Annotated in this window: 31 protein-coding genes and 2 tRNA genes; 6 read left to right on the plus strand and 27 right to left on the minus strand. The window is 29.5% G+C overall.

The genetic code is table 11. The features are described 5' to 3' along the window. Positions 1-55: 55 nt before the first annotated feature. Both B2694_RS00020 and B2694_RS00025 read right to left on the minus strand, forming a co-directional pair. Entirely contained in the window at positions 56-1,609 is a 1,554-nt protein-coding gene (locus B2694_RS00020) for a methyl-accepting chemotaxis protein (protein ID WP_346884015.1), read from the minus strand. An 80-nt stretch (positions 1,610-1,689) separates the two neighbouring features. Continuing rightward, a complete protein-coding gene (locus B2694_RS00025) occupies positions 1,690-2,478 on the minus strand; it encodes an SDR family oxidoreductase (protein ID WP_346884016.1) in 789 nt (262 codons plus the stop codon). A gap of 237 nt (positions 2,479-2,715) precedes the next feature. Between B2694_RS00025 and B2694_RS00030 the strand changes: the two genes are divergently transcribed. After that, complete coding sequence (locus tag B2694_RS00030) at positions 2,716-3,351, plus strand: DNA-3-methyladenine glycosylase (protein ID WP_346884017.1); 636 nt, start codon at positions 2,716-2,718, stop codon at positions 3,349-3,351. A gap of 33 nt (positions 3,352-3,384) precedes the next feature. Here B2694_RS00030 and gltX read toward each other — a convergent pair whose 3' ends face one another. The 24 genes from gltX to B2694_RS00150 form a co-directional block, all read right to left on the minus strand. After that, positions 3,385-5,040 (minus strand): glutamate--tRNA ligase, encoded by a 1,656-nt coding sequence (gene gltX, locus B2694_RS00035; protein WP_346884018.1) that lies wholly within the window; start codon positions 5,038-5,040, stop codon positions 3,385-3,387. 209 nt (positions 5,041-5,249) lie between these two features. Next, complete coding sequence (gene pglX / locus B2694_RS00040; RefSeq protein WP_346884019.1) at positions 5,250-8,942, minus strand: BREX-1 system adenine-specific DNA-methyltransferase PglX; 3,693 nt, start codon at positions 8,940-8,942, stop codon at positions 5,250-5,252. A gap of 277 nt (positions 8,943-9,219) precedes the next feature. After that, the gene (locus tag B2694_RS00045) at positions 9,220-9,417 is read right to left on the minus strand and encodes a hypothetical protein (RefSeq protein WP_346884040.1); all 198 of its coding nucleotides are present in this window, start codon (positions 9,415-9,417) and stop codon (positions 9,220-9,222) included. A gap of 118 nt (positions 9,418-9,535) precedes the next feature. Then, positions 9,536-10,342 (minus strand): NAD(+) diphosphatase, encoded by an 807-nt coding sequence (gene nudC / locus B2694_RS00050; protein ID WP_346884020.1) that lies wholly within the window; start codon positions 10,340-10,342, stop codon positions 9,536-9,538. A 126-nt stretch (positions 10,343-10,468) separates the two neighbouring features. Beyond that, a tRNA-Lys gene (locus tag B2694_RS00055) sits at positions 10,469-10,544 on the minus strand. A gap of 220 nt (positions 10,545-10,764) precedes the next feature. Then, positions 10,765-10,840: transfer RNA gene (locus B2694_RS00060), tRNA-Lys, on the minus strand. A 127-nt stretch (positions 10,841-10,967) separates the two neighbouring features. Then, positions 10,968-12,104: an alanine/ornithine racemase family PLP-dependent enzyme gene (locus B2694_RS00065; protein ID WP_346884021.1), complete on the minus strand. Its 1,137-nt coding sequence runs from the start codon at positions 12,102-12,104 to the stop codon at positions 10,968-10,970. A gap of 235 nt (positions 12,105-12,339) precedes the next feature. After that, the gene (locus B2694_RS00070; protein ID WP_346884022.1) at positions 12,340-13,809 is read right to left on the minus strand and encodes a PLP-dependent aminotransferase family protein; all 1,470 of its coding nucleotides are present in this window, start codon (positions 13,807-13,809) and stop codon (positions 12,340-12,342) included. A 137-nt stretch (positions 13,810-13,946) separates the two neighbouring features. After that, complete coding sequence (locus B2694_RS00075; RefSeq protein WP_035132934.1) at positions 13,947-14,405, minus strand: hypothetical protein; 459 nt, start codon at positions 14,403-14,405, stop codon at positions 13,947-13,949. 260 nt (positions 14,406-14,665) lie between these two features. Beyond that, entirely contained in the window at positions 14,666-15,844 is a 1,179-nt protein-coding gene (locus B2694_RS00080) for an O-antigen ligase family protein (protein ID WP_346884023.1), read from the minus strand. Between the two features lie 529 nt (positions 15,845-16,373). After that, positions 16,374-17,618 carry a phosphoribosylamine--glycine ligase gene (gene purD, locus B2694_RS00085; RefSeq protein WP_346848067.1) on the minus strand — a complete coding sequence of 415 codons (1,245 nt, stop codon included), beginning with the start codon at positions 17,616-17,618 and terminating at the stop codon, positions 16,374-16,376. Positions 17,619-17,648: 30 nt separating this feature from the next. Continuing rightward, on the minus strand, positions 17,649-19,166 hold the full coding sequence (purH, locus tag B2694_RS00090; protein WP_346884039.1) for a bifunctional phosphoribosylaminoimidazolecarboxamide formyltransferase/IMP cyclohydrolase: 1,518 nt from the start codon (positions 19,164-19,166) through the stop codon (positions 17,649-17,651). A gap of 4 nt (positions 19,167-19,170) precedes the next feature. After that, a complete protein-coding gene (purN, locus tag B2694_RS00095) occupies positions 19,171-19,785 on the minus strand; it encodes a phosphoribosylglycinamide formyltransferase (RefSeq protein ID WP_346884024.1) in 615 nt (204 codons plus the stop codon). Next, positions 19,773-20,771: a phosphoribosylformylglycinamidine cyclo-ligase gene (gene purM / locus B2694_RS00100; RefSeq protein WP_346884025.1), complete on the minus strand. Its 999-nt coding sequence runs from the start codon at positions 20,769-20,771 to the stop codon at positions 19,773-19,775. Before purM ends, purN begins: the two co-directional genes overlap by 13 nt. A gap of 16 nt (positions 20,772-20,787) precedes the next feature. Further along, positions 20,788-22,212: an amidophosphoribosyltransferase gene (gene purF, locus B2694_RS00105; protein ID WP_035132922.1), complete on the minus strand. Its 1,425-nt coding sequence runs from the start codon at positions 22,210-22,212 to the stop codon at positions 20,788-20,790. 39 nt (positions 22,213-22,251) lie between these two features. Beyond that, the gene (gene purC, locus B2694_RS00110) at positions 22,252-22,953 is read right to left on the minus strand and encodes a phosphoribosylaminoimidazolesuccinocarboxamide synthase (RefSeq protein WP_035132920.1); all 702 of its coding nucleotides are present in this window, start codon (positions 22,951-22,953) and stop codon (positions 22,252-22,254) included. Further along, a complete protein-coding gene (gene purE, locus B2694_RS00115) occupies positions 22,953-23,432 on the minus strand; it encodes a 5-(carboxyamino)imidazole ribonucleotide mutase (protein WP_346884026.1) in 480 nt (159 codons plus the stop codon). The genes purC and purE overlap by 1 nt, the downstream gene beginning before the upstream one ends. Positions 23,433-23,458: 26 nt before the next feature. Continuing rightward, the gene (locus B2694_RS00120; RefSeq protein WP_346884027.1) at positions 23,459-27,229 is read right to left on the minus strand and encodes a phosphoribosylformylglycinamidine synthase; all 3,771 of its coding nucleotides are present in this window, start codon (positions 27,227-27,229) and stop codon (positions 23,459-23,461) included. A gap of 257 nt (positions 27,230-27,486) precedes the next feature. Further along, complete coding sequence (locus B2694_RS00125) at positions 27,487-28,434, minus strand: ROK family protein (RefSeq protein WP_346884028.1); 948 nt, start codon at positions 28,432-28,434, stop codon at positions 27,487-27,489. 96 nt (positions 28,435-28,530) lie between these two features. After that, positions 28,531-29,289, minus strand: coding sequence for a YdcF family protein (locus B2694_RS00130; RefSeq protein ID WP_346884029.1), 759 nt, complete (start codon positions 29,287-29,289; stop codon positions 28,531-28,533). Beyond that, positions 29,282-29,749, minus strand: a complete 468-nt coding sequence (locus B2694_RS00135) for a VanZ family protein (protein ID WP_346884030.1) — start codon at positions 29,747-29,749, stop codon at positions 29,282-29,284. The genes B2694_RS00130 and B2694_RS00135 overlap by 8 nt, the downstream gene beginning before the upstream one ends. A gap of 9 nt (positions 29,750-29,758) precedes the next feature. Continuing rightward, positions 29,759-31,156, minus strand: a complete 1,398-nt coding sequence (locus B2694_RS00140; RefSeq protein WP_346884031.1) for a Sapep family Mn(2+)-dependent dipeptidase — start codon at positions 31,154-31,156, stop codon at positions 29,759-29,761. Positions 31,157-31,801: 645 nt separating this feature from the next. Further along, positions 31,802-33,451 (minus strand): carbon starvation protein A, encoded by a 1,650-nt coding sequence (locus B2694_RS00145; RefSeq protein WP_346884032.1) that lies wholly within the window; start codon positions 33,449-33,451, stop codon positions 31,802-31,804. Positions 33,452-33,545: 94 nt separating this feature from the next. After that, complete coding sequence (locus B2694_RS00150) at positions 33,546-34,058, minus strand: hypothetical protein (protein ID WP_346884033.1); 513 nt, start codon at positions 34,056-34,058, stop codon at positions 33,546-33,548. A gap of 277 nt (positions 34,059-34,335) precedes the next feature. On the opposite strand from B2694_RS00150, the gene B2694_RS00155 reads away from it, so the two are divergent. The 3 genes from B2694_RS00155 (at position 34,336) to B2694_RS00165 (ending at position 38,350) form a co-directional block, all read left to right on the plus strand. Next, on the plus strand, positions 34,336-35,571 hold the full coding sequence (locus B2694_RS00155; RefSeq protein ID WP_346884034.1) for an aminopeptidase: 1,236 nt from the start codon (positions 34,336-34,338) through the stop codon (positions 35,569-35,571). Between the two features lie 236 nt (positions 35,572-35,807). Further along, complete coding sequence (locus B2694_RS00160; RefSeq protein ID WP_346884035.1) at positions 35,808-36,512, plus strand: response regulator transcription factor; 705 nt, start codon at positions 35,808-35,810, stop codon at positions 36,510-36,512. Positions 36,513-36,526: 14 nt separating this feature from the next. After that, on the plus strand, positions 36,527-38,350 hold the full coding sequence (locus B2694_RS00165) for a HAMP domain-containing sensor histidine kinase (protein ID WP_346884036.1): 1,824 nt from the start codon (positions 36,527-36,529) through the stop codon (positions 38,348-38,350). Positions 38,351-38,411: 61 nt separating this feature from the next. On the opposite strand, the gene B2694_RS00170 is transcribed toward B2694_RS00165, so the two are convergent. Next, complete coding sequence (locus B2694_RS00170; RefSeq protein WP_346884037.1) at positions 38,412-38,909, minus strand: metal-dependent transcriptional regulator; 498 nt, start codon at positions 38,907-38,909, stop codon at positions 38,412-38,414. A gap of 316 nt (positions 38,910-39,225) precedes the next feature. On the opposite strand from B2694_RS00170, the gene B2694_RS00175 reads away from it, so the two are divergent. Continuing rightward, entirely contained in the window at positions 39,226-39,492 is a 267-nt protein-coding gene (locus B2694_RS00175; RefSeq protein WP_035132901.1) for a FeoA family protein, read from the plus strand. Positions 39,493-39,704: 212 nt separating this feature from the next. Next, positions 39,705-41,864 carry a ferrous iron transport protein B gene (gene feoB / locus B2694_RS00180; protein WP_346884038.1) on the plus strand — a complete coding sequence of 720 codons (2,160 nt, stop codon included), beginning with the start codon at positions 39,705-39,707 and terminating at the stop codon, positions 41,862-41,864. The last annotated feature ends 52 nt before the right edge of the window (positions 41,865-41,916 follow it).

Here is a 41,916-nt window from a genome sequence, read left to right on the forward strand (position 1 = left end):
TTTTGATAGGACAATCACAAAATAGAGTTATCTATTTTGCGAAAGCCCCTTCATTTTAATTCTTTTCTAATACTAAATCTCCCATTACAATACCTACCACTTGTCCACTATTATTCTTTATAGGTACTGAAAGAGCTATACAATATCCATCAGTATCAGAAGATATATAGGGCTCTGACTTATATACTAATCCTTTAATGGATTCTTTAAAGTAGGGTCTATGAGAATAATTACAATATAACTCTTCCCTGCTTCCCTCAAGGGTTATCCCTTTAGTATCTCCATTTATATCCATAACTGATAATAGATAAAAGAACGGATATTTTTTCACAAATTCTTTTAATGTTTTATTACACTTAGTTTCTTCTAAACATATTATTGAGCCTTCTTTTGCAACACTATTCAAAATATTTTTAGCATTATTTATATATTTTTCAGTATCTTCATCTAAAATATAATTTTGTGCAAAGGATGATATTATAAGCTTCATATCTTTATTCATATTTACAACTTCTTTGATATTATCAGAAACACGCTTTACTACCTTAAGTTGAGCCTTAGAACTTTCTGCTGTATTTTGTACATGAATGGTAGTTTTAGAAACAAAATTAGAAATACTATTTATAGATAGCTCTATATTCCTTAAATTTACATTTTGCTCCTCAATAGCTTTATTTATTTCTTGTATAGAGTTTAATGTATTCATACTAGAACTAGATATAGTATGAAAATTTTCACTATTTTTCTTAGCGTATGAAATAGATTCTTTTATAACTGATAAATCATCTTCCATTATAGATCCAAATTCATATATATCTTTTTGAACATTATCTGTTATCTTTTGAATTTCATCTGCTTGTACAGATGACATTTCTGCCAACTTTCTTATTTCCTCAGCCACTACAGAAAAACCTCTTCCAGCTTCTCCTGCTCTTGCAGCTTCTATGGATGCATTTAAAGATAATAAATTTGTAGTACCACTTATTTCTTTTACAGTATCAGATATATCTTGAATTTTTTGTGCACCAATTTCTAAGGCTTTTATCCTAAGAGAGAGTTCCTTTTCCAAACATAGTGATTTTTCCATCTTATTAATAAGTTTATCAAACTCACTCTTGCTTTCACTTACAGATTCCATCATTGACATAGCTGTTTTTTCCACGCTATGAGAATTTCTAACCATAGTTCCATGATTTAAAACAATACTTTCTATATCACTTCTAACAGATACAACTTTATCAACCTGATTATTCATATCATCCGATATGGTGGTTATAGATTCTACATTTTCAACCACATGTAACTCCATATTTTTCATATCTTTACTTAAGACATCACAGTTTATAAGTATCCTATCACTAATTTCTGTAGATTTTCCTATAAGCCTTCTAACCTTTATCATAAAGTCATTGGAATAAACTATTAGTTCTTTTATTATTTTAATTTTGTTTGCCTTTAGTTTCTTTGTTAAATCACCTTGAGCAATTTTCTCCATTTCATTAGTTAACCTTCTTATTGAACTTCTAATTCTTATATTAAATATAGAAACTATGATTAAAGTCACAATAAGAATTCCGATTATACCCCAAAATACATCTTGTGTTTTCAAATTTTTACCCCCTCTATATGAAATTAAAGCCATATAATATATAATTATACATTATTATAAATACATTTCCTACGAAAATATTACTTATTAAGTAAAATAGCCGAATTTTGGATAAATCCAACGGTTTTTCCCAATAGTTTTCTAGGTAAAACCTTAGATATTCCTATAGCAATTTTATTTTTAATCCCAGGTATAATTATGCTTCTTCCTTTCATAAATTCTTTATACCCTATTTCAGCAACTAACTTAGGCGACATAGCTCCTCTTAATTCTCTTTTGCCAGCTCTTTGATGAAAATCTGTTTTTGTAGTTCCTGGACAAAGTCCACTTACCTGAATATTATACTTTTTAAGTTCGATTGATAAAGCTTCAGTTAAAGATAATACATAAGCTTTTGATGCATAATATACTGCAGTATAAGGTCCTGGTTGATAAGCACCAGTAGACGCCACATTTAAGATTTTTCCACTCCCATTTTTAATCATTTCATTAGAAATTAAATATGTAAGCTCCGTTAAAGCAACCATATTAGTTTGTATTACTAAACCATGACTTTCCATATTAATTTCATGAAATAGACCACAATAACCTACACCAGCATTATTTATTAGTACATCTATCCTTATATCTAAATTTATAATTTCATTAAAAATCTCATTTCCACTATGAGATTTAGATAAATCCTTCTCAATTATAATAACTTGTATTTCATAAATCTTTGATAGCTCCTCTTTAATCCTTTTTAAAACTTCAATTCTTCTAGCAACTAAAATTAAGTTATAGCCATTTCGAGCAAATATTTTACTAAGCTCATATCCAATTCCAGACGAAGCTCCAGTAATTAACGCTGTTTCTCTTTTAATTTTCATATATAATTCCTCCCTGAAAATTCAAACTATGCTATCATCAAATAGTTAATATTTATTTTTTCATATATATAGTACAGATTTAAATTATTAATTCAAATTTTAATTCAATTAATTGAAAATTACTAGATATTTTATCTTTATATAGCTATATTATAAATAATCTAAGCGATTTTAACCTAAACTATATAGTATAAAAGATTAAATATTACATTTGTAAAATAAATATGGAGGATATTTATGAAATTTGAAAACCTTTCCCTTGATTTTTTTCGTAGGGACGCAAGAAAAGTTGCTGAGGACCTCTTAGGTAAAATAATAGTACGGAATTATATGGGATATAAGCTCACTGGTAGAATTGTAGAAACTGAGGCTTATGTGGGAAAAATTGATAAAGCTTCTCATGCCTATAACTATAAGAAAACCACTAGAACGGAACCTTTATTTAAAAGTGCTGGTATAGCCTACGTATATAAAATATATGGAATGTATAACTGTATGAATATAGTAACCGGTTGTGAAGACGATCCTCAAGGAGTCTTAATTCGTGCCATTGAACCAATAGAAGGTATTGAAGTTATGAGTAAAAACCGATTTAATAAACCTTTTACTAAGCTTAAGCCTCGAGAAATATTAAATCTCACTTCTGGTCCTGGAAAACTATGTATAGCCCTTAATATAGACAAATCTTTAAATACCCATTCTATATTAAGTGAGGAATTATCCTTATATGCAGACGATTTTAAAGATTTCAAAATTGTATATTCTAAAAGAATTGGCATTGATTATGCTGAAGAGGCAAAAGATTTTCTTTGGAGGTACTATATTGAAGGCAATAAGTATGTTTCAGTTATAGATAAAAAATCATCTCTATAAAATTACAGAGATGATTTTTATCTATATTTCTAATTATAGTTTTAAAAATTTAGCAAATCTATTTCTAACTCTTCCTTCTCCCATTATTTGCATAATAGTATAAAGGTCTGGTGTATTATTTCTATAAGTTAATGCCGTTCTTACACATCCAGCTACATCTGAAACCATACCTTTGTAATTTCCAGGATTTTTCTTAAAGGCTTTTCTATCTGTAGCGTACCCTAATTCTACAGCTACTACTTTTAACTCTTCAAACCAAGTATCCTTATCAGTATTAAAATTATATGCCTTAGCATAAGCTTCTATTACCCTTTTAGCTTCTGCTAAATCTATATTCTTAGGAAACTCTATTTCTTCTGAAGTACTGTTGAATAATTCATCAAAAAAGAAGAATATTTTTTCCTTAACATCATTCCATTTAGCAAAATCCTTTCTAGGTTTTGGTCCTTCTTTATCAATATTGAATATTTCTTTACACATTAATTCATTGTTAGTTACTATGTCATACATTTCCTTATCATAATTCTTAGCCCAATTTATATAGTAGTCATATACCACATCAGCCTTTAACTTGCAAATTACATTTTTACTTACATCACTTAATTTTACAATATCAAATAAAGCACCACTTCTACTCATCTTATCTAGATATACTCTAAATTCATGATAATCAGATGATGGATTTTCTTCTCTCCACTGTTCAAAAGTAGAATTTATTATATTAAGTAAATATTCTATAACAGATATCATAGGATATCCTTCTTCATCATAATAACTTACTGCACTTTCGGGATCTTTTCTCTTAGATAGTTTTCTTTTAGAATCTCCATCTAACTTCATTATTGTAGGAGTATGTGCATATTCAGGTCTATCAAATCCAAGAACATCAAAAAGTTGAATATGAATTGGAAGAGATGACAACCACTCTTCTCCCCTAATTACAGTAGTAGTTCCCATTAGTGCATCATCAATAGCATGAGCAAAATGATAGGTTGGAAGTCCATCAGATTTAATTATAACTATATCCTGATTGCTTTCTGGGAAAGAGATATCACCTTTAACTAAATCGTGAAACTCAACTCTGTTTTCTGGATTACCCGGGGATTTTAATCTTATAATATATTTTTCACCTTCACCTATTCTTTTTAAAGCTTCTTCTGGAGATAAATTTCTACAGATTGCATATTCTCCATAATATCCTGGAGTTAATTTTTCACTAATTTGTTTTTCTCTCAGTTGTTCTAGATCTTCTGATGTACAAAAACATGGATAAGCAAGCCCCTTTTTAATTAGATCTCTAGCAAAAGTTTTATATATCTCTTCTCTTTCGCTTTGTCTATAAGGACCATACTCACCTTTAGATGTATTATCCCCTGTCATACCTTCTGTAAAATCTAACCCAAACTTATGCATGGTGTTTATAGTATCTTCTATAGCACCAGCCACTTCTCTTTTTTGATCTGTATCTTCGATTCTTAAATAAAAAACTCCTTCACTTTGAGTAGCTATTCTTTCATCTATTAATGCAGAAAATACTCCTCCTATATGTTGAAACCCTGTTGGACTTGGAGCATATCTAGTAACCTTGGCACCTTCTTTAAGGTTTCTCTTCGGATACTTTGAAATATAATACTCAGGCTCCTTATCAATGTTAGGGAAAATTGTATTTGCTAATATTTCATAATTCATTTTACTCACCTTACCTTATATATTTATTAATTACCTCACACTTTAGCTTAATCTATTTTATATAGTACAACTTAATAATATAATTTAGCATTTTTTATAATATGAGATATGTAGTAATCTTATTTAAAGTTTACCTTATATAAAACTCTATTAAATATTACCATAAAATAAAGTATAATTGTACCCCTATATGATTTAATATAAATTCCTTATATTTTATATAAAATATTCATCTTAGCTTCTTTCCCATTTGCTTTCATTATTTTGACACCTTGGAATTTATCATAATTTTCTTTAATTCCTTCATCTAAGTTAATGGATTTTTTTTCATTAGCTATATACGCAACTATTTCATCATACTCAATGAGTTCTTCTATTTTCCTTTTTAACTTTTCACTTTTTTTCCTAGCTATCGCTCTTTCCTTAGCACTATATTCCTGTGAGTCTTTTATTAGTTCCAATGTACTCAATTCACCTTCATATTTTCGTTGCATAATATGAACATATTCTGTCCTCAATAAAGCTACAGTTAAGCTGTCATATCTATGAGCATATACCAATGCTTTAAATCCATCATTCTTACCTGAATCAAATAACCAATATATAGGTTTCTTTCCATAAGCTTTTATATGATCCTTATAGAATTCCTTAAAGAAGTATCTTCTAATACTTTGCCTTGAAGTTTCACTATCTTTTTTGCCTAAAATATTGGCTATAAAGTTAAGATTCTCTTCCAATACTTCATTTCCATAAACTGCTTTTAAAAATTCAATGAACTTGGTCATTAAGTCTTCTGAAAAATATTTTTCTTCTGTTATAGGCATTATATTATCAAACTTAGGCATAAAACTTGAATTAACCCATCTATTCTCATTTACTTTTCCAGTGTAATCTATTTCTACTTTCTTAACTCTATGATTTTTAAAATCCCATTTATCTTGGAAGTTTCCACCTCCATACACTAACCCATCAACATCTATTGAATATCTACCCATAATACATCCCACTGCATAAGATATTAAAGATTTCACTTCTCTTTCTAACTCAATTCTCCTTAATGTTATATCTTTATAGGGTACATCCGGGGATAATTCTTCATTTAAACCATAAACATCTATGAATATTTTATTTAACTTCTCTTCATTATTTTTAAGTTTCTCAATAATTTTCATATTTTCTTTTTCCCAAAGTTTAAATCTAGATTCTATGGTTACATTCTTAACTTTTCTTTCTCTTAAGTCTCTCATCAATGGATGAGTTCTAAAGTTCCATGATGTCTCAAAGTCATTCCATTCCGCTTCACTAATGGCTATGTTTTCTTCTACAATTTCATCAATGATAGATTTTATTTCTTCTTTAAATACATCTTCATGTATTGGAATATTCTTTAAATCACCTACTTGTATATTATAGGTTGGATTCATTATATCTAAAAACATATTAGCAACTTTGCTGCATAACAATGCTAGTACTACCTTTTCTAGGTCTTTATCATCCAAGAATATAGAAGATCCAGCAACGTCAAATATGAACCCCTGAGGAGAATACCTTACTCCCATATTTTCAGAAATAAAAGTGTATGTAAGACCACTTTTAAAATAAAACTCCTCATTTTTTATAGTTCTACTATATGATTTATATAACATTGATGCATAATCTTTTACTTCACTGCCATCATTTTCCCAATTAATCACATATCTATTATTACCAAACCACTTTCTGTATTCTCCACCTTTGTTATATGGAAACCATTTTTTCTTACTTAACAAAGCTTCATCTCTATCAACAGCTGAAAAATTAATTTCATTTATATCAACTTCATACCAATCTCTTAAAAACCGTTTATTATCTGATGTAGCCATTCCTTGTCTAGGCTTTGCAATATTTTCAAACTTGTGTAAATTAGAAAATAAATTTAATACATTATCATTTACCCAATAAGCAAAAGGTTTTGTTGGAATTGTCATAAGTTTTTTTAACCATATATTATAAATCCCATCTCTCTCCATTCCACTACAAACCGACTTAATCTTTACTTTCTTTTCTAAAGCTGTTACCTCTTTAGTAAGGTCTACAACTCTCGTTTTATATTTAGGAATTTCACTATTTTGATTTATAAAAGCAACATTCTGTACTATGGTCCCCACATTATCTTCAAATACTCTAGATCCTAAATGAATCATGCTAATAAAGGTGCTGTCTTCTAAAAGCTTACCTCTAAGTTCTAAAAAACTACTTAAAAACATCCATGAATGCTGATTTACCATGGCATATATCCCATCTTTTTTCAGATAGCTCTTACACACTTCCATATATACAGAAAATAAATCATGCTTTGATAAAGGATAATGATTGGTCAAATATTTAGCTAGGGTATCATTAGCCCCCCTTAGTCCCATATAGGGTGGATTAGTAATACAAACCTCATATTTGATACTCATTATTTCTCCCTGATTAATGAGCTTTGGTAATATATTTAAAAGTATCTGTCTATAATCACTAAATACTAAATTATTTTCTTCATTTATCTCTTCTAATCGTTCTTTTAACCTCTGAAAATTAACCTTCTCAACTCTTAATATTGATCCAAACTCTTTACCCTCCTTAAAGGTATTTACTAAATAAGATAAATCACCTCTTAGCTCTTCATCTTCCTTTGCGAAATATTCTATAATTTCATAAGTAATACCATTACTTTCTTCTATAGCTACTATATTAAGCTTCAAAGGATTTTTTTCAACTTCTCTAAAAAATCTTCTATTATACGCTCTAGCCTTCATAATAAGACAGAACATACCAATTTGACTAGCTCTTAAATCTATATCTAATCCAAATATATTATTTTCTAAAATTTTTCTTGAAATCTCTCGCTCTGGATAAGCTGCAGATTTGTAAATTTTATAAAGCACATCAAAGGAATATAACAATATGTGCCCCGAACCCATACATGGGTCAAGAACCTTTATATCTTCAGGATGTAAATTTTTTCTCCCCAATTTAATATTATGTAAAATGTCATCTATTTCGAAATCCTGAATGTCTTCCTCTAAATAATATTTTAATTCATTCTTTAAATTTTCATCCTCATGTCCTTGAATCCATATGGTTCCTAATGAATTTTCTACTAAGTATTTCACTATCCACTTAGGAGTAAATAACTGAGTAGCTGCTGGAATGTTTTCTTTAGTTATTTTTACATTTTTCTTTAGATCATCAAAAACCTTATCCTTCTTTTCAGATATATAATACTGATACATCCACCCTATAATTTCTACTTCCTCTTTCCAGTCTTCTTCATCTATGTCATTGCACATTTTCATTAGTATGGAACCTTCTTCTAACAAATTATCAGGAAATAACAATTCTGTATAATCTTCTGTTTTTTCAAATAAACCAGGAATAATATTCCCTAATTCATTACATTGTCTTATTAAAATATATTTATATAGATTTTCTCTATCAGAATTTTTACTACTGTCTAACAATTTATAGACTAAGTCTGAATCTAGTCTCAACTCTCTTATAACTTCACCAACCCTAAATAAAATATCTGGTTCCCTTTTACCTGGTATCTCCGAAGATATAATTCTTATTCCAATGGGCAAATAATCATTTACTTCCATATATCTTAAAGCTATAAACCTGTTAAACCAAGTATATGCCACTTCTTCCACAACTTCACCTAAAGATTTTGATTCTATTTCCTTTATTAGTGATTTTCTATGCTTAGGTGAAATATTAAATATTTCTTCTCCACCCACTACTTTAAATCCACTTTTAACCACTTCTATCTCTCTAATTCTATTATCTTCAATACCTATTTTATATGCTCTATCTTTTATTTTTTCAATAAGATTGCTTCTTGCCCAAGTGGCAAAAGTCTTAACTTTATTCTTATTCATCCTTAATTGCTCCTTATATGCTATGTAAAATTTCAATAGCTTTATTATAACATAGTAGGAATTTTTTATTGAAGTTTTTATATAATTCCCTAGCACATTATTTTTCTTTTCAAGTTCTAAGATTTTATAATTAAACCTTAAAGAGCTATCTCAAAATAATTTTCTAAAATCTCTGAAATGTTGAGTTTATACTTTAATACCATTACCAGATAATACTCAACATAATTAAGATTTAGATTACTTTGAAATAGCCCTTTTATAAATAAATTATTTAATTCTAATAACCGTTTTTTTTTGCTACTATACCACTTTCATTAGTACCTGGCTCTTCAATAGTAGTATTAAAACTACTTTGAGCGTATTGACCTTGAGATTTATTGCCATTACGAAGATAGTTCTCCTTTTTGTATTTCCTTTTATCTTCTTCACGTTGTTTAATCTCATATTGTTGTTCTCTTAATAAATAATGATCCATATTTATCCCTCCTTTAACACATATATTCATTGTTTATTATGTGTTAAAGTTTTTTTAGTATACTGTAAAATTCAATATACTTTTCCTATAAATTCTATTGTTAATTTAATTATAAAATCTAGATCTCAGTATAATTATCCTTAAACCAATCTATTAGTTTTCTTGCAATACTAATGCTTCCAGGAATACTAGGTAAATTATTTACCTCAAACCAGTTTGCCTCTTCAATTTCAACTCCATCAACCTTTATTTCACCCTTATCATATTCTGCTGTGAACCCTACCATAAGAGAGTTAGGAAATGACCATGGTTGATTACCAAAATATTTTATATTTTTAACTTCTATTCCTACTTCCTCCATCACTTCCCTCTCTACACATTCCTCTAAAGTTTCACCAGGTTCCAAAAATCCTGCTAAAACACTATAAAAATTATGTTTTGACTTAGCATTTTTAGCAAGAAGTAATTTGCCATTCTTAACTATAGCAACTATTATAGCTGGACTTATTCTAGGGTAGCTTATAAAACTACACTGTGGACATATTTTCCCATATTCATTTGGTATAGTATTAGTACCATTACCACAAACACCACAATATTGATGGGTTCTATCCCAATTCATGATTTGAATAGCACGTCCCGCTTCTATATATATTTCATCTGGAACTTGTCCATATAAATTTCTTAAGGTTATAAACTTCATACCCAAAGGTTCAGTATACTCTTTTGATACCTCTACAGAGTAACACTTACCACAGCTTCTAATTCCTAGATCTTGAACTCTTACCGGATTAATACTAACTGATTCTAAATCTTTAAAGTTTGGTATAAAAATTTTATCTTCTTTTTCTTCTACTAACAATTCATTTTGTCTAAATATAAACCAAATAGAAGCATTAGTTTTTTCTATTGATAAATGATTCATTATTTTTCCTTCTTTCATTTTATATAAAATCTATATTAACCTTAATATATTTTATTAATTAAGTCTATACTATTTTCTAGTTTAAAATGTAAAAAACCTCGTAATACTTATTAGTACTACGAGGTATGGTGCGCCATCAGGGGTTCGAACCCTGGACCCCTTGATTAAGAGTCAAGTGCTCTGCCAGCTGAGCTAATGGCACATATCCTTGTCACAAATATTATTATACAACCCACTGTAAGTTTTGTAAAGTATTTTATTAAAATACATTAAATAAATATTTATCATTTAATGTAAAAAAATATAAACCAATTCAGTTTATACTTTTATAGATTAATTTAATCATATTAATTATTTTACGATCTACTTTTTTCAAAAAATTTTTATTAAAAAGAAACAACACTCTACAGTATTGTTTCCCTTGGTGCGCCATCAGGGGTTCGAACCCTGGACCCCCTGATTAAGAGTCAGGTGCTCTGCCAACTGAGCTAATGGCACATGTCCTTGTCACAAATATTATTATATTAATATTATTTAATTTTGTAAATAATTATAGGTATATGCAATAGATTTCAAAATATCTATTGCATATACCTATATTGTATCTAAACATCCTTTATCTTCATTATATAAATTTCTTATTTACATCCCTTGATCCACTTAGATATAATAAGTGAGGATAATATATGTTGAATTCTATAACATCACCAACTTTATAATTTGATTTACAGTCTTCTATATCTATAATTAAATGATCACTACTAGCACCAATTACCTCTATATTTTTATCTATAGGTATTAAAGTATCTACAGAAACAAAATCCTGCTTACCTATTGCCAATAATGCACGTCTTCTTTCGCCTCTATCTTCATAGGTGGGCTTATTCCCAAATGCATCTATAAATATTTCACCAATTGGATGAGATGGCTTATTTTTAACTTCCACTACCTGAGCTTTTAGCACAAAGGCATCTTGATGTAACATGGACATATCATACTCCCAAAAATCATATAAATCCTTAGCAACTAATATTCCTTCTCCAATTCTTAAATTATTAATTTTACTTGGTATTTTTCCATCCCAAATTAAAGTTAAAGAAGAAGTAGCTCCTCCTGAAACCACATCCAATTCTCTTCCAATCAAAGCTTCTATTTTTTCTGCTACATCACATAATTTACCTAAATTCTCTTCTGTAGGTTTCACAGAACCATAGCATCCTAAATTTGTCCCTATGCCATAAAGTTTTACATTAGTTAATTCTTTCTCTACATATAAGGCTAAGTTTATAAACTCTTTTTCATCTACAATACCTTCCCTTAAATCACCTAAATCCATCATTAAAATAACTTTGTGATTCTTGTTTTTATATTTACACTCTTCGTTTATTTTCTTTAAAGTTTCAATTTCAGAGTTTAAACTTATATCCACATATTCTACTAATTGTTTTATTTCATTATGCATAGGTATTCTTATAAGCATAACAGGTTTTTTTACACCTTGTTTTTTCATCTCTATAACTTGATTTATTCTAGATGTAGCAAGATACTCACATCCTGCCTTATCCATCTCTGAAACTATCTGTGGCATTGCATGTACAACTTTAACTACTCCTGCTACAGAAATCCCTTGATTCTTACATAAATCCACTACATATTTAGTATTATCATATATCTTTTTTAAATCTATCTCTAGTAGAGGAAATTCTTCCAGCTCCTCCATTTCCTTTATATGGATATCATTAATCAAAGTGTTTTCTAACATAGTACCCTCTCCAGTCCCCTAATATAAAGATACCTAATTTAAATTAGTTTTATTTAACAGCTGCTATCTTGTTTATATTATAAGAAAATTCACTCAATACTTCTCCATCCATATTAATTAAAATAAACCCAACCAAAAACTACTCATAACACAACCATATAATTATGTTATGAGTAATTAAAAACAAATATAATTCTAAATTTAGTTGACTGCTTAATCACTCTAAACAGAGTTCTTACCTTCTAACCAATTCTTTAATAAGTAATGACAGTTTTAATAAACCTTTCTCTAGCTCTTCTATAGGTGCATAGGAAAAAGATATTCTCAAAGAATTATTAAAATTAGCATCATATATATATCCAGGGTACAATAAAATTCCCATTTTACATGCTTCATCAAAAAGCTTATACATACCTATTTTATACTTTAAAGTAATCCAAACATAATAACCCCCTGAGGGTATTTCCCAAGTAGCTATATCCTTGAAGTATCTATTTAAAGCATTTATTGTTACATCTCTTCTTATAGTTAATTGACATCTTATCTCTTTTAAATGATTTTCATACAACCCCGTTTCTAGCCACTTACCCACAGTAAGTTGTGATAAAGAGCTAGAACCATAATCAGTTTGCATCTTTATATCACCTAATCGTTCAATTACTGGTTCTGGTCCCACAATCCAACCAATTCTTAATCCTGGACATAATGTCTTTGATACACTCCCTACATATAATACCAATCCATTAGTGTCTATACTCTTAATAGGGTTCGGTGGTGGAGTGTCAATCCAAAGCTCCCTATATACATCATCTTCAATAATAGGTAACTTCTCTTTCTGACAAACCTTTATCAACTCTTTTCTTCTCTTTTCTGACATGACTATAGAAGTAGGATTTTGAAAATTTGGTATAGTATATAGTATAGATGGAACATGTTTTTTTATGTAATCTGGAATTAAATTAGCCATAACTCCTTCCTTATCCATAGGTATACCACTTCTTCTCATATCTAATGACTGAAATATTTGAAGTGAATACATATAAGAAGGATTTTCTAACAATACAGTAGAACCCTTTTGCAATAATCCCATAGAAATTAGCTGCATTGCTTGCAAAGCTCCAGAAACAATAAGTATAGAACCCGGTGATGCATATATGCCAATTGTCTTTAAATAATTACTTACTTGCTGCCTAAGATACATAGTTCCACTGGGACTTTCATATCCTAAATTATCCATATCCTTTGCTACTTCATTTAATATTATTTTCATATCTTCCTTTGGAAATAATTCTGATGATGGTTCTCCAGTGCTCAATCGTATATAATCTTCTCTAAACTCAAGGGTATTGATTTTCTTAATAGTCTTAACATTAGGGATATGAATGCCTTCATCAATATAGGACTTCCAATCTGGTTGTATATTAGATAATAAAGGTGATACATTATTTACTATTTTAGTTCCACCCTTTCCCTTCCCCTCTAAGATTCCTTCTGACTTTAACTCATCTATAGCTGAAACAATAGTACTTCTATTTACATTAAAAATTTTAGCTAATTCTCGTTGCGTAGGAATCATAAATCCGACTTGCCATTCTCCTCCATTTATTTTCTCCTTAAAGTACTCTACAATTTGAATATATAGAGGCTTATTTATGTTTTTATCCGGCTTCCAATCTATATTTATTATATTTATCTCTCCTTTCAAGATAATAATATACTATTAAATGTATTTGCTTATCTATTTAATATATTAACCTAAATATTTCTTCTTTTATAGTCATTTATAAGAATAGAGCTTAATTATCTGATGATAACTAAGCTCTTATAAATTTAATTTTCCTATTATGATTGCATTTCTATCTCTTTCTCTTCTAAGTAAGTACATATGGCTCTGAAATCATCTATCCAATGAATTTTTGCAAGTTCTCGCAAATCTAGAATTAAACCTGTACTTTTATGTTTGATATACTCCATATTATAGATTTCCGTTTCTACAAAATTATCTATATAACTATATATACATGGAACAAATTTATCCCAATTCTGTTCAAAATATTTAGTTTTTGCATAACATAATCTATTTATATGAAATATTATCCCTATAGGAGTACTCTTCGTTGCTAGTTTATGACTAAAATATTCTTGATTAGGGTATTTGGGCTCTACTCTTTCCCAATATAAGTTTTCATTGGGATGTAAATTGAACTTGTCAATTATTTTACACTTTTCTTCCCCCAACTCTTCTCTCATCAACTTTTCTCTAATAGGCTGTTCCAGCTCTTTTAAATACTCTAGATTCATAATGTAATACCCCCTATTAAAACCTTGTTATAAATTTCTTAATTTCATTTTATTGCTTTATATAGCAATTTACCAATACTAATTATTGATAAGTATAATATTACTTATTGGTAATATTAATACAACAATATAAATTAATCTATTATACTAATTACATATATAACTTTAATAAATGAAAAGCCTTTACTTAAACTCTAATATATAAAAAAAACTTTTATGAGAATTAACTTCTTCATAAAAGCTTTTAAAAAACTTAATAACTATACAGCTATACTTCTTCTTTTTGAAAACACACTAACACTTTCTTTTGCTAGAGCTGTGACTATAGATGATGATCCAATAAATAGTATTCCTATTTGTGGAGTTATTATTGTAAAATCAATTACTCCATGAACTAAAACAACTACCTGTATTGCCATAAGTAAAGCTACACTACTATATCCAGATTTATAAAGATATATTAAATCTTTATAGATATTTGCTCTTATATATAAGTAAATTAAAAGTCCGATTACTCCTAAAGAAGTTAATAATGATAGCCATATATTATGAGAATGATTAATAACAGAACTATATCTTGAATATTCATTACCATGCTCTATAGTTCCTAACATTCCCCAACCAATCAATGGTTTCTCATCTATCATCTTTAAAGATCCTAACCATATTTCTTCTCTAGTGTCAAAAGACCTCTCCATCTGATGACCAGTAATCTCTTGAGAAATATCAGATACTTTTGGAGGAGTAAAACCTACTATACCTATAACTAATAAAATAGATATAACAATTATTATATCACTCTTATTTCTTTTTACTTTCAATAGTAATAGGGAAACTAATCCAAACATTAATCCAATAAAAACCCCTCTTGAGCCAGTTAAACAAAGATTTATTAAAAATAGAGATGTAGCACTATAATATGCCAACTTCACTTTAACACTTTTACTATTAGAAGCATAGTATATGGCCATTATCATCATAATAGCAAACCAATCTCCAGCTATGTTTGGATTTCCAAAAGTACTAAAAATTCTATGATTAGTTGAAACCTCCAACGGTACACCTAAAAATTTTTTCCACAGTTCCATTGGAAAATATGCAAAAGTAACCTTTTCTATAATTCCAACAATTCCCGAAAAAATCGAAAACTTAATTAAATAATTACATATTATTTCCAACTTTTCTTCTGTCTTGCAATAGTTTTGTAATACTACACTTATAGTAAAATATAAGAAAAAAACTATTGAAACAGCGGCAGACATAATACTTTTATTAAGAAGTCCAGCTAATAGAGACCAAAGAAACAAAAGAACCAATCCCATATTCCAACTATTTTTCTGTATTTCCTCTCTCATCTTTATAACTCTATAAGTAGTATATACTCCGGTAAATAATGCAGTATATGGAGACATAATAATTAATAATATTAAATTAAACATAATCTTCACCTTTATTTTTCTATTCTTCCATATATAATATGTTATTATCATCATGGAAATTATTTTATAGTTTTACATAATAATGTGTTCTTAAAATCCTCTATATATATCTTACACATTTTTACTAGTTTTGTTAATACTTTTTACATATTTTGGTATATATTTTTTAACACATAAATATACACATTGATTATAATACATTATGTACGAATTTATTTCAACATAAAAAACATATTGTAATAAATTCGTAAGAACTTCCTCACTGTATATTATAGGATTTAAAGTTACTTCATATACCTTAAATTAATAAAATTATACCCTTTTCTCTTTTCTCTTTTCTCTTTTCTTTAACTATTTTACAATCAAGACTACTCTATAAACTAGATTTTAAATAAATGTAGATTTACTTATGAAAACCATTTTCTGAAATTTTCACAAAGCCTATAAATATATAATATAGTGAGTATATAAATAAAAATGCTAAGGAGTAGCTATATTCCACCTCCTTAGCATTTTCTTATTTCAGTATTTATTTACCTATATCTTTTCTATAATACATTCCATTAAAATTTACTTGTAATATCCCTTTATAAGCCTTTTCTCTTGCCTCTTCTAGATTATCTCCAAGAGCTGTAACTCCTAAAACTCTACCACCATTAGTAATTAATTTATTATATATGGAATCAGCTCCAGCAATAAATACCTTTTCACTACAACTATCAACACCTGTAATTAACTCACCTTTTTCATATCTCCCCGGATATCCTTTCGAAGAGCCTATAACACAACAAGCTGTCTTATTTTTAAACTTAACTATATCATCACTAAGTTTTCCTTCTATTGCAGCTTCAATTATATCAATAAAATAACTCTCCATAAGAGGTAACACCACCTGTGTTTCTGGATCACCCATTCTAACATTATACTCTAAAAGATATACTCCTTTTTCGCAAATCATCAATCCAAAGAATATTATTCCTATATAGTCTAGATTTTCTTCCTGTATCCCCTTAAGCGTTGGCTTTAAAATATCCTCTTTAAAGGCTTTTAAAACACTTTCATTACAGTATGGGTTTGGAGCCACAGTTCCCATTCCACCTGTATTAGGTCCCTTATTATCCTCAAATATAGTTTTATGATCCTTAGATGATATAAATGGAATTATAGTATTTCCATCCGTAATACTTAATATTGAAGCTTCTACACCTGGTAAGAATTCTTCAATTATAATTTCCTTACCTGCTCCTCCAAAAGTATCATTAACCATGAAATCATTAATGGCTAAAATTCCTTCTTCCTTAGTTTCAGCTATAACAACGCCCTTACCTGCAGCAAGTCCATCAGCTTTTATAACTATTGGATATTCAGCCTTTTCCAAATACTCTAAAGCCTTCTTTGAATCTCTAAAAGCTTCATAAGCTGCAGTTTTAACTCCATATTTTTTCATAAATTCCTTAGCAAAGGTTTTGCTTCCTTCAAGAGTTGCTGCTTTCTTACTAGGTCCAAATATTTTTAGATTGTGACTTTTAAATAAATCTACTATACCATTACATAGGTATACTTCTGGTCCAACTACAGTTAAATCTATAGAGTTTTCTAAAGCAAAGTTTAGAAGTTTATCATTATCTGTTAAATTAATATTTTCACATTTATGTTCCATAGAAGTACCACCATTTCCTGGAGCACAATATATCTTTGAAACCTTATCACTCTCACCGAGCTTCCATGCTATAGCATGTTCTCTTCCACCATTTCCTATGACTAAAATTTTCATAAAATCACCTCCAGTTTAACTTATAGGATACTAATGTTTAAAATGTCTCATTCCTGATAAAATCATAGGTATGCCATACTCATTGCATGCCTCAATACTCTCATTGTCTCTCATAGATCCACCTGGCTGAATTATTCCTTTTATATTATGTTTACTAGCTTCATCTACACAATCTCTAAATGGGAAGAACCCATCAGAAGCAAGGATTACTCCATCTCCAGCTCTATCTATAGCTTGAGTTGTAGCCCAAATTCTATTAACTTGTCCACCAGCTATTCCCTTGGCCATACCATCCTTAACTACTACTATAGCATTGGACTTTACATATTTACAAACCTTCATTCCAAATATCATATCACTCATATGTTCCTTTGAAGGGTTTGCTTCTGTAACTACTTTTAATTCCTCATAAAGCTTTCTATCTACATCTTGTACTAATATACCTCCATCTACAGAAACAACTTCTTTTTTATCACTTGGTTTACTCATACATTTTATAACTCTTAGATTTTTCTTTGTTTTAAGTACTTCTAAAGCTTCTTCTTCGAACTCAGGCGCAATAACAATTTCTAAGAAAGTTTTTTTCATTTCTTCTGCTGCCTCTTTAGTTACTTTAGTATTAATAGCTACTATACCTCCAAAAATTGAAACATTATCACAACTATATGCTTTACTATAAGCATCTAAAGCAGAATCACCCACCGCAACTCCGCATGGTGTATTATGTTTTAAAGCACAACAGGTAATTTCTTCAAATTCATTTACTACTTTCCAAGCTATATCCATATCCTTTATATTATTGTAAGAAAGTGCCTTACCATTTAATATTACAATATTATTAAGCATTCCAGTTTTATTTGTGTTAGTAAATACAGAAGCTTCTTGATGAGGATTTTCTCCATATCTTAAATCTTCCATTTTTTCATAAGATAAGGATAAATACTTATTTGAATGCTTATCCTTATTCTCCATGTGGTTTAATAAGTATTCACATATTGCACTATCATAGGCTGTGGTTAAGTTAAATACCTTCATAGCAAGATATTTACGAGTTTCAAAGGAAACTTCTCCACTTTCCTTCATTTCCTCCATAACTATTTTATAATCTTCTACATCACTTATTACTACCACATCTTTAAAGTTTTTAGCAGCACTTCTAAGCATTGTTGGACCACCTATATCTATAAATTCTACTGTTTCTTCAAAGGTTAATCCCTCATTAGCTTTTTCAAAGAAAGGATATAGATTAACACAAACTAAATCTATAGTATCTATTTCTCTTTCTTTTAAAGTCTTCATGTGCTCCTCATTATCTCTAATAGCAAGGATACCTCCATGAACTACAGGGTGTAGTGTTTTTACTCTTCCATCTAACATTTCTGCTGTCTTTGTAACTTCTGCTACTTCTTTAACTTCTATGTTATTTTTCTTTAATAGACTATATGTACCACCAGTAGATATAACTTCTATCCCATGCTCTACTAAGAATTTTGTAAACTCTACAATTCCATTCTTATCATAAACACTTATTAAAGCTCTTTTCATAATTCCATTACTCCTTTATAATAACTTTTCTATCCTCTATAAAAAGCTTATGCTCACTCATAAGCTTTATAGCTAATGGCAAAGCTTTATGTTCTTCTTCTAATATTCTTTTTTGTAGCTTTTCTGGAGTGTCATCTGATTTTACATTTACTACATTCTGTATAATTATAGCTCCTGTATCTGTATTTTCATCTACAAAATGTACTGTACATCCACTAACTTTTACACCATAATCTATTGCGGCTTCATGAACTTTAATTCCATACATTCCTTTTCCACAAAAGCTTGGAATAAGTGAAGGATGAATATTAATTATTTTCTCTTTAAAACCATCTACTAAAGGAGATGATATAATTGATAAATATCCCGCAAGAACAATTAAATCCACCTTATCCTTTAATACTTCATAAATTTTATTGCTTAGCTCTTTCTTATATATCTTTCTATCTAAGACTAAAGTATCAATATTGTGTGCTCTAGCTCTTTTTATTCCATAGGTTCCTTCTCTATCACTTATGACATACTTAATATTTACATCTTTTAAATATCCATTTTTAATGTTATCAATGATAGACTGGAGATTAGTTCCTCCACCAGAAACTAATACTGCTATATTAAGCAAACTCCTCCACCTCCAGTTTGTACTTTACCTATTTCATAAGCTTCTTCTCCAAGAGCTTTAAGTTCATTAATAACATCATTTTTAACAGAGCTATCTACCGCAAGAACCATACCTATTCCCATGTTAAATGTATTAAACATATGATACTCGTCTACGCCTTTATTAATTAAATATTGGAATATAGGTTGTCTTGGGAAAGAATCCTTTTTTATCTCTGCTGTAAAGTTATCTTTAAACATTCTTGGTACATTTTCATAAAATCCACCGCCAGTTATATGTGACATTCCATGGATATCAAATTTCTTCATAAGTGCTAATACTGGCTTAACATATATCTTTGTTGGTTCTAATAGAATTTCTCCTAAAGTTCTTCCTTCAAGGACTTCATCATAATTCTCAACAACTTTTCTTACAAGGGAATAGCCATTACTGTGTACACCAGAAGAAGTTATGCCTATAAGTGCATCCCCTTCTTTAATTTTACTTCCATCTATAATTTCATCTTCATCTACAATACCAACAGCAAATCCTGCAAGATCATAATCTCCTAAATTATACATTCCTGGCATTTCTGCTGTTTCTCCTCCAATAAGTGAAGCATAACTTTGTAGACATCCTTCACCAACACCTTTTACAATATCACTGGCTATTAGAGAATCTAATTTTCCACAAGCAATATAATCTAGGAAAAATAAAGGCTTAGCACCATGACATAGAATATCATTAACACACATAGCTACACAGTCTATCCCTACTGTATCAAATTTTTTAAGCTTGATTGCAATTTCAATCTTAGTCCCTACTCCGTCAGTACCTGAAACTAGTACAGGTTTTTTATATCCTTCCGGTAGTTTTACCATTCCTGCAAAACTTCCAATCCCATTTAAAACCGATGAAGTTAAAGTTCTTGCTGTATATTCTTTCATAAGTTTTACCGCTTTATAACCTTCTTCTATATTAACCCCTGCATCTTTATATGTTATCATTCTATATCACTCCTTACTAAAATTTAACTGGTGCTGATATTGGATACTCTCCATCAAAACATCCACAACAAAATCCATGGTCACTATCAAGACATTCTAATAAGTTTTCTTTTGAAAGATAGACTAGACTATCTGCTCCAATAACTTCACCTATTTCTTTTTCATTCATTTTCTCACCTATAAGCTGACTTCTGTAAGGTATATCTATACCATAATAACAAGGATATTTAACCATAGGAGAGCAAACTCTAAAATGAACTTCTGAAGCCCCAGCTTCCTTAAGCATAGTTACCAATCTCTTACTTGTGGTTCCACGTACTATAGAATCATCTATTAAAACCACTCTTTTACCAAAAACATTTTCTTTTATCACATTAAGCTTAACATTTACAGAAGCTTCTCTCTCTTCTTGCGTTGGAGCTATAAAAGTTCTTCCAATGTACTTATTCTTAATAAGTGCCATATCTATAGGTATACCTGATGCCTTTGCATATCCCATTGCAGCTGACATTCCTGAATCTGGTACCCCAACTACTATATCAGCCTCCACAGGTGCCACTTCATAAAGCTTAATTCCTGCTTTATATCTAGAATTATTAACACTAATTCCATCTATAACACTATCCGGTCTTGCAAAATATATATATTCAAAAGAACAGGTGGCAAGCTTAGATTTTTCACCAAACTTAATGGATTTTACACCTTCTTCATTAATTACAACTACTTCACCAGGCTCAACATCTCTTATAAATTCAGCACCTGTAGCATTAAGTGCACAACTTTCTGATGCTAATACATAACTTTCATTTATTTTACCAAGGCATAGTGGTCTAATTCCATAAGGATCTCTGACTCCTATTAACTCATTTTCAGTTAATATTACAATAGCAAAGGAACCTTTTATTGCTTGCATAGAATCAATTACGCTTTGAAGTATACCTTTCTTAGCACCTCTAGAAATAAGGTTTATAATTACCTCAGTATCAGTAGATGTTTGAAACATACACCCTGATTCTTCTAAAAGTTCTTTAATGATATCAGCATTAGTTAAATTTCCATTGTGAGCTATAGCAATGTTTCCTAGCTTAAATTTTCCCATAAGTGGTTGAGCATTTTTTAATGAACTTCCGCCTGCTGTAGAATATCTTACATGCCCAATTGCACCATACCCCTTTAATTCCTTTAGGGTTTTCTTACTAAATATTTCAGATACAAGACCCATATCTTTATGGCAATTCATATCGCTTCCATCAAAAGTTGCTATTCCTGCGCTTTCTTGACCTCTATGTTGAAGGGCATAAAGACCATAGTATGTCCTTTTTGCCACATCTAAATTATCCTTTTTACTATATATACCATATACCCCACACTCATCATGAAATTTATCTTCATCATAACACTCATATCCATCGTAACTAGAAGCCTTAAACTTAAAATCCATTACTGTTTCCTCCTAAATAATACTCTTACCAATGATTAATTACTTAATTCTTTCAAGCACCTTTGTATATCCTTCTACTAAATCTCCTAGCTCTCTTCTAAATCTATCTTTATCAAGCTTTTCTCCTGTTTTAAGATCCCATAATCTACATGTATCTGGAGAAACTTCATCTGCTAGTAATATTTGTCCATTAAGTTTTCCAAATTCCAATTTAAAATCTACTAATTTTATATCTTGATTCAAGAAAAATTCAGTAAGTATTTTATTTACTTTAGAAGCTTGGTCATATATATAATCTAGTTCCTCTTTTGTAACTATTCCTAAGGCCATAGCGTGATAGTCATTCATTAAAGGGTCTCCTAAATCATCATTTTTATAACTAATTTCAAGTACTGTATTCTTAAGCTCTGTACCCTCTTCAACCCCATATCTCTTAGCCATACTTCCAGCAGCTATATTTCTAACTATAACTTCTAGCGGAATTATATCTACTTTCTTACATATTTGTTCTCTATCACTAATTTTTTCAACAAAGTGAGTCTTTATTCCTTTTTCTTTTAACATTTCAAAGATTATGGAACTGATAGTATTATTTAGTATTCCCTTTGAAGCTATTGATGCCTTCTTCTCACCATTAAAAGCAGTTGCATCATCCTTGTAGTAAACTAGTACTTCATCTTCCTTTTCAGTTTTAAATATTCTCTTTGCTTTTCCTTCATAAATAAAATTTTTCATATCCATTATAATTCTACCCCCGCTTCATTTTCCTTTATAAAATTTTCTTTCATATTTTTTCTATATTCCTTTAATTTATCTTTAATTTCTGGGTACTTTACTGAAAGTATTTGTACTGCCATCATTCCACCGTTATAACTATTATTTATTCCTACAGTAGCCACTGGAATTGATTTTGGCATCTGTACTATTGAATAAAGAGAGTCCACGCCATTTATAGCTGCATTTATTGGAACCCCTATTACTGGTATAATAGTTTTTGAAGCTATAACTCCTGGAAGATGAGCTGCTAACCCTGCTCCAGCTATAATTGCTTCACAGCCTTCTTCCTGTAACTTTTTTAAAACTTCTGTTAATTTTTCTGGTACTCTATGGGCTGACAACACATGAGCTTCGAAGGGGATATTAAATTCCCTTAAGCATTTCGCTGCACCTCTCATTACCTCTGTGTCTGATTTACTTCCAAATATAATTGCTACCTTCATTTAGTTCTCCTCCACATCTACAAATCTTATTTAAAATACTTAACTCCACTCTGGAAGATTTTCATATCATGTTCACCTAGTACATTCTTAATAACACCATTTCCTACTCTCTCACTATGAGCCATCTTTCCAAATACTCTTCCATCTATACTTGTAATTCCTTCAATTGCATATATAGATCCATTTGGATTAAAGTTTATATCATAGGTTGGATTACCGTTATTATCTACATACTGAGTTGCAACCTGACCATTTTTAAATAATTCTCTTACCACATTTTCATTGGCAACAAATCTTCCTTCACCATGAGAAATTGGAACTTTATAAATTTCACCTTCATTACACTCACTAAGCCATGGTGATTTATTACTCACTATTTTAGTATTTACCATAGTACTTTGATGACTTCCGATTAAATTATGGGTTAAAGTTGGGCTATCTTCAGCAATATCTCTTATTTCTCCATAAGGTACAAGTCCTAGTTTTATAAGAGCTTGGAATCCATTGCAAATTCCTAGCATCAAACCATCTCTATTGTTTAATAACTCCATAACAGCATTTTTAACTCTTTCATTTCTAAATATGGCATTTATAAACTTACCTGAACCATCTGGCTCATCTCCCGCTGAAAATCCTCCAGGTAACATAATTATTTGAGACTCTTTTATATTTTTCTCAATATTCAATATAGATTGCCCTATATGTTCAGGAGATAAATTATTAAATATAACAGTTTCAACCAATGCTCCTGATTTTAAGAAAGCCCTCTCACAATCATATTCACAGTTTGTTCCAGGGAAAATCGGAATAAGTACCTTAGGTTTTGCAATCTTAATCATTGGTGATACTTTTAAATTTTCATCTCTTTTGCTTCTATCAAATAAAATTTCGTCCTTCATTTCAAGATGATTTATTCTATCTTTTCCGTAGTTTTTATTGAAAATTTCTTCAAGGCCATCTTCATATGAACTAGCTAACTTATTTAAGTTAATTTTTTCATTTACTCTTACTATTGCATGTTCTTCTATTGTATCTCCAAGATAAATTATGTTTTCATTATCCATATTAAAATTCTGGTTAACTTCTAGTATGATAGATCCATACCCAAATCCTCGAAGCTGCTCCATAGATACTTTCTCATTTAACTCAATACCTATGTTATTTCCAAAGCACATTTTAGAAATAGCTTCTAAAGCACCACCATAATTTATACTTCCACTTGCTAAAATTTTTCTTGACTTTATTAGTTCACTTACCAATCTATAGTTATTATTTAACACTTTAAAATCTGGAGTAAAATCTTCCTTTATAGGCGCATTTATAACTATAACTTTACTTCCAACTTTCTTAAAGTCATTACTTATTGTATTGTCTATGTTTCCTGTAGTCACAGCAAAACTTATTAATGTAGGTGGAACCTTTAGGTCTTTAAATGTTCCAGACATACTATCCTTGCCACCTATTGCTGCTATTTCTAAATTGTGCTGTGCATATAGTCCACCAAGTAATGCTGCAAATGGTTTTCCCCACTTTTTAGGGTCATCTCCTAACTTTTCAAAATACTCTTGGAAAGAAAGGTAAATTCCATTTATATCTCCACCTAAAGCTACTAGTTTAGTAACACTCTCTACCACTGCATATAATGCTCCATGGAAGGGACTCCATTTCGAAATTTTAGGATTATAACCATGCGCCATTAAAGCTGTAGTAGTAGTCTCTCCATTTTCCACTGGTATCTTAAATACCATCCCATCCACTTGAGTTCTTTGAGTTTCTCCTCCATATGGCATTAATACTGTATTTCCTCCTATGGTGGAGTCAAATATATTCATAAGACCCCTTTGTGACATCACATTTAAGTCCTTAGACAATTCTTCAAAGGCTTCCTTTAGTGATAACTTAATATTTTTCTTGTTAAAGTTGTTATCTTCTTCTTTGGGTGCAGTAACCTGAACCTTACCATAAGTACTAGCACCGTTTGTATCTAAGAAATCTCTCTTTAGATTAACTATTTCTGTTCCTTGCCATGTAATAATCATGGATTTTTCTTCAGTTACCATTGCCACTACTGTAGCTTCTAAATTTTCTTCCTCACAAAGAGTTATAAATTTCTTTACATCTTTTTGTGAAACCACTACAGCCATTCTTTCTTGTGACTCTGATATAGCTAATTCAGTTCCATCTAAACCTTCATATTTTTTCTTAACTTTATCTAAGTTAATTTTAATTCCATCAGCAAGTTCTCCAATTGCTACAGAAACTCCACCAGCGCCAAAATCATTACATCTCTTTATCAATGTTGTAACTTCATTTTTTCTAAATAATCTCTGGATTTTTCTCTCTGTAGGTGCATTCCCCTTTTGAACTTCTGAACTACAGTTGTCAATGGATTTTTCATTGTGCTCCTTAGATGATCCTGAAGCTCCACCAATTCCATCTCTTCCTGTTCTTCCTCCAAGTAATATTACTACATCTCCTGGAGTTGGTACTTCTCTAATAACATTTTTTGCAGGAGCTGCTCCAAGCACTGCTCCCACTTCCATTCTCTTAGCTACATACCCTTCATCATAAATTTCTCTTACATATCCTGTAGCAAGTCCAATTTGATTTCCATAGCTACTATACCCTTTTGCTGCTTCCTTCGTAATCTTTCTTTGTGGAAGCTTCCCTACTAAAGTTTCCTCTATGGCTTTTCTTGGGTCTCCAGAACCAGTAATTCTCATAGCTCCAAATACATAACTTCTACCTGATAGTGGATCTCTTATAGCTCCTCCAAGACAGGTTGAGGCGCCTCCAAAAGGTTCAATTTCTGTTGGATGATTATGCGTTTCGTTTTTAAACATTAGAAGATACTTTTCTAGCTTACCATTAACATCCACATCGATAACTATACTACATGCATTTATCTCTTCAGATTGATCTAATTTTTCAAGTTTTCCATCTTTTCTTAGCTTCTTCATAGCTATAACTGCCATATCCATCAAAGTTATTGGCTTTTCTCTATCTTTATATACTTCTCTTCTGTAGTTCTTATATACTTCGAACCCTTTTTTAACAGGCTCTATATACTTTCCTTCCTCAAAATCTACATCTGTTAATACTCTCTGAAAAGTAGTATGTCTACAGTGATCTGACCAATAAGTATCTAATACTTTTATTTCAGTAATTGTAGGATTTCTATCTTCTCTTTTAAAATAATCTCTTATAAGAATTACATCTCCAATACTTAAAGATAACCCTCTTTCCTTTAAAAAATTCTGCAATTCACTTTCTTTCATATTTATAAATCCATCTATTATCTCTACCTCTGATGGCAATTGTTGATCTTCCATTATAATTTCTTTTTTCTTTAGTGAACTTTCCTTAGAATCTACAGAATTTATATAATAATTCTTTATTTTTTCAAGTTCTTCTTGGGTAACCTCTCCATATAAAGCTATTACTTTCGCTGTCTTAACTTGTGGAGCTTCCTTTTGTGTAATTAGTTGAATACATTGAGCTGCTGAATCAGCCCTTTGATCATACTGACCTTCATGGTATTCAACTACAAAGTAATTACTTCCTTCTAAATCTATATTTTCCTCATATATATTGTCGGTATTCTTTTCACTTAATACCGTATATTTTATTGATTCTAACTCTTCATTTGTAATACCACAAATGTCATATTTATTTATTAACCTTATATCATTTATGCTTTTTATTGATAATAAGTTTTTAACTTCTCTTAATAATTCTTGTGCATCCATATTAAATTCTGATTTTTTTTCAACATAAATGGTGAATATTTTATTCATTTAACGTATCCCCCTTTAATATATACGAACATTATATAATATAATACATTTATTATTCGTCTTTATTTATATAATAATACAAACTTCAAAAAAAATAAACCTTTATTTGAAAATTTCATATTTTTTTTATATGTGCTATACATATAATTCAATTTTAGATTTTTTCGAAATATTTTATGAATAAATTGTGAATAAAAATAAAAGCACCTATGGAATACTATTTATATCCATAAATGCTTTTATTAAATATATCTTTTTTATCTATATTTACACAGAGAAGCTGCTCCTATAATACCACCATCATTTCCAATGTCAGATAATAAAATTTTTCCTACATTCATATCTTTATAATAAGTTATTTGAGATACTTTTTCCCTTAACATAGAAATAAGATACTCTCCTGCAGCTGATAACCCACCTCCTATAACAAAAACTTCAGGATCTATTATAGAAATAATATTCATAATTCCTATAGCTAAATAGTTTGTCATTCTACCAATTACTTTACAAGCTACCTTGTCTCCTGCCTTAGCTTGGTCAAATATAACTTTTCCATCAATACTATTTAAATTACCTTTAACTTCAGTGATAATAGTTGAATCATTTCCTTCTTCAATCAGTTTTCTTGCATGCTTTATTATAGCTGTAGATGAGGAAAAAGTTTCTAAACATCCATTTCTCCCACAATTGCAATTATAATAATTTTCTCCCACTATCATATGGCCAATTTCAGAGCCTATCCCGTGGAACCCATCATATACATGTCCATTAATTATTATGCCTCCACCAATACCGGTTCCTAAGGTTAGTAAAACTCCCGTATGATAGCCTTTCATAGCTCCAACTACCAATTCAGCTACTCCAGCTACAGTAGCATCATTACCTACGAAAACCGGAATACTTAATTTCTCCTCAATAGCACTCTTAATATCTACATTATTCCACCTGAGATTTACACAATCAATTATGATTTGGCTTTTAGGATCCACTATTCCAGGTATGCCTATTCCTATACCTTGTATATGAGATTTAGGTATATTATTAACATTTATAGTCTTAGAAATCAAAGCTATTATATCTTCAATAATGTCATTGAATCCACCTTCTCTTTTAGTAGGAATTGAATCTTTGAATATTAACTTATTTTCACTATCCACAATACCAATCCCTACGTTAGTTCCCCCTAAATCTATTCCTATATACATATAAATCTCCTCCTATAGATCCCAATATACATATTCTTAAATTAATTACGTTAATATTTATCAATAATAAAATCAACATACAGTTACTGTTTAACTTTATTTTATATAATGATAAATTAACTCCTTTATATAAGCAAAACTTTCTCTTACATAAAAATTCAATGATGTAACTATTTCATTTTTAGCACTATAACAATATATCTTTAATCCCGTATTAATTCCTATGTACTTAGCTCTAAACATATGGAATCTATTGGTTATTAAGGTAACACTTATATTGTCCTTTTCTTTACTTTTATTCTCCATTATTATTTTTGAAAACTTAAAATTCTCATAGGTATTAGTAGACTTTTCTTCCATTATAATATTATTCTCATCTACTCCATTACTTACTAAATATCTCTTCATAGCAAGAGCTTCAGTGATATCCTCATCTTTACCCATGCCCCCACTAACTATAATAGGTATATTATCATGGATTTTATTATATTCTATAGCTTTATCTAGCCTAAATCGTAAAGATTTAGATATTTGTTCCTTATTTATTCCAGCGCCTAATACTAAAACATAATCTGTAATACGGTCATCCTCAATAGTGCCAGTATATATAATTAATCCTTCCAATATAAAAAAAATTATAAGACCTACAGAAACAAGTGCAGTTAATATTTTTCCCCAGGAATTTTCTAAAAGATTATTTTTTAAAATCCAATGAGTTATATAACTCAATATAGCTACTATTAACCAGAACCCTGCAAAGGCTATACGGAAGTTAAATATCTTTAAAATACAATAATATATAATAGCAAACCAACCTAAGTACACAAACATGTTGTATAATTTAAACTTATTCATAAAATTGTCCTCTTTTCACTATTTTTATATGAGTAGCCATATAATTTGCTATAAAGAATGTAACTACACCACTAAAATCAATTAGTACATCTCTTACTTCAGAGCTCCTACCTATAATAAAACTCTGCAAAAATTCATCGCTTAAAGCCACTAATACACAAGATAATAGAATAAAAGAGTTATTTTTCTTCTTATTGAAAGCTCCACAAGTAACAGTAACTAAACCACCCAAAATGAAATATTCTGTAAAATGAGCTCCCTTCCTAACTACCACAGTCAATACTTCCTCCTTAGATTCATCTAATTTAAAAGTACCTAATATAGCATTTACTATTCTAGAGCTAGAACTTGAAGATTCCACCGCTGGTTGAGATGACATATAAAATATAAAACCAATCCAGAAAATAGTTATAAGCAATAGTATGTTTTTTTTCTTAATATCCTCCACCTCTTTCAACAATTTTAAATTTTATTTCAATAGTTCATATATAGCCCTAGCATATATTTCTACTAAAACCATAAATTCATCCAAAGTAATAAACTCATCAACTGCATAATCTAACCCCTCATTTCTAGGAAGTATAGGTCCAAAGGATACCAGGTTACTCAAGACTCTTGCATAGGTTCCTTTTGAACTTACGTAAGGCTGTGATTCTTCATCACCAGTAACTTCTCTATAAGCCTTCATAAGTTTTTTTACTACAAAGCTATCCTTAGAAAAGGAAACTGACCTTAGATGACTTAGATTTTTTATTTTAAGAGAAGAATACTTAAAACCATCTTTAACTAATTCTAATACATCACTATATACATATGATATAGGATAGTTGATGTTAACCTTTATATCAACTCTATCACTAGTTAAATTTATGGTGCTCACATTAAAAGTAAAGTTACCAGAATCTTCATCTTGTAATTTACAATTTATTTTTTCTCCATTGTATGAAGTAGAAATTAATCTATTATATTCATGAACAAATTCTCTTTTATCAATAAACTCTTCAAAATTCTCAAGGAACTTAAGTCCATAGGATATGGCATTTACTCCTTTATCCGGATTGTTACTATCAGCTTCCTTACCTATAAATTCTATATTCATAAGTTTATTTTGACTTATAGTTTCATATTTTATGTTTTGAAGTTTTGAAAACCTTTTTAGCTCCGTTTCAATTTTATCTTTAAATATATCTTCACAACTAAGTATAATACTAACTTTAGACGGTACAGTATCTATACTTTGTCCTCCAACTATTTGTACTATATTGATAGGCGCATCAAAGCCACCTGAAAATTCCATATGAAGATCAAAATTTATTATACCCTTTTCTCCATATATTACAGGAAATACACCGTCTGGAGTAAACCCTATATCTGGAGCTACTTCATATTCCTTATAATAGTTTATGCTTTTTATTCCAGTCTCCTTATCCGCCCCCACAATCATTCTAATTTTTTTTCCTTCTGGAATTAAATCTTCATCTTTTAAGAATTTCATAGCGTATAGACAAGCTATTAAAGGTGCCTTTGCCTTTACAATACCTCGTCCATATATCTTACCATCATAAATTTCTCCTGAAAATGGGGGTTTTGTCCACCCTGCTCCTTCTTCGTTCACATCTACATGACATAAAACACCAATTGTATAATCACCACATCCAGCATCTACTTGACCACAGTATCCGCAAAAGCTTTGACTTTTAAATCCCATATCTTTAGCTTTGTCTAACACAAACCTAAGACTCTTGTGAACTTCTTCCCCGAAAGGCATATTAGGCTTTTTATGAGAAGCTACACTTCTTATTTTTACTAATTCTATTAAATCTTTTATAATCTGCTCTTTATTTTCATCTATATGTTCCTTAAACATAAATAACTTTAGAAGTTTGTACTAATAAGTACTGTACTTACTAAAGTTCACCTCCTTATATTTGGAAAACTTTTACACCTTAAATAAACTGAGTTCTTAGCTTCTCCGAAGGTTACTAACAGAATTCTTAGTGTCAATTTATTTGATACTTAGAATTCGTTGTCCTTTAGGGGAAATCGTTATCCAGGGACATACCAGCTCTTAACTCCACTCTAAAAAAGAAGGAGTATTAGAGCTGGTAGTCATCAGATTAACAGAGTTCTTTGCTTCTCCGAAGCTTAGAAATCGTTATCCAGGGGCGTACCAGCTCTTAACTCCACTCTAAAAAGTGGGAGTATTAGAGCTGGTAGTCATCGGATAAATCCATTGTAAACTTATTCATTCCATTAATGAATTGTGTTAGTAATTTGTCGTTATATATATCCTATTAAATTCATTATTCATATTTATTTATAACATAAATATTCTCCAGATGAAATACTCTTATGCAACTCTTACGTAATTTCACAACAAAATTTTATTATATATGTATATCGTTACATAATAAATATTCTATTATATCATAATAAAAGAGTCTATTAATTAATTCATAAATAGGCTCTTTTACTGTAGATATTACTTTTTATTTTCTATAAAATATGCTAACTACTTTAATATAGTCTTATTAACATTTTTCTTTGAATTTTTATTTCGTACTAATGTGTTATACGCTTCTATTATTAAGACTATAGCAAGAATAAATAGTATTAGTGCAATTATACCTAATATATAATTGGGAGTTGACGAGAAAATATAATCTTTAATTAATAGACCTAAAGCAGATAATGTTACAATAAACATTAATACCATGGGTATAATTGTAACTAAAGCTTTCTTTCCACTCTTAGTAAGCCATGCTGTTATTGCTAAAAGTGCAAGAGCTGCTAAAAGTTGATTAGCGGATCCGAATATTGGCCATATCTTATTATATCCATAAAGGATTAAACCAAAGGAAGCTAAAACAGTTATTCCAGTTGATACATACATGTTTTTGCTTATAATATTCTTTTTACCACCCTTTCCCTCACATAACTCTTGTAAAATATATCTTCCAATCCTAGTAGCTGTATCTAAGCTTGTAAGAGCAAAAGCTGAAAAGCACAAAGTAACAAACACTATACCTACTTGTTGAGGTATTCCGAATCCACTCATAAAATTAGCAACACCATTTGCAAATATAACAGCAGGTGTACCTTCTGCTTTGGTTACATAGCCTACAGCTATGAGAGCTATAACAGCTACTATACCTTCAATTAACATAGAACCATATCCTATAAGTTTAGCATCCGGCTCTTCTTTATCAATCTGTTTAGATGTGGTACTTGAGCTCACAAGAGAATGGAAACCTGAAATAGCACCACAAGCAACAGTTACAAACAAGAATGGGAATAGAGTTTTTCCACCCATATTAAAACCATTAAAAGCAGCTAATTCCATAGCAGGTCTTTTTATTACTATTCCAAGCAGAGCACCTATAATGATTCCGTATAGTAGGAATGAGCATAAATAATCTCTTGGTTGTAATAATAACCAAACAGGTAATGTAGATGCTAAGAAAATATATATTAGTAATAATATTTGCCATCCAAGCTTTGACAACTTAATAATTGGGAACATATATCCTATATAAATACAAAATAGTAACAACACTATTCCTATTATTGAAGCAACTGATAACTTAGCACCTTTTTTAAACACACTAAATCCAAAAACCACTGCTAGTACAATAAATAGCATAGATGCTGTTCCAGCTTGAGCCCCCATCAAATTTTCTGGAATAGTAGGATCATAAGCAAAGGTAGATGCACAAATATCTGTAAAAGCTGCTACTACTAATACAATTGTGACCCATCCAAATATATTAAATAATTTCTTTCCTTTCTCTCCAATGTTTACTTTAATAACTTCACCTATTGTTTTCCCATCATGCCTGACAGATGCAACTAATGATCCAAAATCATGAACTCCACCTATAAAGATACTTCCTATGATTATCCACAATAATACAGGTAACCATCCAAATATAGCTGCTTGGATAGGTCCTGTGATTGGACCTGCTCCAGCTATAGATGAAAAATGGTGTCCAAGTAATATCTTTGACTTTGTTGGACAATAGTCTACATCATCCCTTAGTGTATGTGCTGGAGTTTTTCTTTTGAGATCAATCCCAAATTTTTTAGCAAGAAAGGCTCCATAAGTCACATAGGCTACAATGAATATAGCTATGCAAATTAATAATAAAGCTAATGAATTCATACCAAAACCCCCTTTATATTTAAAACAAGGTCATAAAATTATAAACCTTATTTTTAACTAATTTATATTTAACAAAGAAAATGCCGATTATAGATTAAATTCTATTAACCTTATCAAATGATAAACTGTCAATTATATCTTTAGATATTTTATTATGATATATTTCACCATTATTCAAATCTACTACAATAAGCCTTAAAATACTCCATCCATAAAAACTCATTCTATAATTCTTAGTATAATTAAATCTTTTAATTTTTCTCATAATATCTTCATCATTTATGTTTTTAGTCACAAGTATTCCAGTTATGTAGGTAGTTTTATGATTCTTGTGTGGATTAACTATACTTACCGTGCATTTCTTAAGATAATTTATAAAATCATCTAAAAATTTCTCATCAACTCTATCTTCACTGACTACCAAACAATGTTCATTACACTCATATTCATCAATTATTTTATTTTCAGAAATAAAGCTTCTTCCAAATTTCATATTCCAAATTCCATAAATATCTATCCTTTTATTCATTAGGCTCTTATTTATTTCTAAATGAAAATTATTAGAAAATACTTTTGCAAGATAATTTAAATAAGTTAATTTATCCATATATCCTCCTAAAATATGTTATACTTATTTTTATGCTCATTTTTGTTGAATTATAATAATTATGAAAAATAAATGTAAATATTTCGAAATTATATTTATAATATATTTTCCCTTTTTGGATAACATAAAAACCTATACTATAAAATAATTCTGTATAGAAATTTAATAGTTTTACATATATAATAAAAATGATTAATAATTTACTTTATTAGAATAATTTACTTTATTAGAATAATTTAAAATTATTATGCAATTATTAAGGAGATGATCTGAGTATATGAAAATAAATGATGAGTTATTAAAAAAATATGCAAAACTTAGTGTATCAATTGGTGTAAACGTACAACCTAATCAAATCCTTGTTATAAAATCACCTGTAGAATGCGTTAATTTCACGAGAATGATTGTTGATGAGGCCTATAAAATTGGCGCAAAAGAAGTTGTTGTTCATTGGAGTGATGAAGAATGTGCTAAACTCAAATATCTCAACTCCCCTATAGATGTTTTTGAATCATATCCAGATTGGATGAAAGAATCCATGCTCACCTATGCTAAAGATGGAGCTTGCTTTTTAAGTATAAGTGCATCAAATCCTGAACTACTAAAAGATGTAGATCCTAAAAAAATTGTAGCTTCACAAAAATCCTCTAGCATAGCTACAAGAGAATTTAGCGAAAGACTTATGAGTAATAAAAATTCTTGGTCTATAATAGCTCTACCAACTAAAGGTTGGGCAACTAAAGTATTCCCTAACCTTTCTGAGGATGAAGCAATAAATAAACTATGGGGAAACATATTTAATATAGTACGTGTGGATCAAGAAAATCCAGTTAAAGCTTGGGAGGATCACAAGAAAAATTTAATTAAAAAAATAAACTACCTTAATGAGAAAAATTTTAAATATCTTCACTACACCAACTCTCTAGGTACAGACTTAAATTTAGAGCTTGTGGATAATCACCTATGGATAGGTGGTGCAGAATACACTCCAGAGGGAATAGAATTTATTGCAAATATGCCTACAGAAGAAATCTTTTCAATGCCAAAGAAAACAGGAGTTAATGGTAAGGTCTTTAGCTCAAAACCTCTAAACTATGGTGGCAACCTAATTAATAACTTCTCTCTTACCTTTAAAGATGGTCGAGTTGTTGATTTTGAAGCTAAAGAAGGCTATGAGTCCTTAAAGTCATTAATTGAAACTGATGAAGGATCTCATTTCCTTGGAGAAGTTGCTTTAGTTCCATTTAACTCTCCTATTTCAAATTCCAATATAGTTTTCTTTAACACTCTATATGACGAAAATGCTTCATGTCACTTAGCCTTAGGTAAAGCATATAACTTATGTGTGAAAGATGGATCAAACAAAACTACTGAAGAAGTGTTAGCACTAGGCGGCAATGACTCTTTGACTCATGTTGACTTCATGATAGGAACTTCTGATTTAAATATTACTGGAATTAGCTTTGATGGTTCAAAAGCCCCTATATTTGTAAATGGTAATTGGGCTATATAATTATTAAATATTACTATATAAATTTAATCTCATATATATGTTTTTATTATCAACTTCAATGTAACTTATAGATAATTTATTAAGTTAAAATTATCTATGAGTTATTCTTTTTTTAGTTAAAATTATAGTTATTATAATTAGTAATAAAGTTTTAATACTTTTTGTGTATTTATGTTGTAAAATATTAATTGTAAATCATAAAAAATGTTTAAAAATAAAAGGTGGTGCTCAATAGTATGTCAAATTTCAATATTTTAGTAGTAGATGATGAAGTTGAAATATGTAATGCTATAGAAATATATTTAAAGCGTGAAGGCTTAAACGTGTTAAAGGCTTACGACGGAATTGAAGCTCTTCAAATTTTAGAAGAAGAAAAGATTCATTTAATATTATTAGATGTAATGATGCCAAAACTTGATGGTATAAAAACATGTTTAAAAATTAGAGAAAATAGAAATATACCTATAATAATTCTATCTGCTAAGTCTGAGAACCTTGATAAGATTATTGGATTAAATAGTGGTGCTGATGATTACATAACTAAACCTTTTAATCATCTTGAACTTATAGCTAGGGTTAAATCTCAACTAAGAAGATATGAAAAACCCCTTGATATAGAAAATGTAAATTTAAAAGATAAAATTATAATTAAAGACTTAATTATTGATACAACCCTAAAATCTGTAACCCTAAGGGATGAGCCTGTAAAACTGACAGCTACAGAATATGGAATATTACTATTACTAGCTTCTAATACCGGTAAAGTTTTTTCTATAAAAGAAATATATGAAAATGTATGGAAAGCTCCATTTTACCATAGTGAGAATACAGTAACTGTTCACATTAGAAGAATGCGTGAAAAAATTGAAATTAATTCTAAAGATCCAGAATACATAAAAGTTGTCTGGGGAGTTGGATATAAAATTGAAAATCCTAGTTAAAGGAGGGTTAAACCTTGACTTCTACTATTAAAAAATTAATTAAAAAATGGATTAATGCCTCTAACGAAAATATAAATTTAATTGAAATACTGATAGTTTTTATTATAGGTATAACTGTTCTTCCAAAATTTCTTCAAATAACTCTATCTGATTATGATAATTATACCAATAGATATAGTTTTTATGGAACTGCTATTATTAACGAAAAAACTTTTAAGAATGAAATGTTACAAAATGATGTCATCAGTTTCAGAGAAAATTTACTAAGTGTTACAGAAGGATTTTCAAAAATTCTCTATTGTAAAACTGATGAAGATGCAAAAGTTATACAAAACTCCTTAGAAACTTCTCTTACTGGTGATATTGGAGTTTTACTGATTGATAAAACTAATAATAGGTGGTTTTCTAATAGAAATTGGTTTTCAGATTATCCCTTCAATGAACTTCCACCTAAAGATGCATTAATAAAATTATCTAAAGAAGATGATGTGGTAGTTTATAGTTCTAATAATTTATCCCATTATTCAGCTCCAAGAGGTTACTACAATGGTGCATATACCTCTCCTAATGCTGAATTAGAGGAACTTTACTTTATTCGTGGTGCTAAATATAGTAGTATAGCAAACTTCATAAGACTTAGATTTTATTTTTCTATTCCTCTATTAATTATATTTTTGATTTTATTAATTAAGCAATTTTTCTGTATTAAAATTTTTGGAGTAAAAAAATATATACGTAACTTTAACAATTTACTTATTATTAGGTTAATAAAATCTATTAACATTTTTTTTGTAAGTATTAAGGATGTATTTAGAAACTTATTTTTCGATACTACACTATTAGGACTTTTTATATTTTGGGTAATGTATTTTCCACTATCCTATGTGTTTAATTCTAATGATTACTTTTTTTACTTCAACAGGAATCTTAATAGTTTCCTTATAAAATCAACCTTTTTTATAATTATAATAAGTACATGTGTTAGATATTTAGAGAGCATAAATAATAAGAATAATTTAATCAAATATCTTAAAAAAATTGAAGATGGAGATATGGATGTAGATATAGATGCTAAAAATCTTGGTAATTTATCCAACTTAGCAATGGAAATAAACAATTTAAAGGTAAGCTATAACAAGAAAGTTGAAGAAGGAATTCGAAGTGAGAAATTAAAAACTGAACTTATAACTAATGTATCCCACGATTTAAAAACCCCATTAACTTCCATAGTAAATTATGTAGATATACTTAAAGATGAATCCCTTGATAAAGGCGAAATAAAGGATTATGTTACCATTCTAGACAATAAATCAACTAAACTTAAAAAGCTTGTTGAAGACTTATTTGAAATGTCAAAAATGAACTCTGGACAAATTATTTTAAATAAAAGTGATGTAGATATTGTAGAATTAATTCATCAGAGTCTAGGAGAACTAAGCTTTTTAGGTGAAAATAAGAGTCTTACCTTTAAAGTAATTGGAAATAAAGATTGTCACCTACACCTAGATGGTGCTAGAATTTCAAGAGTTATGGATAACTTAATATGCAATGCTATAAAATATTCACTTGAAAACTCTAGAATTTATCTTGAAGTTATTGAATGTGAAAAAGAATGTGAGATAATAGTAAAAAATATATCAAAATATGATTTAGATTTTAATGAAAATGATATTCTTGAACGATTTGTTAGAGGCGATAAATCTAGAAATTCTACAATAGATGGTTCTGGTTTAGGTCTTGCTATTTCTAAAACTATAGTAGAACTCCATAAAGGCACTCTTAAAGTGAAATGTGACGGGGACTTATTCAAGGTAATAATTAAACTTCCTAAATCTTAAAATATAAAATTAGATAAACTTTACAAAGCTACCTTAAAGCTATAGTGTTTAGATAGCTTTTTTATGATTTCTCAATATCTTTATTTTTGTAGTACTTTTCTCTAAATGCTCTATACTCATCTAAAATATTTTTATTATCTTCTATAAAGCAATTAAATATATTTAAATTCTCTACAGTATCACTACCTACCACATGCTCAATTAACTCTGTTTCTATGAGTATATCACTATCAGAGCCTAAAAATTTCAAAAACTTTTCTATTGTATTATGTCTGCATAAAAGATATTTACCTACCTTTATACCAAGAGCAGTAAGTCTTATAATTCCATACTTTTCATAATCAATCAAACCTAGCTTGCCAAGCTTCTGCATCATCTTGGAGGCTGAAGAATCTCTAACATTTAACAGTGCAGACAGCTTGTTAAGTCTTATATAATCCTCCCCCTCCATAGTGCATCTATAGAGCATTTCTACATAATCCTCCATGGATGCAGTGATTAATCTATCATCAAATAGCTTCTGCTCATATGCTCTAACTGTATAAAATTTTTTATCCACTTACTTTATCCTCCATATTCTATAAATTATATTTTGTTCCTTAACAAATTTTCAACCTTCCATTTCTATTACATATTTATTTAGATTATAAACATTAAAATATAAATAATTAAAAACTGTTAAATATTTCTACTTTATTTTTTAATAGTAGTTTTAAAATAGTATCATGAATATATAAATAATCATATGTTAGAGTAGGGAAAGATTTTTTCCCTACTCTAACTAGTTAAATATATGATTAATTAAAAATAATTAGAAGTACTATAACTTACTTAATTAATTATAAATACAAAAAGTTTAAAAGGAGATTAACAGTATGAATAAAAATTCAAATGTTTATATAGAGTCATCTAAAATATTACCCTTAACAGATTTATCTATGGGTAAAAAATGCAAAGTAAAAACCCTTACCTCTAGTGGATCTATAAGACGCAGAATGCTTGATCTTGGACTTATATCCAATACAGAAATAGAAGTTCTTAATCAAAGTCCTTCTGGTGATCCTGTAGCTTATTTGATTCGTGGAGCAGTAATTGCAATTCGTAAGGAAGATGCTTCTAACATATTAGTTGAAGCACTTTAACGTGGTAAGCCTACTAAAGCATTTCATTATAAGAATAAAAATATATCAGTTTTATTCTTATTTGCAAAACATTATAGGCTTCAGATAGAATAGTAACTTCATCTGAAGCCTATTACTAGACATTTACGTAAAACAATCTATCTTACCCTAAACTTTTCTTAATTATATAAGATTAAATAATACAATACTTTATTATACAAGGAGGTTTTTAAATGGGATTAACTAATCAATCTACCGGAGTTAGTGCTCTAGAAAAAGAACTTAATATAGATCGTGCTTCCCCATCAGATAAAATAATTGCTCTAGCTGGTAATCCCAATGTAGGCAAGAGCACAATTTTTAATAGCTTAACTGGACTTAACCAACACACTGGAAATTGGCCTGGAAAGACAGTATCCAATGCACAAGGAAGATATACTCACAAGGATAAATCCTTTATACTAGTTGATATACCTGGAACCTACTCCCTTATGTCTAATTCTGTAGAAGAAGAGGTTGCTAGAGACTTTATCTGTTTTGGTAATCCTGATGCCACTATAGTTATCCTTGATGCTACTTGTCTAGAAAGAAACTTAAACTTAGCACTTCAAACTATAGAAATAACTAACAATGTAGTAATATGTGTAAACCTACTAGATGAAGCTAAAAGAAAAGGAATTAATGTAGACTTAGCAAAACTCTCCTTACTTCTCGGTGTTCCTACTGTAGGTACTAGCGCTACCACAGGATATGGTCTTAAAGAATTAATTGATATAGTATATAATCTTACAAATAATGAAGTGCCTATAAATCCTATTAAAATTAAGTATGATAAAGTTTTAGAAGATTCTATCTCACTAATAGAACCAGAAGTAAAAATAGCTCTAAAAAATATAGATTCTAAAATTAACCCTAGATGGATTTCTTTGAAATTATTAGAAAATGACCCTAGTCTAATTCAATCCTTGAATAAATATTTAAATATTAACATGTTAAATAATGAAATAATTAAAAAAAAGTTAATAGAAGCAACTAATCTTTTAACTACTTATAACATAACGGGAGAACATTTTAGGGATATATTAGTAACTACTTTAGTAAGTAAAGCCGAAAAAATCAGCATGAAAGTGGTTACAAAAGAGAATTATAAATATAATATTACTGATAGAAAAATTGATAGAATTCTTACATCTAAAATATATGGAATACCTATAATGATTTTACTTTTATGTGTTGTTTTTTGGATAACAATTACAGGTGCTAATTACCCTTCATCCCTTTTATCTACTGCACTTTTCTGGATTGAAGATAAACTTAGTGTATTTTTACTAGGTTTAGGTGCACCCTGGTGGCTGGAAGGTGTTCTAATAAAAGGAATTTATAGAACCTTGGCCTGGGTTATTGCTGTAATGCTTCCTCCAATGGCTATTTTTTTTCCATTATTCACACTTCTTGAAGATTTAGGATATTTACCTAGAATAGCTTTTAATTTAGATAACTTCTTTAAAAAAAGCTGTGCATGCGGAAAACAAGCTCTTACTATGTGCATGGGATTTGGCTGTAATGCAGCAGGAATAATTGGATGTAGAATTATAGACTCCCCTCGAGAAAGACTAATTGCAATTATTACAAATAATTTTGTTCCTTGTAATGGACGTTTTCCAACTTTAATTGCTATAATCACCATGTTCTTTGCTGACACTTTTGTTGGGCCATCACAATCTATTATATCTTCATTAATTCTAACATGTGTAATCCTATTAGGAGTATTTATGACCTTAATGATTTCCAAAATTCTATCTAAAACTATACTTAAAGGAGTACCATCATCCTTTACTCTAGAACTTCCCCCTTACAGAAAACCACAAGTGGGAAAAATAATAATCCGCTCTATATTGGATAGAACTCTATTCGTTTTAGGTAGAGCAGTTGTTGTAGCAGCACCTGCTGGATTAGTTCTTTGGATAATGGCTAATATTACAATTGGAAACTTTAGTCTACTGGCTCATTGTGCTAATTTTTTAAATCCCTTCGCCAATTTAATAGGCTTAGATGGTTATATATTAATGGCATTTATACTTGGTTTTCCTGCTAATGAAATTGTAATTCCTATAATTATTATGAGTTATACAGCCACTGGAAGTTTATTGGAATTTGATAGTTTAATTCAACTAAGACAACTTCTGATTTCAAATGGTTGGACATGGCTCACAGCATTAAATGTAATGTTATTTTCTTTAATGCACTGGCCATGTAGTACAACTTGTTTAACTATAAAAAAGGAAACTCAAAGCTTTAAATGGACCGCCATTTCCTTTGCAATTCCTACCATAACAGGTATTGTAATTTGTTTTACGATAACAACTCTAGTTCGAATTCTAGGCCTTGCTTAAACATTTAAATAAAAAAACAGAGTTTACACAGAGGGTACTGAAAAAGTACCTT

The sequence above is a fragment of the Clostridium sp. UBA4395 genome, from assembly GCF_002390995.1.
GTDB classification, from domain to species: Bacteria; Bacillota; Clostridia; order Clostridiales; family Clostridiaceae; genus Clostridium_J; species Clostridium_J sulfidigenes.

What these genes read in the sequence shown, in the direction of transcription:
- B2694_RS00025 (WP_346884016.1), bottom strand. Translation starts at nt 2,478, where the DNA reads ATGAAAATTAAAAGAGAAACAGCGTTAATTACTGGAGCTTCGTCTGGA.
- B2694_RS00030 (WP_346884017.1), top strand. Translation starts at nt 2,716, where the DNA reads ATGAAATTTGAAAACCTTTCCCTTGATTTTTTTCGTAGGGACGCAAGA.
- gltX (WP_346884018.1), bottom strand. Translation starts at nt 5,040, where the DNA reads ATGAATTATGAAATATTAGCAAATACAATTTTCCCTAACATTGATAAG.
- pglX (WP_346884019.1), bottom strand. Translation starts at nt 8,942, where the DNA reads ATGAATAAGAATAAAGTTAAGACTTTTGCCACTTGGGCAAGAAGCAAT.
- B2694_RS00045 (WP_346884040.1), bottom strand. Translation starts at nt 9,417, where the DNA reads ATGGATCATTATTTATTAAGAGAACAACAATATGAGATTAAACAACGT.
- nudC (WP_346884020.1), bottom strand. Translation starts at nt 10,342, where the DNA reads ATGAATCATTTATCAATAGAAAAAACTAATGCTTCTATTTGGTTTATA.
- B2694_RS00065 (WP_346884021.1), bottom strand. Translation starts at nt 12,104, where the DNA reads ATGTTAGAAAACACTTTGATTAATGATATCCATATAAAGGAAATGGAG.
- B2694_RS00075 (WP_035132934.1), bottom strand. Translation starts at nt 14,405, where the DNA reads ATGAATCTAGAGTATTTAAAAGAGCTGGAACAGCCTATTAGAGAAAAG.
- B2694_RS00080 (WP_346884023.1), bottom strand. Translation starts at nt 15,844, where the DNA reads ATGTTTAATTTAATATTATTAATTATTATGTCTCCATATACTGCATTA.
- purD (WP_346848067.1), bottom strand. Translation starts at nt 17,618, where the DNA reads ATGAAAATTTTAGTCATAGGAAATGGTGGAAGAGAACATGCTATAGCA.
- purM (WP_346884025.1), bottom strand. Translation starts at nt 20,771, where the DNA reads ATGATAACATATAAAGATGCAGGGGTTAATATAGAAGAAGGTTATAAA.
- purF (WP_035132922.1), bottom strand. Translation starts at nt 22,212, where the DNA reads ATGGATTTTAAGTTTAAGGCTTCTAGTTACGATGGATATGAGTGTTAT.
- purC (WP_035132920.1), bottom strand. Translation starts at nt 22,953, where the DNA reads ATGGATATGAAAAATTTTATTTATGAAGGAAAAGCAAAGAGAATATTT.
- purE (WP_346884026.1), bottom strand. Translation starts at nt 23,432, where the DNA reads ATGAAGGTAGCAATTATATTTGGAAGTAAATCAGACACAGAGGTAATG.
- B2694_RS00120 (WP_346884027.1), bottom strand. Translation starts at nt 27,229, where the DNA reads ATGAATAAAATATTCACCATTTATGTTGAAAAAAAATCAGAATTTAAT.
- B2694_RS00125 (WP_346884028.1), bottom strand. Translation starts at nt 28,434, where the DNA reads ATGTATATAGGAATAGATTTAGGGGGAACTAACGTAGGGATTGGTATT.
- B2694_RS00130 (WP_346884029.1), bottom strand. Translation starts at nt 29,289, where the DNA reads ATGAATAAGTTTAAATTATACAACATGTTTGTGTACTTAGGTTGGTTT.
- B2694_RS00140 (WP_346884031.1), bottom strand. Translation starts at nt 31,156, where the DNA reads ATGTTTAAGGAACATATAGATGAAAATAAAGAGCAGATTATAAAAGAT.
- B2694_RS00145 (WP_346884032.1), bottom strand. Translation starts at nt 33,451, where the DNA reads ATGAATTCATTAGCTTTATTATTAATTTGCATAGCTATATTCATTGTA.
- B2694_RS00150 (WP_346884033.1), bottom strand. Translation starts at nt 34,058, where the DNA reads ATGGATAAATTAACTTATTTAAATTATCTTGCAAAAGTATTTTCTAAT.
- B2694_RS00155 (WP_346884034.1), top strand. Translation starts at nt 34,336, where the DNA reads ATGAAAATAAATGATGAGTTATTAAAAAAATATGCAAAACTTAGTGTA.
- B2694_RS00160 (WP_346884035.1), top strand. Translation starts at nt 35,808, where the DNA reads ATGTCAAATTTCAATATTTTAGTAGTAGATGATGAAGTTGAAATATGT.
- B2694_RS00175 (WP_035132901.1), top strand. Translation starts at nt 39,226, where the DNA reads ATGAATAAAAATTCAAATGTTTATATAGAGTCATCTAAAATATTACCC.
- feoB (WP_346884038.1), top strand. Translation starts at nt 39,705, where the DNA reads ATGGGATTAACTAATCAATCTACCGGAGTTAGTGCTCTAGAAAAAGAA.